Consider the following 57,671-nt stretch of genomic DNA (forward strand, 5'->3'; position numbering starts at 1 on the left):
TTTGCTTTCTAATTATTTAATTCAGCAACTAAAACGCCCAAGTATTCTTATGTGCTTGGTTTGATTGAAATTTTCCCGTGGCAGGGCTGCGCCCTGCACGCTATTTGTGCCAGTTGCGTAAGTCCTGGCTAATTTAAGTGAATGTATTCGTTTAGTTCCTGATGTAGAAAATTTATACATTATTCCCAGTCCCGGGCCTGTGCGACAATCGGCTGCTATTCTTGAATCGAGCGAAATGCGGCGGTTGATGGAGGATGTCCGCGAACGCTTTGATCTAGTTATATTAGACACTAGCTCACTCAGCATATCTAACGACCCTTTGTTGATCCAACCTTACAGCGATGGCATGGTACTTGTGACCCGACCACACTATACACAAGAAAATATGTTAGGTGAAGCTATTGATCAATTGGTTGAATCGGAACTGGGGTTATTGGGAATAATTATCAATGGTACGGATATCATTGTTTCTCTACCTGAACAAGTCGTAGAATCATCAAGATTTACGTCTGAAGCACAAGAATCAGAAGAACTTTCAGCAGGTGCCAGCAAAAACTAATAGTTTCCTAAATGTAGCAGTCTTAAATCATTTGTAAAAAGAAATTAACCGCAGAGGCAAAGAGTTGCCAGTGCATTGGGCGGCTTCCCCAACTTGTAGCAACTGGCGCGGCGCAAAGAGAAAAATCGGAGATTTTCACGGCTCATTTAGGATTGCTAAGATAGCATCTCCTCATTTAGTCCTGCCTAAACAACCCAAATAGGGGAGCGAGAATTACTCCAAAAACAAAACCCCCGATGTGCGCCCAATAAGCAACTCCACCAGTTTGCACAGTCATATTAGCCGCTGTTTGCAGGGTGGCAAGACCGGAAATTATATTTTGCACAACAAAAAGTCCAATTATTACTAATGCTGGAACTCTGATTGTGGTAATAAAAATCCCTAAAAATATTAAGGTCATGACTTTAGCGTGGGGAAAGCGGATAATGTACGCACCTAAAACCCCTGCAATTGCACCACTTGCCCCTAATGAAGGAATTTCAGAATTCATACCAATGAACCATTGGCACAACGCAGCTAAAGCACCACACGCCAAATAAAAAATCAAATATTTGACATGACCCAATCGATCTTCAATATTGTTGCCAAAAACCCAGAGAAACACCATATTCGAGATTAAGTGCCACCAACCGCCGTGTAAAAATTGCGACGTAAATAAGGTTATCCACTCTCCACTCCAATTGGTAGTTAACTCTTGAGGTATTACTGCATACTGACTTAAAAACAGATTCAATTGTGCATTTGGCAGGCTCACCTCGTGAAGAAAAACTACAATATTTATGCCAATTAACCCGTAGGTGAAATACGGGGTAATTCGGGTTGGATTTTCGTCGTAGAGGGGAAACACAGGTGTTTTTCCTAATTTATTGGCTAATTGCAATATAACTTGTAAGGTTAACAGTTGCGAAGCTTGGGAAATTTCACCTTTTTAATCAATTAGCCTGATTGAACGCCTTGATAATATCCTGAAGAATTACTGATACCAAGATTCTTCTAGCGATTTGTCGTTAAACAAACCCAACAGTGGCCCGAGAATTGCCCCAAAGATAAACCCGCCTGCATGGGCCCAATAGGCAATACCACCGCTTTCCATACCGATGTTGGTACGTGTTTGGAGACTAGCAAGCCCGTAGAAGGCTTGTTCAAGAAACCAGAATCCCAAAAAGAAATATGCCGGGACGCGGAAAGTCGGGAAGAAGAACCCTAAAGGCACTATACCGAGAACTTCGGCGTTGGGAAAGCGGAGAATGTATGCTCCTAGAACGCCTGCGATCGCACCACTTGCACCCAAAGAAGGAATGCTAGAATCTTGAGCGAAGAACCACTGGGTCAAGGATGCCAAAACACCACAAGATAAATAGAACAGCAGATATTTGGCATGGCCTAACTTATCTTCAACGTTGTTACCAAAAATCCAGAGAAATAGCATATTGCCAGCTAAGTGCAAGAAACCACCATGCAAAAATTGCGAGGTAATTAAAGTTGCCCACTCTGGCACTGGTTGATGTAAAGAGATACCACCAAAGCTTAAAGTCAGTTCTCGTGGAACTACAGCCGCAAGGTGTAGAAATCCATTTAATGCTTGGGGGGGAAGATTTGCTTCATAAAGAAAAGCGAGGACATTAGCAGCAATCAGCCCATAAGTTACATAAGGCGTAATTTTTGTAGGATTATTATCTCTAATTGGAACCACGGGCGTTTTTCCTGATTTTTAAGACACTAATCCCAAAATACTGATTTCTGGTAGTAGTTTCTTCTACCTCGTGGATGGATCTCGTTTTCACTAAGTAATTAATTAGTATTTATATTATGTATGAGCCAGTGATCATGTAATAAACGTACACTTAGAGTAAACTGCTGCCTGACCGCACAATTTATTCTGCTCATCTAAGAGATTCCAAAGGATACCATCTTGGATCTCAAAGCGTTTGCCAGTGCTGGTGATCCGCAAACCAGAAAAATAGCTAAACCCTTTAGTTGCTGCTTCTTTTAAGAGGCGATCGCGTTCTTCCTGCACTACTTCTTCAGCCGATTTCCGCGAAGGCATCATAGTAAATTCCTCCCAAGAAAGCTCCCATAGTTCCAACGCTTTGCGATTACCATAGTTGAAAATTGGGTCTGACTCCGTGCCGTGAGAAACTAAGGCAAATGGTGCTTCAAACAGAGCCTGTGCTGTTTCAAGTGGCGAAGCATTGGCATCCAGTAAAGAATTTCCCATCCATTGCTGAAAACTATTTATTAGGTATTGGCTGTGGAGAATAATTCCCTCTTGCTGCCAAGGAAACTCAATCATGCTGGTCATAGAAAATTGCAAATATAACGCCAAGAATTTAGTATGACAAAACTTGACTTATTGTAGGATTGACGAGTTCTCCCTAAGCCTGAAAATATTTTATTTAATGCAATTAGCTAGACAAACTCATGTTTTCTTCAAATTCTTTAGAAAATCAACTTCAGCGCTGGAACGAAACCATTCGCAATCAGTCGAAAAACCCCAATGCTTACATTCGCCGGGGTATGGTTAACTTTCAACTGGCCAAGATTGATGAATCTATTCAAGATTTTGACATAGCAGAGCAATTGGATGCCCGTATCAAACCCTACCTTTGGCAGCGCGGATTATCGTATTATTATGCAGAAAGATTTGCTGAAGGCGCTCAACAGTTTGAAATAGATTTGACTGTGAATGCTCAAGATGTTGAAGAAACAGTTTGGCGATATCTCTGCATAGCTCGTTCGTTAGGCGTTAAAGAGGCGCGTAAGTCTTTACTAAATGTGAAAAATGATCCTCGACGTATAATGCAGTGCATATATGATTTATATGCGGGAGATTGTACTCCAGATAATGTTTTAACTGTGGGTCAATCAGAAGGGATAAAGGGAAATTTTTACAGTCATCTTTACTTGGGATTGTATTACGAAGTTGAGAATAATGTTGATTTAGCTCAGGAATATATAGTTAAGGCTGCTGATAATTACAAAATTGATGATTATATGTGGTATTTAGCGCAGGTACATAAAAATCTGCGAGGATGGCGATAGTCTATGTATTAATGTCTCAACATTTTATCGCATGGGTGCTTAGGCAATTTCCGTTAATAAATCTACCGCCGCCGTTGGTTTCGACTTTGCTCAACAAACTAAAGGGATCGAGAGTTGAGCGTTCGCGTAGCGTCTCGCACAGAAGTCGAAACTCGTCAATCTGGGTATATTCTTTGTGAGAAACCACCTTAGTGCGATCGCCTCAATAAGTTTAGCCCATTGTATATTGCTGATTAGTTGGCTTGGCGTGACAAAGCTAAATTGGCGATGCCTACGGCGGTCTACGCCAACTCATTTGTTATTTCGGCGTACTCATTTGCTATTTCGGCGTACCCATTTGCTATTTCGGCGTACTCATTTGCTATTTCGGCGTACCCATTTGCTATTTCGGTGTACTCATTTACTATTTCGGCGTACCCATTTGCTATTTCGGCGTACTCATTTACTATTTCGGCGTACCCATTTGCTATTTCGGCGTACTCATTTACTATTTCGGCGTACCCATTTGCTATTTCGGCGTACTCATTTACTATTTCGGCGTGTCCATAACGCACCCTAATGGCGTATCAAGGCTAAAATAATGCATTACAAATCTTGGAAACATTGGATTTTATAAACTTGAAATGGAGGCAGGAGGCAGATAGCGCAGCGTATACCCTTCGGGATGCTTCGCTTAGAGCGAGTCCGCGAGCGTCGGGCAGGAGTTAGGGGTCAGTTTTCCTCCTGCCTCCTGCCCCCTAACTCCTGCCTTAATTGATAACTCAATTTTTCTATTGCACCAATTTAGGTTTGTGAGACCACGACGAAACTCCTAGAAGAGTTGAAACCTATGCTGGTCAACTTGTGTGTACACCGTAGCTTCCCTACCAGGGAAGGGGGTTGGAGGGGTTAGGTTTCGCGTTGGTTTTTCCACATAGTGTGAAAAGTCAGATATATACCATAATAATTGTGCAATAAACTATTCAAAAAGTTTTATGTCTTTGTAGATTGAAAAATTAAATAGGAATTCTGTATCTCTTCAAATAGTTCCGTAATTTCCACATGGTTGAATAGCTAAAGTTAAGTTTACAAATAAAGCATTCATAAATGTAGGATAGAACACGTAGGATTTTTTTAGATTAAGTTAAGTAAACTTTATTCTAAATATTAAAATAAAGTTTACGTTTACGATTGCCCGTCATGTATTTTCTTAGGTGTTTTAAGTTCTTTCTAAATATCAAAATCTGATGCTAAAAGTTTCGAGCAAGTTATTGCTTGTACACAATTTTATTGTGTCTACTGTAATTAGTAATATACGCAAATGACTATTACTCTTGCTGTTGGCAAAAAAACTAAGAAGTTATATCAGACAGATAATATCCTCTGCTTATTATTGTTGTTAGCCGATATTGTGGGTTTATTGTTGAGTTTATCTCTGTCATTATGGTTACGATTGGAGCAAAATCTGAACAGTTCTGACCCTCTCATATATTTATTTTTTTTCCTAGTTCTCGCAGGGCTGTATTTAGCAGATACTTACCATCCAGATACCCAAATAGCAGGGTTACGCGCTCCATCCCGCATTTTGATTAGTAATGTTATTGTTGCCAGCATTATTGCAATTCTCGTCTACTTTACTGGGATCTGGGGTAAAGATATAGTCTTGAAACGAGGAATTTTGCTTCCCAGCTTAGGCATATTTACCATCTGGGCTATGGTATCAAGATTATGGGCAGCAAAGTGGGTGCGATCGCAAGCTCAACACAGCCGTTGGCTAATTTTGGGTGCAGGTCAAAAAGCGATTCTATTTGGCAAGACTTTTTTAAAACACAGTTCATTAGGGCGGTTGGTTGTTCTAGCAGCACCAGAGGCGAACACCAGTGAGTTAGCAGAAAGTAATCGAGTTTCTGTAGGAAGCCTCAATGACTTACCCCAATGGAGTCAACAATCTTGGTCAGGGGTAATAGTAACAACCCCAACGGAATTATCTAGTGCAGAGATACAGCAGTTGATCCAGTTACGTTTATCTAGTGTCTCCATCTATGGGATTCCTGATATTTGTGAAACCTTGTGGCAGAAGCTTCCCTCATTTCTGCTTCAGGATAATTGGCTGGCTTTTGGTACTGGTTTTAATTTAACGGCTGACAGCATTAATCAAAAGCTCAAGCGGTTCTTAGACATTCTTTTGGCATTGTTATTATTCCAGTTTTTATCTCCAATGTTGTTGCTAGTAGTACTGGCAATTAAGTTAGATAGTCCAGGCCCCGTGTTATACACACAGATGCGGACTGGTTTAGAAGGAAAGCCCTTTAAAGTTTATAAATTTCGTTCCATGTATCAGGATGCCGAAAAACGAGGAGTGCAGTGGGCCAAGGAACGAGATCCTCGGATTACTAGAGTAGGGCGCTGGTTACGCCTGACTAGAATCGATGAACTACCACAGATTTTGAACGTTCTCTGGGGAGAAATGAGCCTTATTGGCCCCCGTCCAGAACGGCCAGAATTTGATATCAAGCTGCAAGAAGAAATTCCCTACTATGGCTTACGTTATGTCGTCAAACCCGGAATTACAGGCTGGGCGCAGGTCATGTATCCCTACGGCGCATCAGTAGAGGATGCTTACGAGAAATTAGCTTATGACCTCTACTACATCAAAAATTATTCCCTAGCTTTGGATTTAGCGATCATTTTCAAAACCATTCGGGTAGTGTTACTGGGCAAAGGCAGATGAATAACAAAGTTTTAGTTACTGGTGGAGCAGGATATATTGGCTCTCATGTAGTTCGTCAGTTGGGCGAAGCTGGTTACGATATTGTGGTCTATGATAATTGTTCTACAGGTTCGTCCCAAGCAGTATTGTCTGGTGAGTTAATTATTGGTGATTTAAAAGATTCAGAACGTCTTTCCCAGGTATTTCGTCAGCATGATTTTACGGCTGTGTTACACTTTGCCGCCAGCTTGAATGTACCCGAATCTGTTGCTCATCCCTTAGATTATTACGCTAACAATACTCGCAACACCCTAAATTTACTGCGTTGTTGCAGCAACATGGGTGTGAACCGAATTATCTTTTCTAGTACAGCAGCTGTCTATGGGGAACCAGCAACGAGTGCTGTCACTGAATCTACACCCACTGAACCGATTAACCCCTATGGGCGATCAAAACTTTCTTGTGAATGGCTGATTCGTGACTATGCAAAGGCTTCTGATTTACATTACGTAATTTTGCGATATTTTAATGTTGCTGGAGCAGAACCTGGTGGACGATTGGGGCAGATGGCAAAAGAAGCATCTCATTTAATTCGAGTTACGTGTGATGCTGCACTCAAACGCAAACTTGGAGTAAAAATTTTTGGTACAGATTTTTCTACACCAGATGGAACGGCAGTTAGAGACTACATTCATGTTGAAGATTTAGCAGCAGCACATATAGATGCTTTGGCTTATTTAGAACAAGGTAACGAAAGTCAAATTCTGAACTGTGGTTATGGGCAAGGATACAGTGTTCGTGAAGTTATCGAACGGGTTAAGGTTATTTCTGGGGTAGATTTTCCGGTTATTGAAACAGAACGCCGCCCTGGTGATCCTGCTTGTGTGATAGCTGGTGCTGATAAAATCCGCAAATTATTGGGTTGGCAACCAAAATATAATGACTTAGATCAAATTGTGTCCACTACCCTAGCCTGGGAAATGCGCCGGAAAGATTTGCTGCTGGCATCGTCTATACGCTGATTTGGAGTACCCGCTTGGGCAGAACCTATAACCAGCCAGATGCTAGAAACGAGGTTTTAAATAGGTTTAGACTGATGGACAGTACTGTGTTTTTACTGATGTAGTTTAAGTGGACGATAACCGCTAGATCATCAGCGAACAGTGGATTATAAACCAGTTGAGCTAGTAAAATTTGCCAATATCTCCTTATAGCATCATGTAGAAAAAACCGTAATAATACGTATGTTATTTAGGAAGAAGCTTGATAACCTTTTACTAAATCTTTATAGATTATCCAAACCCCTAGTACTTTTTCAAGCTAGTTTTGATGGTTTGTAGTAAGGAACTTAGTGCTTTGAAGATAAGGACTAAAGTACTTACTACGAGCTTACTTACCCATTAATTTAAACCTCACAAACTACTAGTTGCAATTAACAAGGAGCAATTTCAGACAATATAGAGCAAGTTTATATATCCTCTTTTACTTCCCCGCTCTATATGAGTACAAATGAGCGAACTAAATGTCTAAAAGTTTCATTATCTAAAGTATTACGTGAATTATGCCTTCCCACCAAGACGATCAAGACGCGATTAATTTTCAACAGTATTGGCTGATTGTAAAAAGACGTTGGCTACTGATAGCAATCATTATAGGGTCGATCTTTGGACTCACAAGTTTGGTTACTTTTAGCCAAAAACCAATCTATGAAGCCGAGGGGAAACTCCTTTTTAATAAGCAAAATGGTGTCTCTTCTCTTACAGGTGTAAGTGAGCAGCTAGGACAACTTGGACAGCTTAGTGGGGTAACAAATCTCTCTAACCCTTTGGAAACTGAAGCCGAAATCATTCGCTCAAACCCTATTGCTCAAAAAACTATTGCTGAATTACAGCTCAAAGATAAGCTGGGAGAACCTTTAGAAATAGATGATTTTCTGCGTAAATTGAAAATCAAAACTGTCCGAGGGACAGATATTTTACAGCTTTCTTACCGCAGCACTAGTCCTGAAGAAGCCACAACTATCATCAATAGATTGATGAGTGCTTATCTACAAAGCAATGTTCGGGCTAATCGTTCGGAAGCTACAGCCGCACGAGAATTTTTAAATAAGCAATTACCGTTGGTCGAGGTAAAAGTTATAGAAGCAGAAGCAGCACAGCGTCGATTTAAAGAAAAATACCAAATTGTTTCTTTAGAAGAAGAGGCTATAGAAGGAGTAAAAAGGCTGAATGAATTATCCAGCCAGACGACTCAACTGCGGGCGCAGTTGGTTGATGTTAGAACTCGTTCTGGTGCTTTGCAAAACCAATTGGCATTGAACACGCGGCAAGCTATGGCACTTAGCACTTTAAGCCAATCAAAAGCAGTGCAACAAGTGCTATCAGAATACCAGAAGGTTCAAGATGAGCTAGCTGTTGAGAGGTCACGATTTACTGATGACCACCCAGTTATTACTAGTTTATTAAATAAAGAACAAGCTCTTAAAGAGCAGCTAGAAGGAAGAGTTACCCAAACTCTAGGTAGTTCACAACCTGTCCCAGAGCAAGATTTGCAAATAGGAGAACTTAAGCAGGCTCTAACCGCTAATTTGGTGCAAGTGGAAGTAGAAAGGTTGGGATTGGAGAATCAAGTTGGTGTGTTGATGAAGGCATTTATGCTTTATCAAGCACGTCTTAGAATTTTACCTAAACTGGAACAACAACAGCTACAGGTACAACGACGGCTACAGGTGGCGCAAACAACCTATGAACAAATGCTGAAACGATTGCAAGAAGTTCAGGTGCTGGAAAATCAGAATGTGGGTAATGCCAGGATTGTTTCTGAAGCTTTACTCCCGAAAAAACCAGTTTCTCCTCGTATCCTCTTAAATTTGGCACTAGGAGGATTTTTAGGATTCTTCTTAGCTATTGGCGCAGCTTTATTGCTAGAAGCTGGAGACAAGTCTGTGAAGACACTAGAAGAAGCCCAACAGTTACTAGATTATCCTTTGTTGGGTACAATTCCAGTTTTTAATCAAAAAGCTAGCCTTGCTGGTGGTGAAAGTATAACTGAATTGCCGGTACTCGATAACCCTTATTCTTCAGTCAATGCAGCCTTTGAAATGCTCCAGATTAACCTGGGTTTTACCTTTTCTGATAAGGAACTAAAGGTAATTGTGATTAGCAGTTCTGTGATGAATGAGGGCAAATCTTTTGTGGCAGCTAACTTAGCAGTGGCTACTGCCCAGATGGGACGACGAGTGCTGTTGATTGATGCAGATATGCGCCGCCCCCGTCAACACGAAATATGGAAACAACCTAATTTGATGGGGTTAAGTAATGTTTTAGTGGGACAGGCTACGTTAGCAGAAGCTGCCAAGGAAGCGGTGATAAATGTAGAATTGCTCACTGCTGGCACCATGCCACCCAACCCTGCTGCACTACTGGATTCACAACGGATGAATGCGTTACTGAAACAAGCTGCCCAAGATTATGATTGCGTAATTATCGATACTCCACCTTTAAGTATTTTGGCAGATGCCTCGATAGTAGGCAAAATGGCAGATGGAATGTTGTTAGTTGCACGTCCTGGTGTGGTTAATTCTGCTGCGGCTAAGGCTACAAAGGCATTGTTAGAGCATTCGCGTGTACCTATGCTGGGAATGGTGGTGAATGGTGTGGCTACTGATAATAATGACTATAATTACTACTACTCTCATAGAAATACTGGAAAGAATAATTCTGAGAGGAAAGATAAGATTAAGTCTAGCTTAAGTAAAATCACTGGATTAAGACTGCTCTAACTGGTTATTAATTTGGGAAATCAGTATCTTATTTGAGACTGCTTAATACTTAGGATAGTAGAGTTATAGGCACACTAAAATGCAATTTAATCGGCTATAATTTTGTTTACATTATTTGATGCCTAGCCCTAGAAAAACAGATGCTGGCAATAAATGTACAAGCTTAAACTACATCCAAAAATACAGACTTTACTTCATGTGTTAAGTGCTAATGTTTTTAACAATGTTTCATCATTTGTTATAACTCTTTTAGCTGCACGTTTATTTGGCCCTGCTGAATTTGCTAAGTTGGCTCTTGCAATTGCTGTAACTACAAATTTATCTTCTGTACTCGATTTCGGTACTAGTGTTGCCCTAGTTCGTTTATACAATGTGGCATCAGATGATGAAGAAAAAGTTAGTTTACTTAGAGTAATAAACAAGTGGAAGCTTGGGTTATTATTACTCACAATATGTTTTAGTTATCCAGGTAGTAAGCTGCTCACTAAAATTTTACCTATGCTCCAAAATACAGGGTTACTCATTAACCTAGCTATTATTTCTGGAGGACTGCTGAGTATTTGGACGACGACAAGAGCTATAGAACAAGCTCAGAAAAAGTTTCAAGCTTTTCAAAAGTACACTTTAGTTTATGGACTACTGCGGCTGATAACAGCAGTTATTTTTTTGATGCTTAATCAAATTTCAAATACTACAGTTATTGTATCTCTATATTTTCTACCACTTTCTTTATTGATAAGTTATAGACAAATTTCAGAAATGGTATCTTATGAATACAAAAACGTGTTTTACACAACCAATAAAATAAAACTTTTAAAATCTATTTTTTCTTATGGAATTTGGGTAGGAATAGGCGGGATATTATTCAGTTTCATGTATCAAATCCCCCAATTTGTTCTAGCACGAAAAGCCGATGCTACTGAGGTAGGTATTTATAGTGCAAGCTTGACATTTCTCCCTGTTTTTTTGCTAACTAATGATGCAATTAGAACAATAATTTTACCGGATGTTTCTGCAATTAAAGATGCTAAAAGCCGTCAATTATTTCGCAAGCGTCTGTGGCACATCTTTCCTATATTTTTCGGAGTAATGATAACAGTTTTGATTATTATGTCTTGTGTTCAATATTTTTTGTTAGGTCAAGTATATAAAGCAAGCATACCAGTTTTTTTAGTGATGGGAGTTAGCACTCTTATAGCTATGTATCTTGGTTATTCAAATACATTAATACACTCTATTGGGATACCTCATGTAGGAGCGGTTGTTAATATGATCAGTGCTGTAACACTTACCTTATTAAGCATCACACTACAACAATCAGCTTTTTTCATGAGCTTTATCCTTGGAAGCGTTTTAATATTTGGAGAAGTATCAACCTATCTTATTGTGAAAAATATTGACAAGGATACGCGATAAAAATAATTATCATCGATGTCTATATATTAGTAGTTATAGTTTTTAATAAATATTTACAGACCTAAAAATAAGAATTTTAAGGACTTCGGTATTAATGAAAGAAGAAATAATCGTTTTCATTTTAGTGTCTCCAATAATTATATATCTTTTATTTGTTATTCTATTTAAAAACTTTTCTATTGGATTTACCATAATAATGTTTATACTACCTTTTGAGAACCTTTTAGGAACAGGAGAATCTGGCAGTATTTCTCGTTATCTAATTATTCTTACTGGAGTTGGATGTTTTCTTCAAAAGATTCTTATACTTAATAAAGTAAGTATATTTAAAGAGCCAATATTTAACTTATTTTTGACTTTGATATTTTGGTCATTTGCTAGTATTATCTGGAGTGTTAGCCCTGAAACAAGCTTAGTCACAACTATTACATTAGTTGGTAATTTTATTTTATTTTCTATCGTATTTCTTAGTAATAGAAAATGGCTTTCTATTTACTGGATATCATTGTTGATAGGTTGTACATCTTCTATAATTCTAGGTAATTTTTTACCTAGACCTGAAGGTTTAGAAAATAATTTAGATAGATTTACTACTGGTGGACAAGATCCAAATGATCTTGCAGGTTTACTACTGATAGCTTTTTCAGTGGGAGTTTATGTATTTTACTCACAGCTTAAATCTAAACGTAGTAGATTTTTGATGTTCTTTAATTTAGCTACTATTTTCATTGGAGTTTTGTTAACGCTATCCAGAACAGGTTTAATTGCTATGGTTGTGCCATTAAGCTTTTTGGCTTTAAGGAAATTTGAAAAAAAAAATTATTTTCATTTAATAATTTTATTATTCACGAGTATCTTATATATTTTGGGCATGGATACAATTAATGAGTTTTTAAATTTATTTATTTCACCATTATTTAGTAGATTTAATCAATTAAATGAATCTCAATTTGCATCAGCTAGGTGGGATATCTGGCTTGCAGCTATAGAAGTTATAAAGCATAATTTTGTTTTAGGTGTTGGTGCAGGAGCTTTACCATATGTAATAGATGATTATTCAAGTGTTATTCTACCTAGAAGTACATATAATCCAGAAATTGGTTTGGTAGCTCATAATATTATTCTTTCAGTTTGGAGTGAGATGGGGTTAATAGGAATAACAATTTTTGTAACGATTTTATTTTTTGGATTTCAATATACTTTAAATCTATCTAAAAAAGACCCTTGGGGTTTAGGGATGTTAGTGTCAATATTAGTAGTATTTGTTATGGGAACAACTCTATCATGGGAAAACAAAAAAATATTATATATATTATTCGGTTCTATTTGTGTTTTATATAAATCTAAAAAAGATTATTTAGATGATTGACTAAGAAAAATTTGTTATCATTGAAACTTTTAATTCTTGGGCAGCAACATTATAAGAAAATTCAAAATTAGCTCATCTTAATTGATTAAATTATAAGAAGTATACAAAAGACAGCTCTCAATCTAAAGCTTTTGTCTTATTTATGTATTATCATTAGCAAATTATAAAAAATATGAACGAAATAAAACCAAAAAAAAATAATGACAGCAATGATGATATGGCTAAGAAAGAATCACAAGAAAAAATAGCTATATTTTTGCCTAATTTAGATGCAGGTGGAGGTCAAAAAGTTGTCATTAATCTTTTAAAAGGTTTGGTAAAACGAGGTATTGTACCGGATCTTATTTTGACCCAATTAAAAGGTCCATTCTTAGCTCAGGTTCCTGAAGATGTTAGAATTATTTGTTTAAATTCTAAAATGGTTATTCCTTCAACTATTCCACTTGCCTTTTATCTCAAACGCGAGAAACCTAAAATCCTAATTTCTCATATGAGTAGTGCAAATGTGGCAGTTGTAATGGCACGATTTTTCTCACATGTATCTACCAGATTGGTATTAGTGGAACACACTACGCTATCTGCTAACAAACACAATTTTCCTACTATAGCTAAACTTGTACCCACTTTAATGCGTTTATCTTATCCTTTAGCAAATACTTTAATAGCAGTTTCTAAAGGGACGTCTCGTGATTTAGAAAGAGAATTAGGACTTCAACAAGGTTTAGTAAAGACTATTTATAACCCAGTAATTGATGATGACCTAATTTTAAAAATGAATGAACCACTAAAGCATCAGTGGTTTCTACCTAATCAACCACCTGTTTTTCTATCTGTAGGTAGGCTTACTAAGGCAAAAGACCATAAAACTTTAATTACTGCTTTTGCTAATTTACGTTCGCAAATTTCTGCTCGCCTCTTAATTTTGGGCGAAGGAGAGTTACGCAGTGAGTTAGAAGCTCTAATCAAAAAATTAGGCGTAGAATCTGATGTCTTGATGCCTGGTTTTGTCTCTAATCCCTATGCTTACATGAGCCGAGCAAGCGCCTTTGTTTTATCTTCACAGTACGAAGCATTACCAACAGTTTTAATTGAAGCAATGGCTTGTGGCTGTCCTGTGGTTTCAACTGACTGCCCTCACGGACCAGCAGAAATTTTAGAGAATGGTAAGTATGGATTGCTAGCTCTTGTAAAAGATCCTATTCTTCTAGCTGATGCTATGCAAAAAATATTAGATAATCCCACTGAGCAAAGTTTACTTTTTCAGAGAGCAAAGGATTTTAGCACAGATTGTATTGTGCCTCAGTATTTAGAAACTATAGGATTTAAGCACTATGCTATATAGAGTGTATTCTAATTTAAAAATACAATTACGAGGTTAATTTATGCTTAAACAAGAAGCAGAATGGCTAGCTCATAATATTTACTCATTAAACACTAATGAAGTATTTCCCCTTCTAAATATAGGCAGTTCTACTAAAAAATTTAGAGAAGAAACCCAGCCTTGGATAAATAATTACATATTTAAACCAGCTAGAGAAGAGGGATATCCTGTAATTCACTTAGATATTAAGAAAAATGAAGGTATTGATATTGCTGGAGACCTCCGTAACCCTGATATTTTGCAAGAAATTGCCAAATTAAATATTAAGTCTGTGATGTGTTCAAACTTACTAGAACACTTATCTAATCGAGAGGAAATTTGTGAAATTATTTACTCAATCTTACCTATTGGTGGCTATCTATTCCTAACTGTCCCTTGTGATTATCCCTACCATCCTGATCCTATTGATACTATGTTTCGTCCTAATATAGATGAGCTTAAGAGAGAATTTCCAGCTTTAAAAATGATAGACGGAGAAATTGTTTGCAGTAAGTACAATGGAACTTCTCTACCATTTGCCATCTTTGCAATAGCTTTTATAGTGCGTTTAATGCTACCAATGTACAAATCACATACATGGCGAGATGGTATTGCAAAATTGCCCTATTTATTTAAAAAAGTATCAGCTACTTGTATTGTTTTACAAAAAGTGTAGGTTTTAAAAATCGTGGTAAACCTTAAAAATATTCTCTATATTTCTCCTAAGTTTCCAGCATTAAGTTTAGTATTTGAGCAGAATGAAATGTTGGGAATACAAGCAAATGAAGTTAATATAACCATTCTCTCTTGCAGGGAATTTTCTGTTTTTGAGATTCATCATTTTACTCAATCTTTACTAGATAAAGTCTTTTATCCTAATTATATAAATGCGCTTTTAGGGCTGATATTATGCTTAAAAAAATCACCTATTTCTCTTTTTAAAGTTTTAATTTATACTTTAGTTGCATCAGCTAACCCATTCGCTATTAAAAAGAAATTAGCAGCGTTACTATTCACTCTTGGATGGTATGCGATTTTAGCAGATAAAACACCAGCTTATGATTGGATTCATGCCGATTTTGGTCAAGGAACTGCTACAGTGGCTTTGATGCTAAGTGAGCTACTAAAATGCCCTTTTTCATTCAAAGTACATGCTTTTGATATTTACGATAAAAGTATACAAAATTTTGATTTACTCAAAGTTATTAAAATAAAACAAGCTACTAAAATTTTTTCAGCACACGAGTATGGTAAACATGAAATATTAAAGATGGTGTCTATAAGTGAAGAAAAAGTTATAACTAATTATACTTCTATTCGGACTAACGATTTTCAGCCGCTTTCTCCTGTTTTAGAAAGTAAAAGATTTGTATCTTTAGGCCGCTTAGTTACAAAAAAAGGCTTTTCAACCCTGATTAAAGCATCTAATATTCTACATAAAAAAGGGGAATATTTTACTGTTGATATATATGGCTCTGGTCCCGAAGAAGCGAATCTTATGCAGTTAATAGAAATAAATGGGCTTCAGGATATTGTTTGCTTGAAGGGTAAATATAAAAATGAAAACTTACCGGACATATTTACTGACTGTATAGCTTTAGTAATGCCTAGCATCATGGACAAAAATGGAGATATGGATGGTATACCAACAGTTATATATGAAGCAATGTCTCTAGGAAGAACAGTGATTGCTTCAAAAATATCTGGTATATCAGAAGTAGTAAAAGATAAGGAAAATGGTTACTTGATTGAGCCAGGTAGTTTTGAGGAATTAGCAGAAAGAATGAAATATCTCTTATCCCATCCAGAGATGAGTTTTCAGTTAGGTAAGGAAGGCCGTAGGTTAGTAGAAGAAAATCATGAATATAAGACTAATGCAAAATCTCTTATAGAATCAATCAATAAATCTTTACAAGCAAATTCAAAAAATTAAGTTGAGTATTATGGATTGGAGATACAAAGCTGGACTACAATATATCTTCTCGATAATTCCTTATGGAGAGGATATAAACTATTTATTTCAAAAGAATATAACTAAAAATTTGCCACTTAAAGAATTAAAAATCAAAGAGAAATTATTGATTGCAGAGCAACATATTGAAAATTTTTATAAATATACTTCAGACTCTCTTGAGCAAGCTACTTTTTATGAATTTGGAGCTGGATGGGATTTAGTACAACCTTTACTCTTTTATAGCTTAGGAGTTAATCATCAAGTTTTGATAGATATACGTAAATTAATTCGTATTGAGTTAATTAATAAAGCTATAGAAGAAATTCAGCACATAAGTAGCTATTTAAAACTTCAACGTATACCAAAAAAGTATTTTAAAAATCAGCTTGAATGTATCGATGAGTTAATGCAATTCTATGGAATACAATATCGAGCACCATTCGATGCTAGGAAAACTAATTTGGAACAAGAAACTATAGATTACATTGTTTCAACTAATACTTTAGAACATATTCCCCCAGATGATATTATTGCTATTTTAAAAGAATGCTATCGCCTTTTAAAAAATGATGGGGCTATGAGTTTTAAAATTGACTATCAGGATCATTATTCTTATTTTGATAGTACTATTTCTGTGTATAATTTCCTTCAATTTAATAATAAAATTTGGAATTTACTATTTAATCCTTCATTACATTATCAAAATCGATTACGACACCAGGACTATTTAAATATATTTTCAGATATTGGATTTGAAGTTTTAGAAGATAAAATTATAGAAGGAACAGAATCAGATTTAGATAAAATAAACAAATTATCAATTAGTCAAGATTTTTCCCAATATAATATATCTGCGCTATCAATTCGTGGCACAACAATTGTATTAAAAAAGAAAACAGATAAACAACTATGAATTATGTTAAATAAATACAGTATAAACAGTTCTCCATCCGTAAGCTTAGTAATTCCTACTTATAATGAGGCTGCTAATATAGAAAAACTAATTAGAGGATTTTCTTCAACTCTTTATCCCAATTTAGTTGAGATATTGGTTGCTGATGGTGAGAGTACAGATGCTACTCAGGATATTGTAATAAAACTTTCTTTAGAGGATTCCAGAGTTAAAGTAATACACAATCCGTTAAAAATCCAATCTGCTGGACTAAATTTAAGTTTGCAAGAATGTACAGGTGATATTTTCCTGAGAGCTGATGCTCACTCTGATTACGCACCAGACTATATAGAACGATGTGTAGAAGTATTATTAGAGTCTAAAGCCATTAACGTCGGTGGCGCACAACGATTTGTAGCTAAAACACCTTTTCAAGCAGGGGTTGCACTGGCATCTAAAAGCTTTTTGGGTAGTGGTGGAGCTAAATACAGAAATCCTAACTATAATGGCTATGCTGATACAGTTTATTTAGGCTGCTTTTGGACAAAAGAATTACGCGATGCTTCTGGGTTTGATATCTCGCAAATTACTAACCAGGATGCTGAATTAAATCAGAAACTACTAAGTAAGAATCCACAAGCTATCTATATTAGTTCAGATATCCGAGTATGGTACTATCCTAGAAAAACCTGGAAATCTATTTGTATTCAATACTTTAAATACGGCAGAGGACGTTATTTAACTACTATTAAACACACAAATAACCTACAACTGAGAGGAAAGCTACCATTTTTATTTATATCAGCAACGCTGTTGTTATTGTTGCTTGATTTCATCGTTCCTCAGTTATCTCTACATACAGAAGCATTGATTCTGAGTGGCTTGCTTTTTCCATTCATAGAAAGCTTACTCACAACTTTAAAATTCCGTAACAACTTTAATACAGAATTTTGGCGTGGTAAAGAAGATGAACTTCCTTCTTGTCTAAGCCTGTGGTTTTTCTGTGGAGTTACCTTATTAACAATGCCAATTGCCCACTTTTCTGGCTATGCATATCAGTTACTAAGGCATAAGATTTTCCAGGTAAACGCTTGGTAATAAGTTTAAATTATAAGTGGAGATAGATGATGTTAGAATCCCAAACAGAAACAGATATATCCAGAATTGCTCGTGAGAAAAAATTTCACGATCAGAGATTTGCTGATGATTCTAAACGAAGCAACAAAGTTGGTAGATTTTATAGGGTAGCTCAGTCTATAAAAAAAGAGTATGAGCAATTATTAATAGATAAATGTAAAGGTCTAACAATTATTGAGTACGGATGTGGAACTGGTAGTTATGCCTTTTTTCTGGCTAAAAGCCATGCCAATAAAGTTATAGGTATTGACATATCTCCGGTGGCAATTGAAGTAGCTAAAATTCAAATAATAAATGAAAAAGTAGGAGAAAATCTTTCATTTGAAGTCATGAATGCAGAAGAATTAACGTTCGATTATTCCTCAGTAGACTTAATTTGTGGATCTGGAATTCTGCATCACCTCGACTTGGAAAAAGCAATTAAATCAATAGCCAATGTTCTCCAACCAGAGGGCAAGGCTATTTTTATTGAACCGCTTGGTCATAATATATTTATCAACTTATTTCGCACCTTAACACCATCAATTCGCTCTGAAGATGAACACCCTCTTATAGAAAGCGATTTAAAATTAATAAAACAATATTTTAAAAATGTAAAAATAAAGTATTTTTATTTAAGTTCATTGTTGGCTATTTTAATTGTGGACTTTCCCGGCTTTAAACTAGTATTAAGTATACTAGAATCTTTAGATCAATTTCTTTTCAAATTGCCATTTTTCCGTAATCAGGCATGGCAGGTACTTATTCAAATATCAGATCCTCTTAAAAAGTAATTGATTAAGATAGTTTCTAAAAATTGCTAGAGTAATTAAAAATCAGGACGGGGTTTGAATTTAGGATTAAAACTAGCTCCAGTCCTGTTAGTGAAAATCCACAAAAACGATCGCCCATAATCTCGCAATACTCGCACCAATGATTCTGATGGCTGATTTTGCGAAGCTACAGCCACAGGTGTAACCACAATCCCCTGGCTACCCAAAACAATAGTTGCGATCGCACTTGCCCGTCTCATGTGATAATCCGACGTAATCAAATAAATATGCTGCAACCTCTGATTAGCAAAATCTCCCGCCAAAGTCGTGAAATTCGTCACCGTATCCGTTGCTTTACCATCCAAATGCAACTTTGCATCAGGAACACCATATTGTAAAAATATCCGGCGATTAACCTCTAAATTCCAAGCAAAATCAGAAACCCAAATATCTAAATTCTGACGAGATTGCCAAAACTGCGCCGCAAACCTCATCCGCTCAGAAGCACCCCCCAACACAAAAATAGCCTGTGGTACTGGGGTTTGATGAAAAGCGATCGCAATCCTGGCAGGTATAATGCTAGTTAATAAAAGTGCGATCGTTAAAACCCACCTTACCAATTTCAGCTTGCGTTTCATTTCATATAATTGTGATTTTGAAAACAACAATCCTCTAGCTTTAACCCGAGAGTAATCAATTGCACCTCAAACAACTTTTAATTTAAAAACCCAAGCGAAAATAAAAATCAGCCTACTTTCAACCAGCCAAAAACCTGCTCGACGGTCAAATCCAGCGTTAAAAATTCAGGAATTGGAAGAGTATCGTTACCTGTCAACTCCACAGGTTCTCGTCCAGGAATAAATACCAAAATTATTCGGTCTTCAGGGTCAATTAACCATCCCAACTTAGTACCATGTTTGAGACAGTGCAAAATATTACTAATAACTTTAGTAGCTTTCTGGTCGGGTGAAAGAATTTCTACTGTCCAATCAGGATAAATTTTAAAGGCATTGGGTACTTCACCATCTGCATCAAAAGGAATTCGCTGCCAAAGAAACACGCTAGCGTCTGGAACAATCGAACGTCCAGCAAAAGTGCAACGCAATTCTGGGAAGGCTAGGGCAATTTTCGCTGTTTCTGCAACATTATTGACTACATCACAAAACTTCAGTTGCAAGCGCGAATGCTTACCTTGAGGCATAGGTTTTTGGGAAACACAACCATTTATAAATTCACTGGCTGGCTTAGTTTCCGGCAGTTTGAGAAATTCTTCGAGAGTCAAAGAGGTTGCTGTTGTCATCGCTATGATGAAACGAAAAATCTCCAGTCTGCTAATATTTTATCCTTCGTAGGCACTTAAGAAACACCAAAAATAATTTATCAGCGATCGCTAATTTTACCCGTCACCGCATCAAAGTTGTAAGCATAAATTTTCTGCATTGGGGAATCTGTTAAGTAAAAAGTCTTTTGATTAGGACTCTAGCCCAATCCATTAGAAATCATCAATCCCGTTTCCATCAACTGCAAAGAACCGTCAGGATCATAGCGGTAAAGGCTACCCTGCGTTTTACCCGGAGACATTGAACCAAACCAAAAACGCCCTTGGCGATCGCACTTACCTAGAACTTACGCATTGACAAAAAATACAAAATATCGAGTTAAAACCATATCTTTCGTAAGGGCACAGCAATGCTGTGCCCCTACAGCATGGTCTATTTACGTAGTTTACCGCCGTAGGCATCGCAGGATAATTAAGAAAAGCTTGAAAACTTCCTCAAGCTCGTTAATTCACATCACAATGCATTTGTACAGTAGTCCTATACTAGACGCGCACGAGCAGATAAAACATTATTGATTTGATAGTCAATATGCATATTTTTAAATAAAAATCCTCTGAATTCAACCAGAGGATTATAAATTACACCACTAATAACTTTAGTTTTACTACATCTAAGTTTTAACTTTTACTCAGAGCAGCCCTTAGTTGCTTAAGGAATTTACCAACTTCTAAAAATTGTGGATCTTTTGCAAGTTTTTGGAGAACTTGAGGACTGCTTTCCATTACAATATTGTTGTAAGCAGTAATAGCATTATTAAGCTGATTGATATCTACATTTGGTATTGCTCCCTTCTGAGTTATCACTAAATCTGCCGTTAATCCTTTAGTACTAGCAACTAGCTGCACTGGTTGTAATATTCCTACAGGAATACCTAGTGTAGATGCCGATTTGTTTCCACTTAGTCCCAATAAAGCATTTATCAATGATGCTACAGATGATGATGAAACTCCTAAACCCCCTATATAAGCCTGTAGCTGATTAGCAGCAGCTTCTGCATTTGACCCACCCGTTAAGATAGCTATAATGATTGCAGCTGGGCTATTTGCAGCCGGAGTTTGACTGAGTATATTAGCAACAGCTGCATTCACACCATTTTGAACTTCTGTTGATACGCTAAGACCACTATTCCCACTAAATTCCACATTCACCCCAGGTGCAGGTTCAACAGGTGCTTGTGTATTTTCTGGGTTAAAGTTATCTCCAGATGAGGAAGAAGAATCTTCACTACCGCCTGTGATGCCACCAGTACCAGCATTTACTCTCATCGGCGCACTCACTAGATAAGTAAAAAAAGTGAATGCTATAGCAAAAGTGAGGAAAAATGATTGTTTTTTCATTGTTTTTCTTGTTGATTAAATTTCAATATATCTCAGCAGTTAGAAGCGAAAACTGTATCCTGCACTCAATGCAAAACCTAAACCAGTGTCAAAATTACTAGTAACATCTGTGAAAATAGTATTGATCACTATCGGGGTGTTATCGAAAGGAGCAAAAGACGCGCCCATATTGAGACGGTTTCCTGTCCAACTACTTACTAAGGATACTTGAGGTATCACTCTCAAACCTAAACTACCAAAAACATTAACAGAATTATCATCTGCTTCTATTGCACCTTTAGAACGAAAAACACCACTACCAAGACCTACCGAAAAAGTCAAGGGTAACTTGTTATTAGCATTATCTGGTTGCAGGGCAAATGACTTAGTAACTACTCCATAGATAGTATCTTTAGCACTCGTAACATCTCCCCATTTAATAGGATTTGACCAACCCACAGCTACAGCTGTACCATCACCTAAATATCTGTGTAGCTTAAAACCTACACCGCCACTATCACCAAAATCAAAACTGTCACCACCGCCTACGCTAGTAATATTGGCATTAACTTCCAACCCTACAGATTTAGCCGCATCTCCTAAACCAAAACCAACAGATAAAGATCCATCTACCCTATCTCTATCCTCATCTAAAGGGAAAAGTAAACCACCACCAATATAGGCTTGACCAAAACTTGCACCATAGGCAGAAGGAGTACCCGCAGTTGAACCAGGGGCAGCTTTTGGTGATTTACCTAACCTCACGATGGGATCAATCAAAAGTTCTTGGCGTAATTTATTAGTCTCGCCAAAAGTATCACCTAAAATTTCTGAAGAGTCTGTTTGTACAAAAAGTTGAGGTTGTTTTTGCTTCAATCCATTAGTCTGCTCTTTTAAATGCAAATCAGCACTAATAATTTTAGAAGCAAATAACTGTTTTTCTAAATTACCATTGGCTTTTAAGTTTTCTTGAGATTTAAGCAAAAAACTATTTACAGGGAAAGAATTACGAAATGTTACAGACTTAACGTTAGTAGTAAAACGATCACGAATCTTTCCAGTCTCTAATTGAGCAACAGTATTCCTTTTTTGAAACGCTGGAAGCCTTTGCTGCAAGCTGATATTTTGCTGTGAATTAAGTTTAGATACTATAGAAGATACTTTCAGGTTTTGAGATTCACTTAACTGAAGTTCTTTATTTTTTGAAACAATATTATTTGCAGCAACTGCTGAGTTGCTAGAAGTAGCTGTTAACAGTAGAAGAAAAGCTATCCAGATTGCTCTTAAGTTCCAGGAAGCATAGTTAATACTAATAAATCGATATAGCGGTTTTCGTTTACGTGAGGTACACCCGTAAGGGCACGGCACTGCCGTGCCCCTACACCTTGCAATATAATCTTGTACTGCATCTGAATGGGAACCGCTACAAGTATTACTATCTTTGAGAATTTTATGTATTTTATCCATCAAAATCTTCCTTCTGTAAAACTATTTACGAAAATACAACAGTAATTTATACGCAAAATATACTAATTTGAAATAGTATATTTACGTAAATGTCGGCAATTAAGTCTAGTAGAGGGGCAAAGGGCAGGATATTAAGTTAGCGCTTATATCATATCCGTCTGATTACTTACTAAATCCGGAGAAACTCGGCAAAAGCTACACATTTGTCTCTTCCCCCTTTTTAAGAATAGGCAGGGTAGTTTCATACGAAGAAAGAAAAATACATAAGTCTTTGATAAGGCCATTTAAGATTTATCGCGCAGATTCTGAGAAACCTCACCCTGGTTTTTCTTTTGTTGTCATCCAACGACTAATACCAATTTTCAGACAATATTATTCCCCTGCACTTAATCTCATCGAAAGGATGACAGCAATTTCTCAAAAAATCTCTCACTCAAAAACGAACTTTTCTCTTGTATACAAGATTTAAGTGATCGCATATAGCAATCCGATTTGATTTCTGAATCACTCGTAGAGGTAAGGGACTCTTTATTGGGAACTGGGGACTGGGAAGAAGGAATAAAGGTGTACTGAGTTTTTTTCAAAAATCAAATATGAGTCCTATACAACAATTGTTTGAGCGACTTACATCTGATCAGGTAATATCGATCTCATTTTATAACTTTATTTTAGAAGCTCTTTTCTATGCAGCTTCATAGTAAATTAGTATTAGGTTTATTCGTAGTGATTGATTTGGTGTTTTTCGAGCAACTCCTTAACTTGAGCGGCCACTAAAGGATGTGGATCTTTTCGTAACTGAGGTAAGATTTGCAGGAGGACGCGATGTGAAACCATATTTAAGTATGCGATCGCAGCTTCTCTAACAAAGCCTGTTGGATGACGCAAACTTATTAAAATCTCGGAGCTTGTCAACCGGATGCGAGTCACTTGAGCAAAATGGAAGCAGCAAGCTAGACACCAGTCAGAAAGGAAGTTACCTAACGTCAACAATCTGTGCAGGCGATCGCTAACTATCATATTTTCATATTCTACGATCTTGGCTTCTACCAAATGTTGCAATTTTTCTGGCTGCGGTCGGTTATCTAAAATATTCAGCAATAAAGACTTTGAAGACAAAGTTACGGTATGCTCTAGGATTTCCAATCCCCGTGCTAAGTTTACCACCGAGAGCGATCGCAGATTAAATGCTGCTGCTTGCATCTTTTCTGGTGAGTAAAGCAGTCTCAATAGCAGTAGCAGCCGCTCTTTGACATCTAATTCCAATTCTAAAAGGGCACGTTGCAATAACTCAGAGACAATCGAAATCCTTTCACTAGATTGATGATTTTCTTTTTTGTCTAGTGTTTGGAAGTCAATGTATGCGGCATAAATCTCGCCTAAAAATTTTAATTCCTGTTCTATTAAATTTTCTACCCGACTTTTATAAAATCGATCCACTAAACCTGTAATTCCTGGTTGTTTATGTATTTTTAGTAAGCTGCGAAGAATATGATCTCTCGTAGTCCCCCAAGATGTTTCTAGGTTTTCCCATAAAATCTCTAATGCCTCTTGCGTACCAATTTGAGCAATGGTACGCCAAGCATACATCCGCACTACTTCTGGTTTATAAATATTGGTAGCCAACCGCAACAGCATTTCTATAGCTTCATTTTCGAGTCGCATTAGGGCTGACATAGCTGTAGCGCGGGTTGATTTGTAGTAAAGTGCTGCTATCAGTGCCGAGTAATACTCTTCTAAATGAGTTGCTGCAATCATTTCTAATACGGCACAGCGCACTCGTAACGACTCATCTTGTAACAAATTTGGGATGTGAATCCGCAATGCCTGCAAATAAACTGCTTCTCTGAGCGCTCTGACTCCATTCACCCGTTCCCGTTCTTGCTTATGAGTCAGCATCCGGCGCATGGTTTTAGTAGCTGCTACCTTTTGCATGGGTGTTCCCTGGCGTAAGACTAAGGCGGCGGCGGTGGCACGGATGAGTGAGTTTTGACGGGGATTCAGGTATTCTTCTAGGATGCTTAAATTAGGATTTGGTTCAGCCAGCCAAACGTAGCGCAGTGCTAGAGCGAAAACTTCGGGGTTAGTTTCTTGGGGTTCTTCTAACAAAGGACGGATGGCGTCTAGGTAAGCGGGATTTGCACCTGCTATCAGCATTACTTCCAAACTTTGGCGCTGCAAATCTGGGGTTAACTTGATTAGTAGAGGTGCTAAAACTTCCGCAGCTCCAAGGGAGTCAATTTGAGCTAAAAGTTCAATACAAGAACGTTTATCAGCCTCGCTGCCTTTTTCTGCTAAAGCTTTGACTACACCTTGCTTGAAGAATCGTAAGCCCACATTGGCAGCACTCAAGTGACCCCGTGCCACACTTAAGACTAACAGTTCAACATAACGCGATCGCAATTCCCAAACTACTGTTAAACAGGTGCCAGTTATCAGCATTGTTTCTGCTACTAACACCCACTTTTGCATTGGTGTAGGTACAAAGTGCCCACAAAACATTAGAGTTGCAAAAATGAGCGCTCCTGTCAAACCTGTAGCGATCGCTTCGGCAGTTCCGCCAGATAAAGTCTGCATCCGGCTGCGAATTGCCTCTGGAATCGGTTGGTACAGAATGGGGCCGCTACTCATGACAAAGGTGTAGCGCAGAAGTTCATCGCAAAATTTAACAATTATCAGACCCCAGAAAAAGCTTTGCGATTGTATGGCTGGAATTAAATGCAAAAATACCAGCACACCTGGTAGCGAAAAGCCGACGGTGATTGGTAAAAGTGTGGCTGTGAAAAATACCCCCATCCGTTCGATGAGTCGGCTGGAAATAAACCACTGCAATAACAACTCACACAGTCCCAACATTCCACCAAAAAGACCTAAGAAACTGGCGAGTTCTCGGTCACTCAAATTGGATTTGAGTTCGCGCAGATATTGAAAATCTATTAACAATCCAATGACTTGCAACAAACCTACAAAGGCAAACAGTTGCCAGACATAGCGCTTTAGTGGACTTTTAATGAAACGCTCTCGTGAAGCTTGTTCTTCAGGAATTAGTCTTTGTGGAGTTTCAGGAAAAGCTGCTCGATAGTGATGAGTTAAATAGAGGAGAATTCCTGATCCTAATAAAATCACTACACAGGCGATGAGGATGATCTTATTCAGGGAGGCGTATTGCACTAACCAAGGTAAACTAAAGCCACTGATTACATCTGCTACCAAAAGACCACTACTTACCAGTGGGTAAGTGCGCTTAATTTCTCGAATGTTAAAGAGTTGGTTGGCGACGATGGAGATATTAAGGTCATTAACCACATAAAGTGCATCTACCCATAGCCGCAGCAGAAATACCGAAATAACTGCCAAGTAGGAAAATTGCGATCCCCAACGTAATACAACTAATAAAACTAATGGCATCAACATGCAAGGTGCGATCGCTACAATCACCCGGCGTAAAGGAAAAATCTTTTGCAGCCAAGAGTATAAAAAAACCAATCCTGCACTCATAACAGCACTGGCAATATACATCCACGGCAGTATGTGAGTCCCGTATTCATCCAAGAACAGCGCCACGGTACTGTCTTCTGCCCAACGTAATCCTACAGATACAGTTGTGTAAAAGACAAACATTATCTGAGTTCGTTCGCTCTCCTCTGGTCGGAGATTCACCCACTGTAGTAGTCGTGGTAAGGCAATTTTATTTGCAGCCAACCAGTGATTTTTCAGTTCCATGCAGTTTTATTTTCTGGTAGTATCACCATCACCGCGCAATGGGGTAGGGGAGTGGGAGGGCAGGGGGAGCAGCATTCTCTATGAACGCGAACAGCGCTTGCTTCCCCAAAGGGGTACGACTACGCTCAGTGACCCGGAGAGGCAGGGGAAGAAAATACTTCCGTGTTTCCCATCTCCTGGAAATAGCAAAAGTCCTGAGCAACTGAGTATTATGTTTCCCACTCAGCCTTCAAGACTATCGATTTTAGATAAATTTAAACATCAAAAAACCCCTGACTCCTAGCCAGGGGATTTTCAAACTTGGTCTATTAATAAAGTTAGAGGATTATTTTTTGGGCGAGATAAGCATCATCATGTTTCGCCCTTCTTTTTTAGGCGCTTGTTGAAGCTCACCAAATGGCTCCAAATCCGTTGCCATTCGCTTAAGCAAATCTTCTGCTAGGTCGCTATGTTGAATTTCTCGACCCCGGAACATTACAGTCGCTTTGACTTTATCACCATCTTTCAAAAAGCGCTCTGCTTGCTTAACACGCACGTTGTAGTCGTGTTCTTCTATTTTGTAGCGCATCTTAACTTCTTTGACATCAGCCGTGTGCTGCTTTTTCCGGGCTTCCCGCGCCTTTTTCTCCTGCTCAAACTTGTATTTCCCGTAGTCCATAATCCGACAAACTGGCGGGTCAGCTTTGTCACTAATTAGCACCAAATCTAACTCTTTTTCTTCTGCTAGTTGTAGTGCTTCCTGTGGGAGCATAATTCCCAGTTGGGCACCATCAGTATCAATTACCCGAATTTTCGGGAAGCGAATTCGTTCGTTAATTTGGGGCAGATCGCGAGTTCTTTTCTTCTCAATCACAGGCATTATGATTTGTAGGAGCTCTTAATGAAGGATTTGGTGTGGTCTTGATTGGTATGCCTCAGAGGCAAAAATACGGAAATAACTCAGGACTGAAAACATAGTCTACAGTTCTAGAGTAACTAATCCATAAAATAGTTGCGTCCTTGTATTTGTCATTCTACTAAGTCTGAGAGAATTTCTTTGCAATAGTTAATCTAAATTACACAACCTAGACTCATGTTAAATATTATTACAATTATTTAGCAATACTTTTTGCGATGGCGTAACCGCCCACCGTAAGCGATCGCACTGAGCAACACCATATCTCCAGAATACCAAAATCACACGAAATAGTATTTCTGTAGAAATTCGGTCTAAAGGTTGGTTGAGAGCGATGCCTACGGCGGTAAACTATGCTTGTACGCATTTAAATGGGAACCGCTATAAACTATCCAAAAGCATAAGAGGGTTTAAATTGATTCATTACACTAATTAAATGATTGAATCCCAGCAATAAATCGGAATTAAGAAAAATCTTTAGTTTGCAGTTGAGTCTAATACAGACCTAACCCCCAATCCCTTGCCTGCATTCGCGTAGCGTCTTGTTGGCGTTCGCGTTCGCGTCTCTGAAAGAGAAGCCTCTCGTAGAGAAGAGAGGGAATGGAAGTGAGGTCAAAACTGTACTGAACTCAAAGAGAACCGCTATATGTTGGCTTAATGTGATGGAGCGATCGCAATCTGTAGAATAACCTTCATCTATCTTTCAGACAGCGATCGCAAAATGCCCAACCTAGTAGCCCGATATTTGCTCTAAGCTAATGCCGCTACCTTCTCTAGCAAGCCCTGAAACAGCCTCAAGCCATCGCTATTCCCCAGCATCACGTCAGACGCTCTTTCTGGGTGCGGCATCATCCCCAACACATTGCCCTGGCGATCGCAAATCCCGGCAATGTTGTTCAGTGAACCATTGAGATTCTCTCCTTCATAACGAAACACAACTTGCCCGTTATCTTCAATTTCTGCAAGAGTGGCTTTATCAGCGTAGAATTGCCCCTCTCCGTGGGCAATGGGCAAGGTGATAATTTCACCAGTGTTATAAGCTTGCGTCCATGAGAGATCGGTACGCTCAACTTTCAAAGGGACGCGATCGCAAATAAAATGCAAATCCCGATTTCTAGTCAACACCCCTGGCAAAAGTCCAGCTTCTGTTAATACCTGAAAACCATTGCAAATACCGATCACAAACTTACCTTTTTGGGCGTGTTCAACAACCTGCTGCATCACAGGTGAAAAACGCGCGATCGCACCGCAGCGCAGATAATCCCCGTAGCTAAAGCCACCAGGAATGATCACGACATCCAAATCAGCAATGTCCGTTTCTTGATGCCAAACCATGCGAGTCGGTTGCCCCAGCAAGTCTCTGGTTACATAAGCAACATCGCGATCGCAATTAGAACCTGGAAAAACAACAACACCGAATTTCATGATTAGTCAATAGGAGTGGGGAGTGGGTGGGAGGCAGAGGGAGCAGGGGAGGCAGGGGAGGATGAGGGAGATGAGGGAGATGAATTAATAACCAATCCCCAATCCCAAATCCCCAATCCCCAATCCTTAAAAGATTCCCGTTTGGGTTTCGACCTCAATTAAATCAAAGCGGTAATTTTCAATTACGGGATTTGATAGCATTTGGTCACAAATGTGATCAAGGTCTTGACGCGCTTTCTTCTCATCAGACGAGGTAATGGTGAGTTCAATGTACTTGCCAATCCGCACCTGGTCAACGTTCTCGTATCCCATTTGCTTAAGACCGGATTGTACAGCCACGCCAGCAGGGTCTAACACTGAAGGACGAAGCGTCACGAAAATTTTGGCTAGATACTTGGTTTGCACGGGCTTTTGCTGAATGCTGCGATCGCTATACTATAACTTTCTGTTCCAACTGAGTGAAAATAAGATTACGAAGCCGTTAAAGTTAATTGATCAATTAGCCCATCTAACAGCTTCAACTACAGTGGCATATTAAAATAATTATCTATGAGAGCCATACGCACCCGCAGTCAAGAGCGTATTTTCAACCTACTGAAAACCATCAAAAAAGGCATTTCCGCTCAAGATATTTACGTAGAACTACGTAACACAAATCAGAGTATGGGTTTAGCAACAGTTTACCGTTCCCTTGAAGCCTTAAAACTCGAAGGCATGGTACAAGTGCGGAATTTGGCTAATGGTGAAGCCCTCTACAGTCTAGCGCAGCAAGACAAACACCATCTTACTTGCTTGCAGTGCGGTGTATCAATTCCGATTAATCAATGCCCAGTTCATGACTTAGAAGACCAGTTAGAATCCAGCCATAAGTTTAAAGTTTTTTACCACACCCTAGAGTTTTTTGGGTTGTGCAGCGAATGCCAGGTAAATCAAGCTAGTGAAATTAGTCAATAATCATACCAATTCTATGTGATGTTATATTTCATTTTTCCACAGACTCAATTGATCACGAGAAGAATGAGATAAGTAGTGCGTAGGCGTGTTTAAGGGTTGGGTTTCCCAACGCCGTACTCCACCAGTGCATAAGCATAAACCCCACTAAAATCTGCTGGTGGATGCTCTGGGTCAAGTTTAAACTGCTGAAGTAACTTAATTACAGTCTCATTGTGCCGAATTTTTTCCTTAATTAAAGGATTAGCGATCGCAGTAATAGCGCTGATAACCTGTTCTGGGTTAATTATCATTAGTCATGGGGCATGGGGTATTGCTTCTCCCTCATCCCCCTTATCTCCCTCATCCCACTTCTAACTAGGGCGCTTATTTTCTAATCCTGGTATTTGCTTAGAAAACAAATCATTTGAGTCAACCTGACCATTTGAGATAACGGAACGCATACCCTCGAAAGCAGCAGGGATAGTGCGCGGATCTATAAATAAAACCTTACTGCTATCGCTTCTACCAATTGTCGCGCCCATATCCAGATAGCCCAAGGCAAACAGAACTTCCACCGCTTTATTAGCATTGGGGTTAGTTTGAATTTTGTGGGCAATAACTTCTGCTGATTCTGCGATCGCCTGCGCTTTTAAAACCTGCTGCTGACGTTCCGCTTGAGCTTTCAGAACGATCGCCTTTTGTTCAGCTTCCGCTTGCAGAATTGTCGATTTCTGACGGGCTTCGGCATCCAATATTTGCGCCTCCGCTTTACCTCTAGCACTATTAACAGCAGCTTCGCGCTCACCCTCAGAATTTAAAATTGCTGCCCGTTTGCGTCGTTCTGCCGACATTTGCAATTCCATCGATTCTCGCACCGCCTGAGATGGAATAATATCCCGCAGTTCTACCCGCGTTACTTTCACACCCCAAGGATCTGTAGCAATGTCCAAATCCCTTAATAGAAGTTCATTGATTTGGGAACGAGCAGTAAAGGTTTGATCCAACTCCAATTGCCCCATTTCGGAGCGAATTTGAGTCAGCACCATGTTCACCATTGCCGACTGGAGATTTTCTACCTTATACCAGGCTTTTTCCATATCCACAATCCGCCAATAAAATACTGCATCCACCTCAATACCAACGTTGTCGCGGGTGATGCATTTTTGGGGAGGAATATCTAAAACTTTTTCCCGAATGGTTTCTCTATAAACGATTTTATCCAAAAAAGGAATTAAAAAGTTCAGTCCTGGTTCCAGCTTTTTGTTATAGCTACCCAATCTTTCTACCAAAGCTTCATTGCCCTGATTGATGACTTTTACAGACCCCGCTACAGCAGAACCACCAAGGGCTAAAAATACTAGTAAAAATAACTGTTCCATTGTGAATCTCCTGATTTTAAATATGAAAGAGGGAGTGGGGAGTTAGGAGTTAGGAGTTAGGAGTGTGAGAGATGAGGAAGTAGAGATTAATTTCTTCTCAATGCCCAATGCCCAATGCCCTATTCTCATTAACTAAGAATTCAACAGATTTTCTGGTATCACAATTAAGGTAGTACCCTCTCTCCTAACCACATAAACTCTTTGATGAGGTGCTACCGTATATTTGTCATCGTCACATCGTGCTTGCCAGGAATTTCCTTCATACAGCACCCGCCCTGTTTTCCCAGGCGGAATTTCTGTTAAGGTTTCAGCTATGACTGCATCCTGAATTTTCGATTTGCGTCGTTGTGGTTGCAAAAACCGACGGGAAAGCACAATTAATAATGTGGAAAGTAATAGCCAAACCACAACTTGCAACCATACATTTCCCAAACCCACTCCAGACAGCAGAGCCACCACAAAAGCGCTAATTCCCATCATGAAGGCGACAAACGCCGATGGTAAAAACAGTTCCATCAAACAAAGAACTGCTCCTGCCAGAAGCCAGATTAAGGTAAAACTTGGCATAGCGCCATTCCTAGATACATTGACGTAAATGCATTTCTACGATTAGATACAGCCAGACGTAAGTCATTTACAGAAAGAAAACTTGGTCTTTTTACCAATAATTTTGATTAATTTCAGTAACAAGGTGTAGCTAGCAGTACGCAAATCCAGTCTATTCTAGCCTTCAAGTCATTGCCAGCTAAATGTAATCGAAGTTAATGAGTTAATTGTTTTCTTAATTTATACCTTTATGATTTCTACTCAACTGATAATTTATTGTATAAATCCAAGCTGTAATAGTCCCATTAATCCTATGGGAGACAGTGTTTGTGCTACTTGTCAAACTCCTTTAGTTCACCGCTATCTTTGGGCTACTGGTTCATCGTCTGCCAAAATCCCACCAGGCACAAAGGTAGCACATAGGTATGAGGTTATTAGTTCCCAGATTTGGCTGGATACTCAACCGGGACTGTCGCCAGATGCACCTGAAGAATTGCCAACGGAAGTAATTCCTTATCTACAATTATATCAAGAGCGGTTACGTTTGCCGCAGGCTTATGGGTTTGTTAGTAACCTTGAGGGAGATACAACTGATATCCTCTTATTAGAAAATGTGCCGATAGATGAGACAGGAAATATCTATCCAACTATTGTTGAAGCATGGGAGCAAGCAACGGCGGTACGACAAGTTTATTGGCTGTGGCAAATTCTCCAACTTTGGAAACCTTTATCAGAATTGGGACTTAGCCATAGTTTACTAGTACCAGACAATTTGAGAGTCCAAGGTTGGTGTGTGCGACTGTTGGAACTCTACCAAACACCAACAGATAAGAAGCTGAGTTTACAAAATCTGGGAGAGTGTTGGCAGTTTTGGGTAGCGTCTGCAAAGCCATCAGTAGCCAAAGGGTTACAAAACATAGTCCAGCAGATGTGTGAAACTGAGGTTGAGTTGGATGATATTGCTACTCAACTCAATAATTTACTACTAGCATCTGCGGCAGAATTGCCATTAGTTTTGAAGGTGGCAGGCTCTACAGATATTGGCCCAATTATGGCGCAAAATGAAGATGCTTGCTACCCTAATGCTTTGAGTGACTTAGATGAACCTTTATCGCATCACTTATCGATTGTTTGCGATGGCATTGGCGGACATGAAGGTGGCGAGGTTGCCAGTAAGTTGGCAGTGCAGTCTGTAAAGTTGCAAATGCGCGTTTTACTAAGGGAGGTTACAGAACAAGCTGTACTTGTACCACCAGAATTGTTGCAGGAACAATTAGAAGCAAGCTTGCGGGTGGTAAACAATCTGATTTCTGCGCGCAATAATGAGCAAAAACGCCAAGGCAGAGAACGCATGGCTACAACTATTGTCATGGCGTTGCAAGTTCCACAACGAGTGCAGACAAGTACTGGATGGCAATCAAATAATACCCATGAACTTTACTTGGCTAATGTTGGTGATAGCCGTGCTTATTGGATTACTCGCAATTATTGTCAACTACTGACAGTAGATGATGATGTGGCAACGCGGGAAGTACGTTTTGCTAAAAGCTTGTATCGAAAGGCACTCTTGAGATCAGATGCTAGTGCCTTAACTCAAGCGTTGGGGACAAGGAATTCAGAATCTTTGCGTCTCAAGGTTCAGCGATTCATTATAGAAGAAGATGGGATATTGCTACTGTGTTCTGATGGTTTAAGTGATAATAACTGGGTGGAACAATCTTGGCAGGATTATGCAATACCTGTGTTAGCAGGAAAACTAACAGTTGAAGATGCTGTTCGCAACTGGATTGACTTGGCAAACGAAAAAAATGGGCGTGATAATACGTCGGTTGTTCTCACTTATTGCCGTGTCTCGCCAGAATATTTAGTACCTGTGACTCCGACGTTGCCTGAAGAGATTATAGAAGCAGAGATACAAAAAGAACAAAAAGAACAAGAAGAACTAAAAGAATTAGAAGAATTAGAAGAACCAATTTCTTTTACAGAAAGTTCCGAAGCTTTGCTAGATTTGGATCTAGATTTGGATCTTTCAGAGGAACCAATTCTGAGGTTTGAAATTCCACCAAGCTTAAAGAGAAAACCTAAACGGGATAAACGTTTGCCAATGCTAGGGGGAGTGTTAGCGTTGCTTGTGGGGGGTACAAGTCTGGGATTATTAGCTTGGTGGCAATTTAATCCTCAAGGATTCCAGCAAATGTGTCGGCAACTTCCTCAAAGAATACAGCAATTATGTCCGCCTAGAAAATAGGGAGTGGAGATTGGGGAATAGGTTATACCGAAATGTCGCGATGTTGATGATGAATGTCGTGATGTTGGTAAAACTGAATATCTTGCACCAGTTTCAACAACCGCCTCAGAATGAATTCTGAGGCTAATAGCTAAAGTCTTCTAAAGAAGACTAAGCAAAGATACTTGCTTCGCGTGGGGTACAAAACCTGTCTATTGCGCTTGCGCTGCACGTTGGCGTACCCTCTTGTAGAGAAGCGCATCACGCACGCAGGCTATTTATGGGATGCTCTGGTGATTATGTTGTGGCGATCGCACCACAGATAACTTTACATGACTTTGGCAAAGGCGATCGCACCACACATAACTCTACATCACATCTTGCACCAACATGGAAGCTAGTAAGCTACCTGGCAAAACACTGCGTTCCTCTGCGTTTAAAAAAGTAATGTTTAGGCTTTAGTAGAGTATGGCGTGTTTAGACTTGAGCCTGTCCTCAATTGTTTTAAAATGAGGAAAAAGACAAAGATGAGTATTTTTGCTGAAAAATTTGCCCAGTTATCCTTAAGCGACCAGCGAATCTTCCTTATTGACCCTGGTGTTAAAGCCAAGATAGGAAAGTGGAAACCGTTTTACAAAAGACTGACTGATTTTAATTTTATCGATGCTAAAATCAACCATTCTGATTTTGGTGTGCAGTCACTAATTGCGGATTATGATTTAATTAACGACTCAGAACTATTAAACAACCCAGAATATAATTCAGAGCAAGTCAAAACGCTGAAATTGATTCAAGGAGCATTGCGACTGTCAGCGCATATCTTAAGAAAAGATAAAAAGCAACTGGCAGGGCAATTGTGGGGGCGAATGCAGCACTTTGCAGTACCGGAAATTCAAGCAATGCTGGAAGTAGCAAAGCAGCAGCAAGTTTTACCTTGGTTGCGTCCGCTAACATCTAACTTAGTTTCCCCTGGCGGCAGTTTACTTCTTACCTTCACAGGTCATAGCGACTCTGTAAGAGCAGTAGCCCTCACTCCCGATGGCAAGCGAGTGATTTCTGCTTCATTTGACAACACACTCAAACTCTGGAATTTGGAAACTAGGGAGGATGAGCCAACTTTCCAAGTTCATAGCGGTTGGGTAAATGCACTAACCTTCACTCCCAATGGCAAGCAGGTGATTTCTGATTCATCTGACAAGACACTCAAACTCTGGAATCTGGAAACTGGGGAGAATGAGCGGACTTTCCACGGTCATAGCAGCTCGGTAAATACAGTAGCCCTCACCCCTGATGGCAAGTGGGTGATTTCTGGTTCATGGGACAAGACACTCAAACTCTGGAATCTGGAAACTGGGGAGAATGAGCGGACTTTCCACGGTCATAGCTGGGGGGTATATGCAGTAGCCCTCACGCCCGATAGCAAGCGGGTGATTTCTGGTTCATGGGACAAGACACTCAAACTCTGGAATCTGGAAACTGGGGAGAATGAGCGGACTTTCCAGGGTCATAGCGATTGGGTAAATGCAGTAGCCCTCACTCTCGATGGCAAGCGAGTGATTTCTGCTTCAAGGGACAAGACACTCAAACTCTGGAATCTGGAAACTGGGGAGAATGAGCGGACTTTCCAGGGTCATAGCAACTGCGTAAATGCAGTAGCCCTCACCCCCAATGGCAAGCAGGTGATTTCTGCTTCATTTGACAACACACTCAAACTCTGGAATCTGCAAACTGGGGAAGAAATTGCCACTTTTATAGGAGAGTCTCCATTTCTTTGCTGTGCTATTGCAGCAGATGGGGTGACAATTGTGGCAGGGGAGGAGTCAGGGAGAGTGTATTTTTTGCAGTTGGAGAATGTCTAAAAAGTATCAACACTTCATCTCGACCCCAACGCCAATCTATTCCCCCTCTTACCCAAGAGAATTTCAATAGGGCTTCTGTGTCTAATAAAGACCTAACCTTCCAACTAACGGAAGGAGAGTAAGATTCAAAGCCTCTCTCCGCTTGCCTAACGGCAGGCCGACGCTAACAAAGAGAGGAATGGAAGTGAGGTCAGAGTGCATTCGATAATAATAGCGCCTCTGCTATGCACAAAAATTAGTCAGAGAGTTGACCTGGGGAACATCCTAGAGTGAAGATAAAAAGGTTAGATATCTTGTCACAGTACTAAGCACATCTGATATCGGCTTATTTCCTTTCATTTCCCTACTTTTGGGGTAAACACAGAGGGTAAGGGCGATGGGTATTAACGCGGCAAAAAACTAAAAAAAGTATGCACGGATTGCTAAGACGTGCCTGGACGCAGAGGGTTAAATGCGCCGTTGCACCCCGATGAAGCGTCAAGAAATAGCTGATTAAATCAAATTTTAAGCGATTTAATCATATATTTTGTAGCAGATACTTGTGGAACAGAAAATGCTAGGTGTAAATGTTCTTATGAAAGTTGGCGATCGCGTCCGCGTTAAAGATTCGGTAGTAGTGTATCATCATCCTGAACATCGGAATCAGCCTTTTGACATCAAAGGTACTGAAGGCGATGTAGTAGGTATTGCCACCCAATGGCGAGATAGACCCGTAAGCGCTAATTTGCCGATTGTAGTCCAGTTTAGTAAAAAGTTTAAAGCCCATTTACGTGAAAATGAATTAGAAGTCATCTAAATCACTTATCGGCGGCGAAACCACTGAAAAATATTCAGTTCGCCGCGCATTCTTTTAAGCTCTTGGCGGTTCTGTTCTGCCGTAGTATAATACCAGTCACAATAACGCTGAAACTCTGACCGTGACCGAACTTCGTGGTAAAACTGATGGGTTGTTTGGTAAGCGGCAAAAGCTTCCTCAACTTGGGGTGGAGGGGATGGGATAATATAAGGTAAGTTTTTAGACATCTTAATAAAGTTAGAAGTTAGGAGTTTAAAGTTAGGAGTTTAAAGTTAGAAGTTAGAATTTTGGAGTTAGAAGCTTAGGCAATTACTACATTTCATAATTAACAACTCCTAACTCATAACTCATAACTTTATTAGAGCCAACCGCGTAAACGATAAACTAAAGAACCAATGTACTCTTTTAAAGCGCTGGTAAATTGGTGCAAGTTGTCGGTATCAGGTAATAAATTCAGTATAGCGGCTTTGGGAGTGCCACCAAGTTCTTGCAGTTCACCCTCACTAACCAAAAAGTCGGTGGGTGCAGGAATAGCATTGATTCCTTGACGTTGGAAAATCTGAAGCGATCGCGGCATATGCATTGCAGAAGTCACTAATAATACCTGACTAATGCCACGAAATTCCAAAATTTTACGGACATTTACAGCGTTTTGATAAGTATTTAGAGAGTCAGGTTCTTGGATAATTGCCTCAGATGGAATACCAATAGATGTAAGTATTGTTGCCATATCTGCCGACTCTGATGAACCTTTACCACGCCAATCAATCCGGCCCCCACTGAGAATGATTATAGGCGCTCTTTTCTGGCGATATAGTTGTGCGGCATAAATCACACGATCGCCTGATTCGCTCAAATCAACGGTAGTTCTGGGGGGAAAGGCTGATTTGGTTGCGCCACCTAAAACCACAATTGCCTCTGCTTCTGGTATTTGTGCAAGTGGAAGATTTTGCCATTCTAGCGATCGCACTAATGATTTAGCAATCCAAGCATTACTACAAAATAGCAATAAAATTAGGGCAAAAGCAATTGCGATCGCCGCAGTGCGCGGCCGTTTCCACAAGGTGACTAATGCTACTACCAAGCTCACGCAGGCTAATCCTAGTGGATAAAAAAATAGTGGCAGTAACTTGGAGAGATATAAAAACATAGTGGGGAATAGGGAATGGGGATAGGGAGATAAGGAAGATGAGGGAGTAGGAGAAGAAGAACTATTGATTATTGACTAATATCCAATGCCCCATGCCCAATGCCCAATGCCCAAATTATTACTTTTTCCAAAACCTAAAATTGATACTACCTCCAGTACTGCGACGGTAGCGACGGGCGGTTCTTCTTGTTTGCCGTTTGTTGATCCTGTCGTTGGTTGGTTCAATTTCACCCTCTTCTGACTCTTCAACTTGCAACTGAGTTCTAGTTTCTTCCTTACTGCCCCACCAAGCAGTAATCCAGCCTCCAGCTAAAGCCCCTATTGCGCCTAGCAGAATACTCATGGGTGCTGGATACCCTAAATATACAAAGCCAAGCATGAAAAATAACCAGTATTTCAGTCCTGTATCAACACCATCAGAGGAAGCTACAGTTGGAGGCTGGGCACTATTATCGGTTACATTTGTGATCCAGCCTAAAATGAAACCGCCCATGATACCCAAAAAGATGCTCAAGGCTGGTGCGGAGCCGGTCATTATTAATATAAATATTAAAAATGCCCCAAATAAAAGTTGAGAAAAGAAGCTCGGAGAAATACTAAAAAAGTCGTTCTTTTTATCTGCCATAAAGTAAAAAAAGGCTATTAACTAATTACTAATGACGCTCGATAACTCGCTCTAAGCGTACTCCTATAGAGAAGTAAGCTACGTGGTAGCGTCTCGTAGAGAAGGCTTTACGCTACGTTAACGTAATTGGTAATTTTCGGTTCAATTACGAATTACGTAGCGTGCTTTTCGCCGGAAGCGAGTATTACGAATTACGAATTATTTTAATTGTGCCTGCTGTGGTTGAGTTGTATCCAAAATCTTTACATAGGATTGTTCTTCTTCAGTGAAAGGTTCAGCTTGTTTGAGTTGTGAGTCTAATAAATCGGCCGTAGCATCAGCGATATCACCAGTGCGGTTGTTCAAGCGCTCTTTTAGAACCTCTAGTGGTGCTGTGCATTGGATAATCTGAAGAGGAAGTTGATACTTCGTAGCTTGAGCGATCGCTTCTTGCCGCAACTGCTGCCGATCATACTTGGCATCCAAAATCACCGAAAAACCTTGTTTAGCTAGGGTAATTCCCAATTCCAACAGCCGTGTGTAGGTTTTTTCGGTCATCTCAGATGTATACAAATCATCGCCACCTTTTTCCGACAGAGGAATTCCCCCTAAATGTTTCCGCACCGCATCAGAACGAAGATGAATCGCTCCCTGTTGACGGGCTAAATACTTTGCTGTGGTACTTTTACCAGAACCCGACAATCCCGACATCAAAATTAGTTGTCCCAGCTTTGGTTTAGTGTAGTCCCAAGCTTGTTTGTAATAATCGGCGGCGGTTTTTGTTGCTTCTTCCTTTACCGTTGCGGGTACACTCGGATCATCTAGCAAAAATGAAGTTACCTTTGCCCGAACATAAGCCTGACGACTTAAATACAAGGGCAACACCTGTAAGCCTTCCCAGTCTCCAGTTTGCTCTATGTAGGCATTCAAAAAGGCATTACCCAAATCTTGACGTTGCCGCGCTTCCAAATCCATCACCGTGAACGCCACATCATACATTACATCGACAAAGCGAAACGGCTCATTAAATTCAATGCAATCGAATAGCAAGATTTTGTCGTGCCACAGGGCAATATTTCTTAGGTGTAAATCCCCGTGACATTCACGAATATAGTTATTTTGAATTCTGCTAGCAAATAATTCTGGACGTTCGCCAAAAAAGTTATCTGTATATTGCTTTGTTTCTGTAAATTGCGCCTGAGTCTGGGGACCACCAATATACTTCTCAGTTTGCTGATAATTCTCGTCAAAGGCAGCTCGGACTTTTGGCACTTCACCAAAACTACGAATATAATCATTCGTCTGTGCTTCGGCATGGTATTGAGCCACCACCCGTCCCAACTCATCTAGGTGTGTCTCATTTAACTTACCCTGTTCAAAAAGTGTGCTTAATAGCGCCTCTTGAGGAAACTGCCGCATCTTCAGCACATATTCTACAGGCTCGACCGTTCCCCCTAGTTGATATTGCTCACCTATCAGAGTTATGGGCAAAACTTCTAAATATAGTTCACCAGCACCCCTGTGATTTAACCGTAACTCTTCCTGACAAAAATGCTGCCGCTTCTCTAAAGTAGAAAAGTCCAAAAAACCAAAATTCATCGGTTTTTTCACCTTATAGACGTAATCCCCAGTCAGCAGCACATAAGAAATGTGGGTTTGAATTAATTGAATAGGTTCTGTTACCGGATGGGGATAAAATCCAGGCTGCAACATTTGCTCAATTAAAGCTGGAAGAGTCGCTTCTGTCATCTCTGTCCTCTGCGCTCTCTGCGCCTCTGCGGTTTAAATACAAAAAAACCAGGAGTTTCCCCCTGGTATCATCAAAAATTATTACACAGTTCACCTAGCTTAAGAAGCTGCTTCAGTTTCAGTTTCTGTCCCAGCATCTTCAGCGCTAATTTGTGGTGGCAAAACGCTCACAACAAGTCGCTCTGATTCTGCTAAAGGTGTTACACCTTCAGGAAAAGGTATATCACTGATACTCAAGCTGTCTCCTATTTGCAAGTTGGAGACATCAATTTCAATTACATCTGGGATATTTTCTGGCGCACAACTCACTTGCAATTCGGTGAATACGGTGTCTAATACACCACCTTCTTGTTTAACACCAACAGCATCTCCCACAAAACGCAGCCGCACTTCTACAGTTGTGTCGCCATGACCTGCAACCGCGAAAAAGCTGAGGTGGTAGGGTGTGCCTTTTGCTGGATGGATTTGAAGTTCCCGCAGTAGGGCTTTGCCGCGCCAAGGTGCATCGGCAACGTTTAATTCAATCAATGTATTGTTGACTGAAACTCTTTTGAGCAAACGCTCAACAGTTTTAGCTTCAATAGTTAAAGGAATTGACTCTGTACCCTTGTGACCGTACAAATTTGCAGGTATCAGTCCAGAACGGCGCAAAGCTCTTGGCTTGCTGCCTTCTGGACGTTTTTGAGATTCGACTGTAATAGTCATAGAAATTGTCCTTTGTCCTTTGTCATTAGTCATTAGTTGTTAGTCATTGGTCATTAGCAAATAACTAATGATACCAATGACTAATTTACGCACTTAGCAGAGTAGCAGGTGTGCCGTCAGCCTGTAATAAAGCGCGTTTAGGCCCGTGGATGGGGTCTTCTACGATTATTGTTTGATCGCGGCTTGCTCCTAGTGAGACGATCGCGATCGGGACTTCCATCAATTCAGCGAGGAATTTTAGATAGTCCAGTGCTTGCTGTGGCAAGTCTTCCAGGGTGCGGCAGTGGGTTGTTGACACTTTCCATCCTGGTAAGGTTTTGTAGATGGGGCGACATCTAGCAAATTGACGAGAACTGGTTGGGAAGTGTTCGCTGCGTTGGCCATCTATGTTGTATGCGACACAAACTTGAATTTCCTCTAATTCATCGAGGACATCCAGTTTGGTGAGCGCCATACAATCCATCCCGTTTATCCGCACAGCATAGCGACCAATGACTGCATCAAACCAGCCACAGCGACGTTTGCGTCCGGTGGTTGTGCCAAATTCGGCACCGCGATCGCACAACATTTCTCCCAACTCTCCATCCAATTCCGTGGGAAATGGCCCCTCTCCCACTCGTGTCGTATAGGCTTTCGACACGCCAATTACCCGGTCAATCATTGTCGGCCCTACCCCTGTACCAACGCAAGCCCCGCCGGCTACAGGGTTAGAAGAGGTGACATAGGGATAAGTTCCATGATCTAAGTCAAGGAGCGTACCTTGTGCGCCTTCAAACAAAATATTTCGCCGTCGCGCAATCGCATCGGCTATTTTCAAGGATGTATCAACAACGTAAGGGCGCAAGCGTTCTGCATAACCCAAATACTCTTCAATCACCTCTTGTGGATTTAGAGGTGGCAAGTTGTAAAGCTTTTCTAAAATGACATTTTTATAATTAATCGTCCACTCCAACTGCTCACGTAGCTCATCTGGGTTCATTAAGTCTAAAACCCGAATGCCTGTACGTTCAGATTTGTCAGCATAAGTCGGCCCAATGCCCCGACCTGTTGTGCCGATCTTATGGCTTCCCCGTCGTTCTTCGGATGCCTGGTCAATCAAGCGATGATAAGGCATCGTTACGTGGGCTGTCTCAGATATCAGCAGGTGGTCAGTGGAAATATTTAGTTCTTTTAATTGGTCGAGTTCTGCGATTAAAATCTGTGGATCGATGACTGTTCCACAGCCGATAATGCAATCGGTATTTGGGTATAAAATACCAGAGGGAATCAAGTGCAGTTTAAAGGTCTGACCTTTAACTACAATCGTGTGTCCAGCATTGACACCCCCTTGGTAACGAACCACAACATCTGCGGAACGGCTGAGTAAGTCAGTTATTTTACCTTTTCCTTCATCGCCCCATTGGGCACCTATGACAATGACGTTAGCCAAGAGCTTATATTAAGAAGTAAAGTTTCCACAAACTATAATTATTAGCATATTGCTTGACATGAGTCAAGCTTATTGCAGAATATATTTAGTTTTAAATTCCAACGGTTAAAAACCGTTGATGTAACATTTAAGTTGATAAGCTGTTACGCATTTAACTTGAATATTTACATGAAGGCTGATGGCTAATAACCGTTAACCGTCAACAGTTAACGATTGTAAAGAGTGTTTATACAATTTAGGCGCGTTAGGCGTGCATCAGCTGACCAATGCCCTAGTACCGCAAGGTAAAAGTCAAAATGAATATAGTGTAAATATTTTGTGGATTTGGAATGGGTTGTTTATTTCCGCCGCGCTGTACTAGTTTTATTTTGAATTTACGGATAATGGGAGTTAATTAGAATTCCAAACATAGAGATGTTGCAATGCAACGTTTCTACAAATTTGATAGATAGGCAACTTATCTTAATTAAAGCTTAAAATGAATTTATATTAAAAATTAGCGGATTTATCTGTAACTATTATGTATAAATCATCATTCTAAACAATCCAGATATTTACAACTCTAAAAGATTGTATTTTGTTACCTGTGCTGTCACAATCATTAAAATATCTCAGTATTTGTTTTTAATCTTTAATTTTAACTGATGGAGGGCATCTGCGGCAGAAAGGGCGATCGCATGATCAAAAAATGGTATCGAGTCCAAAAGCTGAAAGCAATATTCGTTTTAGCATTGGCAGTTGTATTTGCAAATGCTGTAATCTCATATAGCAACACTGTTCAGCTGATTTACAACCAGCAAAGAGTGACATCCTCATATAAATTTCTTACTCAACTTGAAAGTATCCAATCTACACTCAAAGATATTGAAACTGCACAACGTAATTACTTGATTACAGCAGATGCAGATGATTTAAAAACTTATGTTGCAGCTTATCAAGAAACTAATAGCAAGATTCAAACTCTTAGCAACTTAACTGCTGAAAATAATCAAAAGCAGCAGTGCATTTCTTTGCTGAAGCCGAAAATTACCAACAGGCTCAACATCCTGCAACAAGAAATTCTTCTTAGACAAAACGATGGATTTGAAGCAGTTAGGCAGCGAATTTTATCTGATAAAAACAACCAAAACAGCCAAGAAATCAAACAGTTTATTCACGAATTTTTAGAGATAGAACAAAATTTATTACAGCAGGGAATGCAGCAGTCACAAGCAAGTTCCCAAAAAGCAATAGTCACATTTTTTATCGCTGCTATTGTGGATTTTGTGCTGGTAGCGCTGCTGTATGATTTGTTGTGGCGTTATATCAGGCAACTTCAGCAGACGGAACTGGCTTTACGCCAAAGCGAAAACCGTTTACGAGCCGTGATAGATGCAGAACCAGAATGCATCAAATTAATTGCCGGGGATGGCACCCTTTTAGAAATTAACGCAGAAGGATTGGCAATGATGGAAGTGGAAAGTGCTGATGTATTAATTGGTAAACCAATTGCTGCGGTAATTGTACCAGAGTACAGAGAAGCTTTTGCCGACTTGCATAAAAGTATCTGCCAAGGTAACAAGGGAAATTTGAAGTTTGAAATTGTTGGATTTAAAGGTACCCGTCGCTACATAGAAACTCATGCTGTTCCATTGCGTAACGAATGCGATGGTACGTTTATTCATTTGGCACTGATGCGAGATATAACCCAGCAAAAACAAGCAGAACAGAAAATCCGTGAACAAGGGTTGCTGCTGGATGTCTCAACTGAGGGGATTTTGGTGCGAAATATCTACAACCAAATCTTGTTTTGGAATCAAGGTGCTGAACGTCTGTACGGTTGGAAGGCTGAGGAAGTTGTGGGTAAGAATGTTTTGCAACTTTTGTATAAAGATTCACCACAGCTAGAAGATGCTTACTTAAAAGTGATGAATACAGGTGAGTGGCAGGGTGAGTTGGATCAACTGACAAAGGAAGGTAAAGTAATTATCGTTGAAAGTCGCTGGATACTGATCCGAGATGATAATGAACAACCCAAATCCATTTTGAGTGTGAACACCGAGATTACGCAGCAGAAACAATTAGAAGCTCAACTTCTGCGATCGCAACGTTTGGAGAGTATCGGTACGTTAGCTGGCGGTATCGTCCATGACCTGAACAATATACTATCCCCAATTTTAATGTCAGTTCAACTGTTGCAGAAGAAATTGCCCGATTCGCAGAGTCAGCAAATACTGCAAACTCTAGAAAATAATGTTAAACGCGGCGCTAATTTGCTCAAGCAAGTATTGTCTTTTGCACGGGGTATTGAAGGCAAACGAACAATTGTGCAAATTCAGCCTTTGATGGTAGAAATTGAGCAAATTATCGCTCAAACATTCCCCAAATCTATTATCTGTCAGGCAGATATCCCTAAAAATCTGTGGTGCGTGGGTGGAGACATAACTCAAATACATCAGGTGCTGATAAATTTAGTAGTTAATGCCCGCGATGCCATGCCCAATGGCGGTATCTTGAGGATTACTGCGGAAAATCTGGTGATTGGTGAACATTCTGCCCAGATCAATATTGATGCTAAAGTGGGTTCTTATGTTGCGATCGTGGTGACAGATACTGGTATGGGTATGTCGTCGGAAGTTCAGCAACGGATTTTTGAACCATTTTTCACCACCAAAGACGTAGGCAAAGGTACAGGTTTAGGACTTTCTACGGCTTTGGGTATTATTAAGAATCACGGTGGTTTTGTCAATGTTTGCAGTCAGGTAGGCAGAGGGACTCAATTTACAGTTTATTTACCTGCATCAACATTCAGAGACACACATTTGCTGTCTCAAGAACTGGAATCAGTTACAGGAGATGGCTAATTTATTTGGGTGGTGAAAATATTACAGACTACAAAAAATCCTATCAACCAAAACTTTCTGCCCACGTTGAAATTAGTTAATAGAAATAAAAAATATCAGTTAATATGATACGCCGTTATCACTATTATTTTGTCTGGACTATATACGGACTCGACTCTTGGGTATTCGTTATGAATCCACCATACTTTTATTCTATTAGACTGTGCAGGTGCGCTACCTGAGATTAAATACCCTGCCTGAGTCATTAAGGTTTCAAAAAGTATTTGAGTCGAGAACCGTACAATTAAAAGCTGCTAGTCCCTGTATTTGATGTCTGTTTAGGGTCATAGCTTACCCTGATAAGTCGTAAAAATTCTATATCCTGGTAATACTAAAGCAATTCCAGTTAACTCGTGAATTTTACCGGGATATTTATAGGGAATATCATCTGGTACGTTCCCACCAATGCGAAAACTAAAACCAAATAGCCATATATACAAACCAGGTAATAGTAAATCCATGCTATGTGCAATAGCTCTCATTGCCTCATTTTCTTTAAAAGAAGCCCAATTTCTGGCTATAGCGAATTTTTTGGAGATATTTTTCAGGTTTGTGGTTTCTAACATGGTCTTAATTTCAATCCCAAATAGGGATTTAGTAAGTTTTAAGGGTTTCAATCCCTGTAAAATAAATGGTTTCGCAACCTACCCTATCATGATATTACGCTAGTTTATAAATCTAGAATGTGCAATACTGTTCGCCGTGATCGCGCAAAGTCCTGATAGCATTAACGGCATCTGAGTTCATTGGATGGCTAAGGTTAAAATGTGAGAAAAATTAAACTACTGGGTTTGGTATTAATTAGTTTGGCAATGGTGTTGTGGTTTAATTTGCGTTCCTCAACACCGTCAATACCAACTATTACATCTTCACCACCAAAAACTATCCGCTACTTCAAGCGCACTTTGCCCCAAAGCATCGCTCACACTCTCTTAATTCCAGCTAATAGCAGATTTTTGGTAACTCCTGCACTATCACAAAAGGTAGCCACAGTAGAGGAATTTGCCGAGAAGCATCGAGCCTTAGCTATTTTGAACGCAGGCTTTTTTGACCCAGCCAACCAAAAATCTACATCCTATGTCATCCTCCAAGGGAAGTTGGTAGCTAACCCCAAGGAAAACGAGAGACTGGTGAACAATCCCAACTTAAAATCTTACCTGAGTCAAATTTTCAATCGCACAGAATTTCGCCGTTACTCATGTGGAAAGACAGTTCGCTATGATATTGCCCTGCACAATGCGTCACAGCCAGCAGGTTGTCGGTTAGTCGATGCTATAGGTGCAGGCCCAAGCCTGTTACCAGAACTGACTTTAGAAAAAGAAGGCTTTGTAGATAATGCCAATAAACGAGATGCACTTGGCAGCAACCAACCTAACGCCAGAACTGCCGTAGGTATTACTCGTGATGGCAACGTTGTTTTAGTTATGGTGGCTCAAAAACCCTCGGCACCCGGTAACTCTGGAGTATCCTTGCCAGCACTAGCCGATTTTATGAAAACTCTTGGTGCTGATAAAGCGATGAATCTCGATGGAGGAAGTTCGTCTTCACTTTATTACAATGGCAAAACCTTTTACGGGAAGGTTGATTTGGAAGGAAATCCTATCAAGCGTCCCGTAAAATCAGTTTTGCTGGTTCAGGAAAACTAGTATTGAACGCTATCTGAGGGGGCAAGTTTTTACTACCCTCTTATACCAATTCACGACAATATTGATACATATAGATTTCTCGTAGGGCCTTGTCTTTGCCCATTGGTGTCAACTTAAGAAGATAAGACCCAAATTTGTTGGGTGTAAGCGTCAATGTCTCGATGACGCTTACGCCTTGCTTTAACTAATCCAAACAGCTTTTGACGTTCCACAAGATAAGGAACAGCCTCATGTGCATCACCACGGAGAATGACACCAATGGGCACTGCCGTGTCTTTACAGGTGTACTTTTCTTAGCGTCTTGGCTTCTGTTAATTGAGAGATATGTTTGAGCCAACTAGTACCGCAAGGCGGAAGTGAAAAATAAAAAGTTAAAATTCAAAAGTTTTATGGAATAAAATTTTTATGGCTTTTCAATAATCTGTTTATTTCCGTCATGCTGTACTAGATATACTAGTCTTGTTATTCGCCACAAGTTTTTAAATCCTAGAAATAAATAAGTTAACAGCATCAGCGATCGCAAAACTTGAATCTTTAAAATTCGATAAAGCTTCACAAATAATATTTTGTCATTCAACAGACTACAAAAATCAAGCTTCACTATTTTTTGTAGCGTAATTACATTAAATTGTAATGTTCAATAGAGGAAAATTTTTTCTGTTTGAGCCGAAAATTACTGCTAAAACTACCTCTAAAGTATTGACCATAAGGATTATTGACAATTTTGCTCAAATCTAATTGGACAATATCGAAAGAATGGACAATCCAAATCGAAAGAATGGACAATCTAATCTATATTTTATTCATTTGAAATATAGATTAGATTTTGTATAGTTTTGCTAAAGGTAGTAATTGCTGTTTTTATTAGTATTTCTTTATTGAAGATGAAAGTCAAAAAATGCTTTCATTCACGCCTTTGATCTTCCTTTTGATAGAGGAATTTCAGTTCAAGTAATAGGAGCTTAATTCTAATGGCAACTTCTGACAATAGCAATCAAACTGCTGGGTCACAAGGTACTAGCAACATATCTGGTAACGGAAATTTTTCTTTCAGTGATGGCAAATGGCAGTCCACCGATGGCAGCAGTTTAGATAGTAGCAGTGGCTTCGGTGGCGGTGGCTCCGGTAGAAGTGGCTCCGGTAGCGGTGGCTTCGGTGGCGGTGGCTCCGGTAGCGGTGGCTCCGGTAGCGGTGGCTTCGGTGGCGGTGGCTCCGGTAGAAGTGGCTCCGGTGGCGCTGGCTTCGGTGGCGGTGGCTCCGGTGGCGCTGGCTCCGGTAGCGGTAGCTTCGGTGGCGGTGGCTTCGGTGGCGGTGGCTCCGGTAGAAGTGGCTCCGGTAGCGGTGGCTTCGGTGGCGGTGGCTTCGGTGGCGGTGGCTCCGGTAGCGGTGGCTTCGGCGGCGGTGGCTCCGGTAGCGGTGGCTTCGGTGGCGGTGGCTCCGGTGGCGCTGCTAGTGGTAGCGGTGGCTCCGGTGGCGCTGGTAGCGGTGGCTTCGGTGGCGCTGGTAGCGGTGGCTTCGCTTCCTTCATTGGTGGTGGTAACTCATCCACAACCAGCGAAGATGGAAAGTACGCCTACAATTACGAGCGACCACTCGACGAGCGGGCTTTAACTGATACTAATAATCCGTTCAATCAACTGGTCGGAGTCCTTGGCGGTGATCCCAGCGCATTAGGTGGTGGTAGCAACCCTTTTGCTGGTGGTAACGCATCCGGTGATAGCGCATCTGGTGGTGGTAACCCATCCCGTGGTAACGCATCTGGTGGTGGTAACGCATCCGGTGATAGCGCATTTGGTGGTGGTAACAACCCCTTCGGTGGTGGTAACGCATCCCGTGGTAACGCATCTGGTGGTGGTAACCCATCCCGTGGTAACGCATCCGGTGATAGCGCATTTGGTGGTGGTAACAACCCCTTGGGTGGTAGTAACGCATCTGGTGGTGGTAGCAACCCCTTGGGTGGTGGTAATAACCCCTTTGCTGGTGGTAACGCATCTGTTGGTGGTACCTCTAGTAGTAACAATGCTGCTGCTAGTGGCAACCTCCCTGGTAACTTACCATTTGGCAGCACTCCCCCCTCCAACGAGAGTGGTAGCAACCTACCTGAAACTGGCAACGGTTTACCTGTACCTTATAAGAGCGACAACTGGATATCTGATATTCAAAACTTAGATGGTGCCAATGCTACTGGTAACAGTGGTCAAGGTAACGGTAACTGGGGTTTTGGTAGTAACAACACAACCGACGGTAATGGTAACTGGAATTTTGGTGGTAGCAACACAACCAATGGTAACGGTAACTGGAACTACGGTGATGGCGGCAAAACCGAAGGTAATGGTAACTGGGGCTTTGGTAACGAGAATACAACCAACGGTAACGGTAACTGGAACTTAGGTAATAACAACGACATCCTTGGTAATGCTAATACACTCCCTGGTAGTAACAACGACGTCCTTGGTACTAGCAACACTGGCAATGTAAATAACAGCAATCTCCTTGGAAACCGGATTGAAGCCAGTGGTGATAACAAAACACTCGTTGGTAATGAAGGCTGGAATTTCTCTGTTGGTAGCGAACTGATATCGCTAGGTAGCACTAAGCCTAGCCAAGATATAGGAACTGATGTCAAGAGTTTACTCAGCAGTTCTGACCTTGTAACATCCGCCATGTCAAATCCAGGCTACAACAACCCAAATTATGATTTCTCTACCATATCCTAAAACTTTGTAGCAGATAGGGGCCAGTTTTCGCATCGGTAAGCCTGTCTATTGTAGCAATGAGTCTTTTTGTCAACCTGAGTTGATTACATTTTGAATATAATACTTCTCGGTTAAGCTTTGCAGTTGAAATTGCTCTGATTGAGCGCTGTAAGAATCAACCTTCTAGCACTTCAAAAATTTCAATCTGTAACTAACCCAGAAGTATTACTTTTTGCAATGCAGTGACCCTTTTTGAGTCGCTAATTTTTTTTAGTTAGCTATAGAATTCAAAAAAATATTGATTAATTCCAACAAAGAAGGAGCATCTTCAAAAACTAAAACTGTAGCCATGTTGATTTATCCTCACTAGCTCAATTCTGTTAGCTTTTATAGCGTGCTTACTTTAAGTCAAATTAAGTCAAATGCATAAAGATTATTTTCAGTAGCTCGGCGCGAGTAAAAGGTTTAGTGAGATATCCAGATGCGCCCACTAATTTCGCCTTTACTTTGTCTACAATACCTTTACTGCCAGTGACAAAGATGATAGGAGTCTTTTGAAACATTGAATTATTTCGTATAATGCGACACAACTCATAACCATCGATCCCTAGCATATTTAAATCCAGCAAAATTAAGTCCGGTTTGTGTCTTATAATTGACAAAACGGCTTTGACTGGGTCGTTGATCGTCACTACAGAAAAATTTTCATTTTCTAAGAAACGGCTAATTTCTTTGAGAATTGTGGGGCTATCATCTACAGAAACAATTTTGTGGACTTTTTGTGCCGTTACAGTAGCAGCCGTTACTACTTGGGAAGCAGGATTTATGTTATTTGATATTGTTGGTTCCTGAAAGCTCTCTTTTGGAGGAGAAAGCTGTGGTAATCGCTGAACAGGAGCTACATTCTCTTCAAAAATATCCGGGTAAGAGTTGACGGTAATATTTAGTTTTTCTTTTGTGTCGACTAATGGAACTAATTTTGTCAAAAACGATTGCTCTTCAAATATCTTTGGTAATTTATCAAATGGTGGATCAGCTTCATGCAAGATAATCGCCCCCTTAAGTATATAAGGGTATAAATTGCGAGCCAATTCGATTTCATCTTGATTCAAAATTGTAGCCAAATGACACAGGCTGAAACCCTTCATCCAGTTAGTTAAATCTGGCTGAAGTTTTGGTAAATCTTTTTCCTCAATTTTGCTGTTAATCAACAGATATGGACGTTGAAATGCAGAAGAGATTTGGGGAACAAAAGCTTGCCAGTTTTCTAATCTTACTTGGCAACGTTGTAGAATCTTTTCGACATCTAGCCTACAAATCCTTGGCATTTTCTCAAGTGGTTCGGTTAATTCATAAGTACCTTGTTTGATTAACAAAAATGATTCAATCACCTCTTTAACTAATTCTTGAATCAGTACTGTTGCTTGTGTAGAATGTAGATATTGCTGACTAAGAAGCCAGGATATAGCTTGATACTCATGGGGATAGTTTATCGAATTGTTGTCATCTTGAATTAAGTGGTTGTGTGAGTCAGGTTCAAACATCAAACGTAGTTGGACACGAACCTCACTTGTCAGCAGTGGAATTTGGTGGCTGAGGCGACGCAAATGACGTTCTAGCCTATCAAATGGTTCCACTGAATGGGTAGCGTAAGTTATTCTTCCTTGTTCTAGGTAAATCGACCAAGAAACTGAGTTACTCAATGCTTGTAAACAAGTACTGTCGGAGCAATTTGATAACTGTCTTAACAAATTGAGAGGACGTAGTTTGGTGAATGCACCAGAATTATTCATATTTTTTAAGTTTTTTTGCGGAATCAACAACCGAACATTTGTAAATTGAAGATATGAGCTATGAAGTATTTTCTTCTTTGTAATATTTCTCTCCGTACAAATTATGCCTTTTAAAATATGTATATATATTAAAAGGATAAAAGGAATAGACTTAGAACTTAATTGTTACATTTAGCACCCTCCACTTATTTTATTTCTTCCAAAAAAAATTAGGTGGGTATGAATAAACGTAAACACTTATCATAGCTAGACTATTAGTAGATGTCGCTTATTTCTGAATTTTACTCACTACCGACAACCTTGGCTAAAGACCTTAAATAATGACGTTTATTCATGCCCACTTACTTAAAGAAGCAAATTTTATCCCAAGTTTCCGCAGTTACACTGGTATACTTCTACAGCTAATGATCTTAATTATGGTTAATTACTTTTATGTAGAAGAACGATTTTTCTACATAAAATCTTTAAAATTTTATCTAGGAAAGTTTACGTATTTATTGTACTGTAGGGTTAATGGATATAAATTTTTGGTAGATACATTACAACAGGGGATGCTGGGTCTTGATAAACTCTTTTTTGCTAAACTAAACTGTTCTCAAGTTCTTCTTAAATATATCGAGAACTTCATGAAAAAAATTTGTTTAATAAAAATTAGAGCATCTACCACTAGATACTATATTCTGTAAGTCGCCTCGGCGGCTGTAATTATATACTCTCAAGAAAGGGAAATAAAGCTTTGAACTTTAACATAACACATAAAGTTATGGATGATACATTAAGACTTGATGAAGTAGTAGAATTTGCTGAGAACCCAGAACCGCGTTGTCCTTGTGTACTCTTGCTAGACACATCTGGTTCGATGCAAGGAGATCCGATTGAGGCTTTAAATCAGGGTTTACTAAGTTTAAAGGATGAATTAGTCAAAAATTCCTTAGCAGCAAGACGCGTGGAAGTGGCGATCGTAACTTTTGATAGCAATATCAATGTAGTACAAGACTTTGTCACTGCCGATCAATTCAATCCGCCGATTTTGACAGCCCAGGGGTTGACTACAATGGGTGCAGGAATTCATAAAGCTTTAGACATAATTCAAGAGCGGAAATCTCAGTATCGTGCCAACGGGATTGCTTACTATCGTCCTTGGGTATTCATGATTACCGATGGAGAACCGCAAGGTGAGTTAGAAAATGTTGTAGAGCAAGCATCCCAACGCCTACAGGGAGACGAAGCTAATAAACGTGTAGCATTTTTTACAGTGGGTGTGGAGAATGCGAATATGACGCGTTTAAATCAAATAGCTGTGCGTACCCCTCTAAAGCTCAAAGGGTTAAATTTTATCGAGATGTTTGTCTGGCTGTCAACTAGTATGTCGGCCGTTTCTCATTCACAAGTAGACGAACAGGTAGCACTACCGCCGATTGGTTGGGGAACTGTTTAATTAAAAATTGCAGCTTGATGTTTACACAGCTAGCTGCTAGAAAAAAAATTTATGAACATATCAAAACAGATTGCTCAATGGCGGATTGTGGCTGCGTCTGTATGTGGTACGAGTCACTTAAAAAACAATCAGTTATGTCAGGATGCTCATCACTGGCAGATATTATCAGATAATGTTTTAGTGGCAGCCGCAGCAGATGGGGCGGGTTCTGCTAGCCTTGGGAAAGTGGGAGCGATGATTGCTGTGGAGACAGCAATAGAAAATCTTTCCATTAAAGGACTCACCCAGAAAATTTTCACTGATGATGCCTATGTGCGATCGCTCTTAAATGATGCCATACTAGCCGCCAAAAAAGCTGTGGAGGATGAAGCGGCTACTTGTGACAAACAGCCTCAAGATTTAGCAACTACCTTAATTGTGATGCTTGCCACACCAGAAGTTGTGGCTGTGGTACAGATAGGTGATGGTTTAGCAGTGGCAAAAGATAGCATGGGCAACTTGTTGGCACTGACTATGCCTGACAGTGGCGAATACATCAATGAAACCACTTTTTTAACTTCTCCTACTGCCTTAGATACAGCGCAGATAAAAATCTGGCGTACAGACATAGTAAATGTTGGCATCATCACCGACGGACTACAAATGCTGGCTTTGAATATGGTTGTTGGCGAACCTCACAAACCCTTCTTTTTTCCGTTATTTGAATTTGTAGCTAATGCCAAGGATAAAACAGAAGCAAAGGAGCAGTTAGTAACATTTTTACGCTCAGAACGGATTACACAACGCACTGATGATGATTTGACACTCATTATAGCTGCATTCAACAATTCATAAGCAATACATCTACAGGTTTCACATCTTACATAACTCCCGTTAGCGGTAATTTCATTATGCAGGTACTACGTTGTTCCCCTAGAAAAGAAATCCTCAGTCTCAATGTTAGTTTGGGACGTGGCGGTGAAGCTTGTGTTTATGCAGTGCCATCCGATAACAACTTGGTGGCAAAGATTTACCACAAGCCAACTACTGCCCATGCTGATAAACTCCAAGCAATGCTTGCCAACCCGCCAGAAAACCCTACGGCGAGTTTAGGGCATATCTCAATTGCTTGGCCAGAGGATTTATTACGGGCACCAGATGGCAAAAATAGCATCCTCGGCTTTTTAATGCCACGGATTCAGGGGATGCGTCCAATCATTGATTTTTACAACCCCAGAACCCGCCGCCAACATTGCCCCCTATTCAACTATCAGTACCTGCTCCGCACGGCTCGTAACTTGGCGGCGGCTTTTGCAGCTTTACACGCTAGTGGATATTGCATTGGTGATGTGAATGAGTCAAATATCCTCGTCAGTGACACAGCACTGGTGACTTTGATAGACACAGACTCCTTCCAAGTACTCGACCCAAGCAACAATGTTGTTTATCGCTGCCCAGTTGGTAAACCAGAGTTTACCCCACCAGAATTACAGAATAAAACTTTTGCCCAGCACGATCGCGAAATTTCTCACGACTTATTTGGGTTAGCGGTGCTGGTATTCCAACTCTTAATGGAAGGCACTCACCCATTTTCGGGGATTTTTCAAGGCGCTATTGAGCCACCGCCCTACGAAGCCCGTATTGCATCGGGTCATTTCACTTACAGCCAAAAGCGGTACGTACCCTACCTTCCGACGCCCATTGCACCCCCTTGGGAAATTCTACATCCCAGCTTACAAGAATTATTTGTCCGTTGTTTTGAAGAGGGTCACAACAACCCACTGCTGCGCCCCAGTGCCCAGACTTGGCTTTCAGCAATATCTGAAGCTGAAGATTCTTTGATTACCTGCACGACAAATCCGCAGCATCGCTACAACAACCACATGCGTAGCTGTCCCTGGTGTGAACGTACCGTGCGATTAGGCGGACGCGACCCCTTCCCATCACATCGGGCTATAGAAGCTAGAGAACATCTCCAACCGCGAATCAAAGCGAAAAAACGCTACACCCAAACACCGCATTTTCCACAGCGAAGCCGAGCCATGTCACCGCAGCTAAATTATTGGCAGCCAATAATTACCCCAAGCGGTGCATCTTATAAACCTTCCAAGAAGTCAAAGTTGTACCCGATTATTTGTTGCTTGCTGGGTTTTGGTTTATTGGGATATGCGGACGTAATGATTAAATTTACTCAGCCGTTGGTTTCTCAAAATGCTTATACCCAACAAACATTGAAGTCTCGCCAGACAAATCAAAAACTCAGCTTCGCTGATTACTATCAGCAAGGTTATGTTGCTTACAAAGACCGAGATTATGAAAAAGCAATTGCCAGCTTTACCGAAGCAATTGAACAAGAACCGACACACGCTAGAGCTATTGTAAATCGTGGCAATGCCCGCTATAACCTCAAAGACTACGAAGGAGCAGTTATAGATTATAGCCAAGCTCTCAAAATCAATCCCAATCAAACCAAAGCTCTTGTGAATCGGGGCAATGCCCGCTATATGCTTGCCGAATATAGTAACGATCCTGATCTAGAGTATAACCTAGCGATCGCCGACTATAATCGGGCAATTGGCCTTGATAATAATGAAATTGAAGCTTATATCAGACGGGGCATTGTCCGCACCCAAATGGCTAAATATAGCGGTGAATCTCAACAAGCTTACAAAAGAGCGATCGCAGATTTTACTCACGTGATACAACTTAATGTATCCAAAGCAGAAGCTTACTTTCATCGCGGTGTCGTCTATTATCAAATTGCTCAATATAGCAGCAATTATGAGCAAGAATATAATCAAGCGATCGCCGACTTTAACCAAGCATTAAATATCAGCCCAAAACTAGCAAAAGTATATCTCAAACGAGGTATGGTTCGCTATGAACTGGCACAATATGGCGGTAGTGAATCTAACAAAAACCAGACGAAAGCTATCGAAGATATACAGGCATCTGCCAAAATATTTCTTGAGCAAGATGATATGGATAATTATCAACAAGCACTCAGTAATATGTGTATAGTCATAGAAAACAAATGTGACCCTTTATTCCAAAGCTCAAGTAATTTGCAAAAAACTAACTAAAAACAAGTGAGTTTTTTTACTGGCATATTATTGGTTTAGATTTCATAAATCAAGCCTGGCTAGGGTTAGCTTACACTAACCCTAGTTATTTTTTGGGTAACATTTTTTATTTAAAAAAATAATTTATTTTCCGATTTTTAGATATTCATATAGCTTTTATATAGAAAAGATTTTAATTTATGTTTCCTTCATAATTTTGTCGAAAATTATAGTTAGATTATTGACGGAGAAAAAGAAAACAGAAATCAGTTTTTCTCTATCTAAAGTGCATCCTCTTCATGTCGATAAAGTTAAATAATAATATCCCTACAAATCTCCGAGGTAATTGCATGAAAGCGGTGATTTTGGCTGGAGGACTTGGTACACGCCTCAGTGAAGAAACTAGTATCAGACCCAAGCCTATGGTTGAAATTGGTGGTAAGCCAATTCTCTGGCACATAATGAAAACTTACTCTGCTCACGGCATTAACGACTTCATTATTTGTTGCGGTTACAAAGGTTACATAATTAAGGAGTATTTTGCTAACTACTTCTTACATATGTCAGATGTTACTTTTGATATGCGATTTAACCAAATGAACGTACATTCTGGTTATGCTGAACCCTGGCGTGTCACCTTAGTAAATACAGGTGATAATACAATGACAGGCGGACGCTTAAAGCGAATCAGCGAACATCTTGGTAATGAGACTTTTTGCTTTACTTATGGTGATGGTGTAAGTAATATCAATATTACCGAGCTAGTTAAGTTTCATAAAGAACAAAAGACATTAGGAACACTCACAGCCGTTCAACCAGCCGGGCGTTTTGGTGCCATTTCCTTAGGATATGAGCAAACTAAAATTACCAGTTTTCGGGAAAAGCCCGAAGGTGATGGAGCTTGGATTAATGGGGGTTATTTTGTGCTAGAACCAGAAGTAATTAACTTAATTGCTGATGATTCTACTGTGTGGGAGCAAGAGCCATTAGAAAAGCTAGCTGATATGGAACAGCTATCGGCTTTTAAACATGATGGTTTTTGGCAACCGATGGATACTTTACGCGATAAAAACTACCTAGAGGGGCTATGGAAAAGTAGTCAAGCTCCTTGGAAGGTATGGTAAGAGAAGAGTTAGGAGTTAGGAGTTAGGAGTTAGGAGTTAAATGACGAATGACGAATGACAAATGACAAATGACCTTATAGATTTACTGTAATTTCAAGTACAATAATACTAATGTATGATTTTGCAATTATAGGTGGGGGAATAGTTGGACTCTCTACAGCGTTGGCTTTAGGAAAACGCTATCCTAATGCTCGGATATTAGTACTAGAAAAAGAGAGCCAATGGGCATTTCACCAAACTGGCAATAATAGCGGTGTGATTCATTCTGGTATTTATTACAAACCAGGGAGTTTCAAAGCTAAGTTTTGTCGCGACGGTTCTCGCTCTATGGTAGAATTTTGCCAAGAGCATGGAATAGAGCATGAAGTTTGTGGTAAACTAATTGTTGCAACTGAAGAACAAGAGCTACCACGCTTAGAAAATCTCTACAAACGTGGCTTAGAAAATGGCATAGAAGTTAAGAGAATAAGCCCCGAAGAAGTCAAGGAAATTGAACCTCACGTAAAATGTGTAGGTGGACTTCGGGTATTCTCAACTGGTATTGTTAATTACAAGCAAGT

Annotated in this window: 51 protein-coding genes and 3 pseudogenes (1 of these 54 running past the window's edge); 26 read left to right on the top strand and 28 right to left on the bottom strand. The window is 39.9% G+C overall.

All coding sequences use genetic code 11. The annotated features are described in order from the left end of the window. Window positions 1-130: 130 nt before the first annotated feature. Window positions 131-559, top strand: a pseudogene (locus H6G96_RS27805) (lipopolysaccharide biosynthesis); the annotation flags it as partial. A gap of 175 nt (window positions 560-734) precedes the next feature. Here the strand turns inward: H6G96_RS27805 and H6G96_RS27810 are convergent. From H6G96_RS27810 to H6G96_RS27820, 3 genes are all read right to left on the bottom strand, one after another. Then, a complete protein-coding gene (locus tag H6G96_RS27810; protein ID WP_190915569.1) occupies window positions 735-1,406 on the bottom strand; it encodes a rhomboid family intramembrane serine protease in 672 nt (223 codons plus the stop codon). Window positions 1,407-1,532: 126 nt separating this feature from the next. Then, window positions 1,533-2,252, bottom strand: coding sequence for a rhomboid family intramembrane serine protease (locus H6G96_RS27815; protein WP_190915571.1), 720 nt, complete (start codon window positions 2,250-2,252; stop codon window positions 1,533-1,535). 132 nt (window positions 2,253-2,384) lie between these two features. Beyond that, window positions 2,385-2,861 (bottom strand): MEKHLA domain-containing protein, encoded by a 477-nt coding sequence (locus tag H6G96_RS27820; protein ID WP_190915573.1) that lies wholly within the window; start codon window positions 2,859-2,861, stop codon window positions 2,385-2,387. A gap of 119 nt (window positions 2,862-2,980) precedes the next feature. On the opposite strand from H6G96_RS27820, the gene H6G96_RS27825 reads away from it, so the two are divergent. Next, window positions 2,981-3,601, top strand: coding sequence for a hypothetical protein (locus H6G96_RS27825; RefSeq protein ID WP_190915575.1), 621 nt, complete (start codon window positions 2,981-2,983; stop codon window positions 3,599-3,601). A 16-nt stretch (window positions 3,602-3,617) separates the two neighbouring features. Here H6G96_RS27825 and H6G96_RS27830 read toward each other — a convergent pair whose 3' ends face one another. Both H6G96_RS27830 and H6G96_RS27835 read right to left on the bottom strand, forming a co-directional pair. Beyond that, on the bottom strand, window positions 3,618-3,788 hold the full coding sequence (locus H6G96_RS27830) for a hypothetical protein (RefSeq protein WP_190915577.1): 171 nt from the start codon (window positions 3,786-3,788) through the stop codon (window positions 3,618-3,620). Between the two features lie 94 nt (window positions 3,789-3,882). Further along, window positions 3,883-4,155: a hypothetical protein gene (locus H6G96_RS27835; RefSeq protein WP_190915579.1), complete on the bottom strand. Its 273-nt coding sequence runs from the start codon at window positions 4,153-4,155 to the stop codon at window positions 3,883-3,885. Between the two features lie 746 nt (window positions 4,156-4,901). Between H6G96_RS27835 and H6G96_RS27840 the strand changes: the two genes are divergently transcribed. The 11 genes from H6G96_RS27840 (at window position 4,902) to H6G96_RS27890 (ending at window position 18,972) form a co-directional block, all read left to right on the top strand. Beyond that, entirely contained in the window at window positions 4,902-6,311 is a 1,410-nt protein-coding gene (locus H6G96_RS27840; RefSeq protein WP_190915582.1) for a sugar transferase, read from the top strand. Further along, on the top strand, window positions 6,308-7,312 hold the full coding sequence (galE, locus tag H6G96_RS27845; RefSeq protein WP_190915584.1) for a UDP-glucose 4-epimerase GalE: 1,005 nt from the start codon (window positions 6,308-6,310) through the stop codon (window positions 7,310-7,312). Before H6G96_RS27840 ends, galE begins: the two co-directional genes overlap by 4 nt. 539 nt (window positions 7,313-7,851) lie before the next feature. Continuing rightward, window positions 7,852-10,071: a polysaccharide biosynthesis tyrosine autokinase gene (locus H6G96_RS27850; protein WP_190915586.1), complete on the top strand. Its 2,220-nt coding sequence runs from the start codon at window positions 7,852-7,854 to the stop codon at window positions 10,069-10,071. Window positions 10,072-10,224: 153 nt separating this feature from the next. Continuing rightward, window positions 10,225-11,487, top strand: coding sequence for an oligosaccharide flippase family protein (locus H6G96_RS27855; protein WP_190915588.1), 1,263 nt, complete (start codon window positions 10,225-10,227; stop codon window positions 11,485-11,487). Window positions 11,488-11,581: 94 nt separating this feature from the next. After that, a complete protein-coding gene (locus tag H6G96_RS27860; RefSeq protein ID WP_190915590.1) occupies window positions 11,582-12,856 on the top strand; it encodes an O-antigen ligase family protein in 1,275 nt (424 codons plus the stop codon). A 172-nt stretch (window positions 12,857-13,028) separates the two neighbouring features. Then, window positions 13,029-14,198, top strand: coding sequence for a glycosyltransferase (locus tag H6G96_RS27865; RefSeq protein ID WP_242063413.1), 1,170 nt, complete (start codon window positions 13,029-13,031; stop codon window positions 14,196-14,198). 40 nt (window positions 14,199-14,238) lie between these two features. Beyond that, the gene (locus tag H6G96_RS27870) at window positions 14,239-14,892 is read left to right on the top strand and encodes a methyltransferase type 11 (RefSeq protein ID WP_190915592.1); all 654 of its coding nucleotides are present in this window, start codon (window positions 14,239-14,241) and stop codon (window positions 14,890-14,892) included. 12 nt (window positions 14,893-14,904) lie between these two features. Next, entirely contained in the window at window positions 14,905-16,149 is a 1,245-nt protein-coding gene (locus H6G96_RS42925) for a glycosyltransferase family 4 protein (RefSeq protein WP_190915594.1), read from the top strand. A gap of 10 nt (window positions 16,150-16,159) precedes the next feature. After that, on the top strand, window positions 16,160-17,083 hold the full coding sequence (locus tag H6G96_RS27880) for a class I SAM-dependent methyltransferase (protein ID WP_190915596.1): 924 nt from the start codon (window positions 16,160-16,162) through the stop codon (window positions 17,081-17,083). A gap of 3 nt (window positions 17,084-17,086) precedes the next feature. Then, entirely contained in the window at window positions 17,087-18,160 is a 1,074-nt protein-coding gene (locus H6G96_RS27885; protein ID WP_190915598.1) for a glycosyltransferase family 2 protein, read from the top strand. Between the two features lie 26 nt (window positions 18,161-18,186). Further along, on the top strand, window positions 18,187-18,972 hold the full coding sequence (locus H6G96_RS27890; RefSeq protein ID WP_199339772.1) for a class I SAM-dependent methyltransferase: 786 nt from the start codon (window positions 18,187-18,189) through the stop codon (window positions 18,970-18,972). A 35-nt stretch (window positions 18,973-19,007) separates the two neighbouring features. Here the strand turns inward: H6G96_RS27890 and H6G96_RS27895 are convergent, their stop codons facing one another. The 10 genes and pseudogenes from H6G96_RS27895 to purS all read right to left on the bottom strand — a co-directional run bounded on the left by H6G96_RS27895 (window position 19,008) and on the right by purS (window position 29,519). Next, window positions 19,008-19,589 (bottom strand): YdcF family protein, encoded by a 582-nt coding sequence (locus H6G96_RS27895; protein WP_190915601.1) that lies wholly within the window; start codon window positions 19,587-19,589, stop codon window positions 19,008-19,010. A gap of 107 nt (window positions 19,590-19,696) precedes the next feature. Next, the gene (locus H6G96_RS27900) at window positions 19,697-20,251 is read right to left on the bottom strand and encodes a Uma2 family endonuclease (RefSeq protein ID WP_190915604.1); all 555 of its coding nucleotides are present in this window, start codon (window positions 20,249-20,251) and stop codon (window positions 19,697-19,699) included. A gap of 80 nt (window positions 20,252-20,331) precedes the next feature. Continuing rightward, window positions 20,332-20,559 (bottom strand): annotated as a pseudogene (locus H6G96_RS42930) (SMP-30/gluconolactonase/LRE family protein); the annotation flags it as partial. Between the two features lie 349 nt (window positions 20,560-20,908). Beyond that, entirely contained in the window at window positions 20,909-21,628 is a 720-nt protein-coding gene (locus tag H6G96_RS27910; protein ID WP_242063415.1) for a hypothetical protein, read from the bottom strand. A gap of 39 nt (window positions 21,629-21,667) precedes the next feature. Next, window positions 21,668-23,074, bottom strand: a complete 1,407-nt coding sequence (locus tag H6G96_RS27915) for a hypothetical protein (RefSeq protein ID WP_242063416.1) — start codon at window positions 23,072-23,074, stop codon at window positions 21,668-21,670. A 714-nt stretch (window positions 23,075-23,788) separates the two neighbouring features. Continuing rightward, on the bottom strand, window positions 23,789-26,794 hold the full coding sequence (locus H6G96_RS27920; protein ID WP_190915607.1) for an MFS transporter: 3,006 nt from the start codon (window positions 26,792-26,794) through the stop codon (window positions 23,789-23,791). A gap of 325 nt (window positions 26,795-27,119) precedes the next feature. Continuing rightward, on the bottom strand, window positions 27,120-27,653 hold the full coding sequence (gene infC / locus H6G96_RS27925; RefSeq protein ID WP_190732259.1) for a translation initiation factor IF-3: 534 nt from the start codon (window positions 27,651-27,653) through the stop codon (window positions 27,120-27,122). A 232-nt stretch (window positions 27,654-27,885) separates the two neighbouring features. Beyond that, window positions 27,886-28,056: a hypothetical protein gene (locus H6G96_RS27930; RefSeq protein ID WP_190915610.1), complete on the bottom strand. Its 171-nt coding sequence runs from the start codon at window positions 28,054-28,056 to the stop codon at window positions 27,886-27,888. Between the two features lie 383 nt (window positions 28,057-28,439). Next, a complete protein-coding gene (gene purQ, locus H6G96_RS27935) occupies window positions 28,440-29,114 on the bottom strand; it encodes a phosphoribosylformylglycinamidine synthase subunit PurQ (protein WP_190915612.1) in 675 nt (224 codons plus the stop codon). 126 nt (window positions 29,115-29,240) lie between these two features. After that, window positions 29,241-29,519 (bottom strand): phosphoribosylformylglycinamidine synthase subunit PurS, encoded by a 279-nt coding sequence (gene purS / locus H6G96_RS27940; RefSeq protein ID WP_190915614.1) that lies wholly within the window; start codon window positions 29,517-29,519, stop codon window positions 29,241-29,243. Between the two features lie 144 nt (window positions 29,520-29,663). On the opposite strand from purS, the gene H6G96_RS27945 reads away from it, so the two are divergent. Continuing rightward, window positions 29,664-30,068 carry a Fur family transcriptional regulator gene (locus H6G96_RS27945; protein WP_190915617.1) on the top strand — a complete coding sequence of 135 codons (405 nt, stop codon included), beginning with the start codon at window positions 29,664-29,666 and terminating at the stop codon, window positions 30,066-30,068. An 89-nt stretch (window positions 30,069-30,157) separates the two neighbouring features. Here H6G96_RS27945 and H6G96_RS27950 read toward each other — a convergent pair whose 3' ends face one another. From H6G96_RS27950 to H6G96_RS27960, 3 genes are all read right to left on the bottom strand, one after another. Further along, entirely contained in the window at window positions 30,158-30,358 is a 201-nt protein-coding gene (locus tag H6G96_RS27950) for a hypothetical protein (protein WP_190915620.1), read from the bottom strand. Window positions 30,359-30,418: 60 nt separating this feature from the next. After that, window positions 30,419-31,426 (bottom strand): SPFH domain-containing protein, encoded by a 1,008-nt coding sequence (locus tag H6G96_RS27955; RefSeq protein ID WP_190915622.1) that lies wholly within the window; start codon window positions 31,424-31,426, stop codon window positions 30,419-30,421. 132 nt (window positions 31,427-31,558) lie between these two features. Then, window positions 31,559-31,993 (bottom strand): NfeD family protein, encoded by a 435-nt coding sequence (locus H6G96_RS27960; protein WP_190915625.1) that lies wholly within the window; start codon window positions 31,991-31,993, stop codon window positions 31,559-31,561. A 229-nt stretch (window positions 31,994-32,222) separates the two neighbouring features. Here H6G96_RS27960 and H6G96_RS27965 point away from each other — a divergent pair, with 229 nt between their 5' ends. From H6G96_RS27965 to H6G96_RS27980, 4 genes are all read left to right on the top strand, one after another. After that, window positions 32,223-34,220: a protein phosphatase 2C domain-containing protein gene (locus H6G96_RS27965; RefSeq protein WP_190915627.1), complete on the top strand. Its 1,998-nt coding sequence runs from the start codon at window positions 32,223-32,225 to the stop codon at window positions 34,218-34,220. Window positions 34,221-34,479: 259 nt separating this feature from the next. Continuing rightward, window positions 34,480-34,647 (top strand): hypothetical protein, encoded by a 168-nt coding sequence (locus H6G96_RS27970; protein ID WP_190915630.1) that lies wholly within the window; start codon window positions 34,480-34,482, stop codon window positions 34,645-34,647. A 79-nt stretch (window positions 34,648-34,726) separates the two neighbouring features. Next, entirely contained in the window at window positions 34,727-36,058 is a 1,332-nt protein-coding gene (locus H6G96_RS27975; protein ID WP_190915632.1) for a WD40 repeat domain-containing protein, read from the top strand. 553 nt (window positions 36,059-36,611) lie between these two features. Then, on the top strand, window positions 36,612-36,854 hold the full coding sequence (locus H6G96_RS27980; RefSeq protein WP_334876510.1) for a ferredoxin-thioredoxin reductase variable chain: 243 nt from the start codon (window positions 36,612-36,614) through the stop codon (window positions 36,852-36,854). Window positions 36,855-36,859: 5 nt separating this feature from the next. On the opposite strand, the gene H6G96_RS27985 is transcribed toward H6G96_RS27980, so the two are convergent. The 6 genes from H6G96_RS27985 to H6G96_RS28010 form a co-directional block, all read right to left on the bottom strand. After that, window positions 36,860-37,081, bottom strand: coding sequence for a hypothetical protein (locus H6G96_RS27985; protein ID WP_190915652.1), 222 nt, complete (start codon window positions 37,079-37,081; stop codon window positions 36,860-36,862). Between the two features lie 131 nt (window positions 37,082-37,212). Then, window positions 37,213-38,004 (bottom strand): YdcF family protein, encoded by a 792-nt coding sequence (locus H6G96_RS27990; RefSeq protein WP_190915654.1) that lies wholly within the window; start codon window positions 38,002-38,004, stop codon window positions 37,213-37,215. Between the two features lie 118 nt (window positions 38,005-38,122). After that, window positions 38,123-38,629: a hypothetical protein gene (locus H6G96_RS27995; protein WP_190915656.1), complete on the bottom strand. Its 507-nt coding sequence runs from the start codon at window positions 38,627-38,629 to the stop codon at window positions 38,123-38,125. A 198-nt stretch (window positions 38,630-38,827) separates the two neighbouring features. Then, window positions 38,828-40,357, bottom strand: a complete 1,530-nt coding sequence (locus H6G96_RS28000; protein ID WP_190915658.1) for an AAA family ATPase — start codon at window positions 40,355-40,357, stop codon at window positions 38,828-38,830. A 99-nt stretch (window positions 40,358-40,456) separates the two neighbouring features. Beyond that, on the bottom strand, window positions 40,457-41,062 hold the full coding sequence (locus H6G96_RS28005) for a 50S ribosomal protein L25/general stress protein Ctc (protein ID WP_190915748.1): 606 nt from the start codon (window positions 41,060-41,062) through the stop codon (window positions 40,457-40,459). An 85-nt stretch (window positions 41,063-41,147) separates the two neighbouring features. After that, complete coding sequence (locus H6G96_RS28010; RefSeq protein WP_190915660.1) at window positions 41,148-42,491, bottom strand: adenylosuccinate synthase; 1,344 nt, start codon at window positions 42,489-42,491, stop codon at window positions 41,148-41,150. Between the two features lie 644 nt (window positions 42,492-43,135). Between H6G96_RS28010 and H6G96_RS28015 the strand changes: the two genes are divergently transcribed. Then, the gene (locus H6G96_RS28015) at window positions 43,136-45,334 is read left to right on the top strand and encodes a PAS domain S-box protein (protein WP_242063417.1); all 2,199 of its coding nucleotides are present in this window, start codon (window positions 43,136-43,138) and stop codon (window positions 45,332-45,334) included. A gap of 323 nt (window positions 45,335-45,657) precedes the next feature. On the opposite strand, the gene H6G96_RS28020 is transcribed toward H6G96_RS28015, so the two are convergent. Next, on the bottom strand, window positions 45,658-45,939 hold the full coding sequence (locus tag H6G96_RS28020; RefSeq protein WP_242063418.1) for a hypothetical protein: 282 nt from the start codon (window positions 45,937-45,939) through the stop codon (window positions 45,658-45,660). A gap of 201 nt (window positions 45,940-46,140) precedes the next feature. Here H6G96_RS28020 and H6G96_RS28025 point away from each other — a divergent pair, with 201 nt between their 5' ends. Beyond that, window positions 46,141-47,019 (top strand): phosphodiester glycosidase family protein, encoded by an 879-nt coding sequence (locus H6G96_RS28025; protein WP_190915662.1) that lies wholly within the window; start codon window positions 46,141-46,143, stop codon window positions 47,017-47,019. Window positions 47,020-47,132: 113 nt separating this feature from the next. Here H6G96_RS28025 and H6G96_RS28030 read toward each other — a convergent pair. Together H6G96_RS28030 and H6G96_RS28035 are read right to left on the bottom strand one after the other, a co-directional pair. Then, window positions 47,133-47,270, bottom strand: a pseudogene (locus H6G96_RS28030) (IS4 family transposase); the annotation flags it as partial. 152 nt (window positions 47,271-47,422) lie between these two features. Beyond that, the gene (locus H6G96_RS28035; RefSeq protein ID WP_206757678.1) at window positions 47,423-47,620 is read right to left on the bottom strand and encodes a hypothetical protein; all 198 of its coding nucleotides are present in this window, start codon (window positions 47,618-47,620) and stop codon (window positions 47,423-47,425) included. A gap of 370 nt (window positions 47,621-47,990) precedes the next feature. Here H6G96_RS28035 and H6G96_RS28040 point away from each other — a divergent pair, with 370 nt between their 5' ends. Continuing rightward, window positions 47,991-49,736, top strand: coding sequence for a hypothetical protein (locus tag H6G96_RS28040; RefSeq protein ID WP_190915667.1), 1,746 nt, complete (start codon window positions 47,991-47,993; stop codon window positions 49,734-49,736). A 392-nt stretch (window positions 49,737-50,128) separates the two neighbouring features. Here the strand turns inward: H6G96_RS28040 and H6G96_RS28045 are convergent, their stop codons facing one another. Beyond that, a complete protein-coding gene (locus H6G96_RS28045) occupies window positions 50,129-51,508 on the bottom strand; it encodes a response regulator (RefSeq protein WP_190915669.1) in 1,380 nt (459 codons plus the stop codon). Between the two features lie 763 nt (window positions 51,509-52,271). Between H6G96_RS28045 and H6G96_RS28050 the strand changes: the two genes are divergently transcribed. The 5 genes from H6G96_RS28050 to lhgO all read left to right on the top strand — a co-directional run. Beyond that, complete coding sequence (locus H6G96_RS28050; RefSeq protein ID WP_100898244.1) at window positions 52,272-52,946, top strand: VWA domain-containing protein; 675 nt, start codon at window positions 52,272-52,274, stop codon at window positions 52,944-52,946. A gap of 51 nt (window positions 52,947-52,997) precedes the next feature. Then, window positions 52,998-53,780 (top strand): PP2C family serine/threonine-protein phosphatase, encoded by a 783-nt coding sequence (locus H6G96_RS28055; protein ID WP_190915671.1) that lies wholly within the window; start codon window positions 52,998-53,000, stop codon window positions 53,778-53,780. 56 nt (window positions 53,781-53,836) lie between these two features. Beyond that, window positions 53,837-56,008, top strand: a complete 2,172-nt coding sequence (locus H6G96_RS28060) for a tetratricopeptide repeat protein (protein ID WP_190915673.1) — start codon at window positions 53,837-53,839, stop codon at window positions 56,006-56,008. Window positions 56,009-56,337: 329 nt separating this feature from the next. After that, the gene (gene rfbF, locus H6G96_RS28065; RefSeq protein ID WP_190915675.1) at window positions 56,338-57,111 is read left to right on the top strand and encodes a glucose-1-phosphate cytidylyltransferase; all 774 of its coding nucleotides are present in this window, start codon (window positions 56,338-56,340) and stop codon (window positions 57,109-57,111) included. A 111-nt stretch (window positions 57,112-57,222) separates the two neighbouring features. Beyond that, window positions 57,223-57,671, top strand: partial view of an L-2-hydroxyglutarate oxidase gene (gene lhgO / locus H6G96_RS28070; protein WP_190915677.1) — the start only. The gene runs 766 nt beyond the window's last position; only the first 449 of its 1,215 coding nucleotides appear in the window; the start codon lies at window positions 57,223-57,225; its stop codon lies beyond the right edge, outside the window.

This window comes from Nostoc sp. FACHB-892 (assembly GCF_014698795.1).
GTDB lineage: Bacteria > Cyanobacteriota > Cyanobacteriia > Cyanobacteriales > Nostocaceae > Nostoc.

Bases quoted from the DNA above. Each gene is read 5' to 3' on its own strand.
- H6G96_RS27820 (WP_190915573.1), bottom strand. From the start codon at position 2,861: ATGACCAGCATGATTGAGTTTCCTTGGCAGCAAGAGGGAATTATTCTC.
- H6G96_RS27825 (WP_190915575.1), top strand. From the start codon at position 2,981: ATGTTTTCTTCAAATTCTTTAGAAAATCAACTTCAGCGCTGGAACGAA.
- H6G96_RS27840 (WP_190915582.1), top strand. From the start codon at position 4,902: ATGACTATTACTCTTGCTGTTGGCAAAAAAACTAAGAAGTTATATCAG.
- galE (WP_190915584.1), top strand. From the start codon at position 6,308: ATGAATAACAAAGTTTTAGTTACTGGTGGAGCAGGATATATTGGCTCT.
- H6G96_RS27850 (WP_190915586.1), top strand. From the start codon at position 7,852: ATGCCTTCCCACCAAGACGATCAAGACGCGATTAATTTTCAACAGTAT.
- H6G96_RS27855 (WP_190915588.1), top strand. From the start codon at position 10,225: ATGTACAAGCTTAAACTACATCCAAAAATACAGACTTTACTTCATGTG.
- H6G96_RS27860 (WP_190915590.1), top strand. From the start codon at position 11,582: ATGAAAGAAGAAATAATCGTTTTCATTTTAGTGTCTCCAATAATTATA.
- H6G96_RS27865 (WP_242063413.1), top strand. From the start codon at position 13,029: ATGAACGAAATAAAACCAAAAAAAAATAATGACAGCAATGATGATATG.
- H6G96_RS27870 (WP_190915592.1), top strand. From the start codon at position 14,239: ATGCTTAAACAAGAAGCAGAATGGCTAGCTCATAATATTTACTCATTA.
- H6G96_RS27880 (WP_190915596.1), top strand. From the start codon at position 16,160: ATGGATTGGAGATACAAAGCTGGACTACAATATATCTTCTCGATAATT.
- H6G96_RS27885 (WP_190915598.1), top strand. From the start codon at position 17,087: ATGTTAAATAAATACAGTATAAACAGTTCTCCATCCGTAAGCTTAGTA.
- H6G96_RS27890 (WP_199339772.1), top strand. From the start codon at position 18,187: ATGATGTTAGAATCCCAAACAGAAACAGATATATCCAGAATTGCTCGT.
- H6G96_RS27895 (WP_190915601.1), bottom strand. From the start codon at position 19,589: ATGAAACGCAAGCTGAAATTGGTAAGGTGGGTTTTAACGATCGCACTT.
- H6G96_RS27900 (WP_190915604.1), bottom strand. From the start codon at position 20,251: ATGACAACAGCAACCTCTTTGACTCTCGAAGAATTTCTCAAACTGCCG.
- H6G96_RS27910 (WP_242063415.1), bottom strand. From the start codon at position 21,628: ATGAAAAAACAATCATTTTTCCTCACTTTTGCTATAGCATTCACTTTT.
- H6G96_RS27915 (WP_242063416.1), bottom strand. From the start codon at position 23,074: ATGGATAAAATACATAAAATTCTCAAAGATAGTAATACTTGTAGCGGT.
- H6G96_RS27920 (WP_190915607.1), bottom strand. From the start codon at position 26,794: ATGGAACTGAAAAATCACTGGTTGGCTGCAAATAAAATTGCCTTACCA.
- infC (WP_190732259.1), bottom strand. From the start codon at position 27,653: ATGCCTGTGATTGAGAAGAAAAGAACTCGCGATCTGCCCCAAATTAAC.
- H6G96_RS27930 (WP_190915610.1), bottom strand. From the start codon at position 28,056: ATGCGTACAAGCATAGTTTACCGCCGTAGGCATCGCTCTCAACCAACC.
- purQ (WP_190915612.1), bottom strand. From the start codon at position 29,114: ATGAAATTCGGTGTTGTTGTTTTTCCAGGTTCTAATTGCGATCGCGAT.
- H6G96_RS27945 (WP_190915617.1), top strand. From the start codon at position 29,664: ATGAGAGCCATACGCACCCGCAGTCAAGAGCGTATTTTCAACCTACTG.
- H6G96_RS27950 (WP_190915620.1), bottom strand. From the start codon at position 30,358: ATGATAATTAACCCAGAACAGGTTATCAGCGCTATTACTGCGATCGCT.
- H6G96_RS27955 (WP_190915622.1), bottom strand. From the start codon at position 31,426: ATGGAACAGTTATTTTTACTAGTATTTTTAGCCCTTGGTGGTTCTGCT.
- H6G96_RS27960 (WP_190915625.1), bottom strand. From the start codon at position 31,993: ATGCCAAGTTTTACCTTAATCTGGCTTCTGGCAGGAGCAGTTCTTTGT.
- H6G96_RS27965 (WP_190915627.1), top strand. From the start codon at position 32,223: ATGATTTCTACTCAACTGATAATTTATTGTATAAATCCAAGCTGTAAT.
- H6G96_RS27970 (WP_190915630.1), top strand. From the start codon at position 34,480: ATGGGATGCTCTGGTGATTATGTTGTGGCGATCGCACCACAGATAACT.
- H6G96_RS27975 (WP_190915632.1), top strand. From the start codon at position 34,727: ATGAGTATTTTTGCTGAAAAATTTGCCCAGTTATCCTTAAGCGACCAG.
- H6G96_RS27980 (WP_334876510.1), top strand. From the start codon at position 36,612: ATGCTAGGTGTAAATGTTCTTATGAAAGTTGGCGATCGCGTCCGCGTT.
- H6G96_RS27985 (WP_190915652.1), bottom strand. From the start codon at position 37,081: ATGTCTAAAAACTTACCTTATATTATCCCATCCCCTCCACCCCAAGTT.
- H6G96_RS27990 (WP_190915654.1), bottom strand. From the start codon at position 38,004: ATGTTTTTATATCTCTCCAAGTTACTGCCACTATTTTTTTATCCACTA.
- H6G96_RS27995 (WP_190915656.1), bottom strand. From the start codon at position 38,629: ATGGCAGATAAAAAGAACGACTTTTTTAGTATTTCTCCGAGCTTCTTT.
- H6G96_RS28000 (WP_190915658.1), bottom strand. From the start codon at position 40,357: ATGACAGAAGCGACTCTTCCAGCTTTAATTGAGCAAATGTTGCAGCCT.
- H6G96_RS28005 (WP_190915748.1), bottom strand. From the start codon at position 41,062: ATGACTATTACAGTCGAATCTCAAAAACGTCCAGAAGGCAGCAAGCCA.
- H6G96_RS28015 (WP_242063417.1), top strand. From the start codon at position 43,136: ATGGAGGGCATCTGCGGCAGAAAGGGCGATCGCATGATCAAAAAATGG.
- H6G96_RS28020 (WP_242063418.1), bottom strand. From the start codon at position 45,939: ATGTTAGAAACCACAAACCTGAAAAATATCTCCAAAAAATTCGCTATA.
- H6G96_RS28040 (WP_190915667.1), top strand. From the start codon at position 47,991: ATGGCAACTTCTGACAATAGCAATCAAACTGCTGGGTCACAAGGTACT.
- H6G96_RS28045 (WP_190915669.1), bottom strand. From the start codon at position 51,508: ATGAATAATTCTGGTGCATTCACCAAACTACGTCCTCTCAATTTGTTA.
- H6G96_RS28050 (WP_100898244.1), top strand. From the start codon at position 52,272: ATGGATGATACATTAAGACTTGATGAAGTAGTAGAATTTGCTGAGAAC.
- H6G96_RS28055 (WP_190915671.1), top strand. From the start codon at position 52,998: ATGAACATATCAAAACAGATTGCTCAATGGCGGATTGTGGCTGCGTCT.
- H6G96_RS28060 (WP_190915673.1), top strand. From the start codon at position 53,837: ATGCAGGTACTACGTTGTTCCCCTAGAAAAGAAATCCTCAGTCTCAAT.
- rfbF (WP_190915675.1), top strand. From the start codon at position 56,338: ATGAAAGCGGTGATTTTGGCTGGAGGACTTGGTACACGCCTCAGTGAA.